Source organism: Shewanella inventionis (assembly GCF_019931735.1).
GTDB classification, from domain to species: Bacteria; Pseudomonadota; Gammaproteobacteria; order Enterobacterales; family Shewanellaceae; genus Shewanella; species Shewanella inventionis.
Genome location: NZ_CP082926.1, coordinates 4786729 through 4831636 on the forward strand (window position 1 = coordinate 4786729; position 44908 = coordinate 4831636).

The 44908-nt window shown below is 42.1% G+C and carries 36 protein-coding genes, 1 other RNA gene and 3 pseudogenes (1 of these 40 cut by a window edge); 20 read left to right on the forward strand and 20 right to left on the reverse strand.

Going from position 1 to position 44908, the window contains the following annotated elements; all coding sequences use genetic code 11:
* The 6 genes from K8B83_RS21400 to K8B83_RS21425 form a co-directional block, all read left to right on the forward strand.
* On the forward strand, position 1 holds a 1-nt sliver of the coding sequence (locus K8B83_RS21400; protein ID WP_223418829.1) for a GMC family oxidoreductase. 1610 nt of this gene lie to the left of the window's left edge; a 1-nt sliver of its 1611-nt coding sequence is all that appears in the window; the start codon falls outside the window, past its left edge; only part of the stop codon is in view: it crosses the left edge, with 1 base visible at position 1.
* A gap of 158 nt (positions 2 to 159) precedes the next feature.
* Positions 160 to 1377, forward strand: coding sequence for an alkane 1-monooxygenase (locus K8B83_RS21405; protein ID WP_223418831.1), 1218 nt, complete (start codon positions 160 to 162; stop codon positions 1375 to 1377).
* Between the two features lie 53 nt (positions 1378 to 1430).
* Positions 1431 to 1784, forward strand: coding sequence for a hypothetical protein (locus tag K8B83_RS21410; RefSeq protein WP_223418832.1), 354 nt, complete (start codon positions 1431 to 1433; stop codon positions 1782 to 1784).
* Between the two features lie 22 nt (positions 1785 to 1806).
* Positions 1807 to 1980: a rubredoxin gene (locus K8B83_RS21415; protein WP_223418834.1), complete on the forward strand. Its 174-nt coding sequence runs from the start codon at positions 1807 to 1809 to the stop codon at positions 1978 to 1980.
* Between the two features lie 10 nt (positions 1981 to 1990).
* Positions 1991 to 2167 carry a rubredoxin gene (locus tag K8B83_RS21420; RefSeq protein WP_223418836.1) on the forward strand — a complete coding sequence of 59 codons (177 nt, stop codon included), beginning with the start codon at positions 1991 to 1993 and terminating at the stop codon, positions 2165 to 2167.
* A gap of 18 nt (positions 2168 to 2185) precedes the next feature.
* Positions 2186 to 3361: an NAD(P)/FAD-dependent oxidoreductase gene (locus K8B83_RS21425; RefSeq protein ID WP_223418838.1), complete on the forward strand. Its 1176-nt coding sequence runs from the start codon at positions 2186 to 2188 to the stop codon at positions 3359 to 3361.
* 665 nt (positions 3362 to 4026) lie between these two features.
* Here the strand turns inward: K8B83_RS21425 and K8B83_RS21430 are convergent.
* Entirely contained in the window at positions 4027 to 5895 is a 1869-nt protein-coding gene (locus tag K8B83_RS21430; protein ID WP_223418839.1) for an NHL repeat-containing protein, read from the reverse strand.
* Between the two features lie 688 nt (positions 5896 to 6583).
* Here K8B83_RS21430 and K8B83_RS21435 point away from each other — a divergent pair.
* The 7 genes and pseudogenes from K8B83_RS21435 (at position 6584) to K8B83_RS21465 (ending at position 16851) form a co-directional block, all read left to right on the forward strand.
* Positions 6584 to 8503, forward strand: a complete 1920-nt coding sequence (locus K8B83_RS21435) for an AAA family ATPase (RefSeq protein ID WP_223418841.1) — start codon at positions 6584 to 6586, stop codon at positions 8501 to 8503.
* 402 nt (positions 8504 to 8905) lie between these two features.
* Positions 8906 to 9106 (forward strand): annotated as a pseudogene (locus K8B83_RS21440) (integrase core domain-containing protein); the annotation flags it as partial.
* 15 nt (positions 9107 to 9121) lie between these two features.
* Positions 9122 to 9313, forward strand: coding sequence for an integrase core domain-containing protein (locus tag K8B83_RS21445; protein WP_398409892.1), 192 nt, complete (start codon positions 9122 to 9124; stop codon positions 9311 to 9313).
* Positions 9314 to 9557: 244 nt separating this feature from the next.
* A pseudogene (locus tag K8B83_RS21450) lies at positions 9558 to 10253 on the forward strand (ATP-binding protein); the annotation flags it as partial.
* 80 nt (positions 10254 to 10333) lie between these two features.
* The gene (locus tag K8B83_RS21455) at positions 10334 to 11230 is read left to right on the forward strand and encodes an acyltransferase (protein ID WP_188735645.1); all 897 of its coding nucleotides are present in this window, start codon (positions 10334 to 10336) and stop codon (positions 11228 to 11230) included.
* Between the two features lie 6 nt (positions 11231 to 11236).
* A complete protein-coding gene (locus K8B83_RS21460) occupies positions 11237 to 12163 on the forward strand; it encodes an acyltransferase (protein WP_188735646.1) in 927 nt (308 codons plus the stop codon).
* A gap of 185 nt (positions 12164 to 12348) precedes the next feature.
* A complete protein-coding gene (locus tag K8B83_RS21465) occupies positions 12349 to 16851 on the forward strand; it encodes an EAL domain-containing protein (protein WP_223418843.1) in 4503 nt (1500 codons plus the stop codon).
* Positions 16852 to 16919: 68 nt separating this feature from the next.
* On the opposite strand, the gene K8B83_RS21470 is transcribed toward K8B83_RS21465, so the two are convergent.
* Positions 16920 to 18011 carry a branched-chain amino acid aminotransferase gene (locus K8B83_RS21470; RefSeq protein WP_188735648.1) on the reverse strand — a complete coding sequence of 364 codons (1092 nt, stop codon included), beginning with the start codon at positions 18009 to 18011 and terminating at the stop codon, positions 16920 to 16922.
* Between the two features lie 187 nt (positions 18012 to 18198).
* Positions 18199 to 18552 (reverse strand): RidA family protein, encoded by a 354-nt coding sequence (locus tag K8B83_RS21475; RefSeq protein WP_188735650.1) that lies wholly within the window; start codon positions 18550 to 18552, stop codon positions 18199 to 18201.
* A gap of 171 nt (positions 18553 to 18723) precedes the next feature.
* On the opposite strand from K8B83_RS21475, the gene K8B83_RS21480 reads away from it, so the two are divergent.
* On the forward strand, positions 18724 to 18945 hold the full coding sequence (locus tag K8B83_RS21480; RefSeq protein ID WP_188735652.1) for a cell division protein ZapB: 222 nt from the start codon (positions 18724 to 18726) through the stop codon (positions 18943 to 18945).
* Between the two features lie 9 nt (positions 18946 to 18954).
* Here the strand turns inward: K8B83_RS21480 and K8B83_RS21485 are convergent, their stop codons facing one another.
* The 7 genes from K8B83_RS21485 to K8B83_RS21515 all read right to left on the reverse strand — a co-directional run bounded on the left by K8B83_RS21485 (position 18955) and on the right by K8B83_RS21515 (position 24516).
* Positions 18955 to 19167, reverse strand: coding sequence for a DUF1107 domain-containing protein (locus K8B83_RS21485; protein WP_188735654.1), 213 nt, complete (start codon positions 19165 to 19167; stop codon positions 18955 to 18957).
* A gap of 460 nt (positions 19168 to 19627) precedes the next feature.
* Entirely contained in the window at positions 19628 to 20245 is a 618-nt protein-coding gene (locus tag K8B83_RS21490; RefSeq protein ID WP_188735656.1) for a thiol:disulfide interchange protein DsbA/DsbL, read from the reverse strand.
* Positions 20246 to 20386: 141 nt separating this feature from the next.
* The gene (locus tag K8B83_RS21495; protein ID WP_188735658.1) at positions 20387 to 21385 is read right to left on the reverse strand and encodes a serine/threonine protein kinase; all 999 of its coding nucleotides are present in this window, start codon (positions 21383 to 21385) and stop codon (positions 20387 to 20389) included.
* Positions 21378 to 21698 (reverse strand): DUF3630 family protein, encoded by a 321-nt coding sequence (locus K8B83_RS21500; RefSeq protein WP_188735660.1) that lies wholly within the window; start codon positions 21696 to 21698, stop codon positions 21378 to 21380. The genes K8B83_RS21495 and K8B83_RS21500 overlap by 8 nt, the downstream gene beginning before the upstream one ends.
* Positions 21699 to 21731: 33 nt before the next feature.
* Positions 21732 to 23192: a protein adenylyltransferase SelO gene (locus K8B83_RS21505; RefSeq protein ID WP_188735663.1), complete on the reverse strand. Its 1461-nt coding sequence runs from the start codon at positions 23190 to 23192 to the stop codon at positions 21732 to 21734.
* Entirely contained in the window at positions 23182 to 23523 is a 342-nt protein-coding gene (locus K8B83_RS21510; protein WP_223418845.1) for a hypothetical protein, read from the reverse strand. The genes K8B83_RS21505 and K8B83_RS21510 overlap by 11 nt, the downstream gene beginning before the upstream one ends.
* A 141-nt stretch (positions 23524 to 23664) precedes the next feature.
* Positions 23665 to 24516: a hypothetical protein gene (locus K8B83_RS21515; RefSeq protein ID WP_188735665.1), complete on the reverse strand. Its 852-nt coding sequence runs from the start codon at positions 24514 to 24516 to the stop codon at positions 23665 to 23667.
* Between the two features lie 346 nt (positions 24517 to 24862).
* Here K8B83_RS21515 and K8B83_RS21520 point away from each other — a divergent pair, with 346 nt between their 5' ends.
* Together K8B83_RS21520 and K8B83_RS21525 are read left to right on the forward strand one after the other, a co-directional pair.
* Entirely contained in the window at positions 24863 to 25255 is a 393-nt protein-coding gene (locus tag K8B83_RS21520; RefSeq protein ID WP_188735667.1) for a nitrous oxide-stimulated promoter family protein, read from the forward strand.
* Between the two features lie 295 nt (positions 25256 to 25550).
* A complete protein-coding gene (locus K8B83_RS21525; protein WP_373284844.1) occupies positions 25551 to 26093 on the forward strand; it encodes a YSC84-related protein in 543 nt (180 codons plus the stop codon).
* A gap of 1490 nt (positions 26094 to 27583) precedes the next feature.
* Here the strand turns inward: K8B83_RS21525 and K8B83_RS21530 are convergent.
* The 6 genes from K8B83_RS21530 to K8B83_RS21555 form a co-directional block, all read right to left on the reverse strand.
* Positions 27584 to 28561, reverse strand: a complete 978-nt coding sequence (locus K8B83_RS21530) for a transposase (RefSeq protein WP_188735671.1) — start codon at positions 28559 to 28561, stop codon at positions 27584 to 27586.
* 300 nt (positions 28562 to 28861) lie between these two features.
* On the reverse strand, positions 28862 to 29419 hold the full coding sequence (locus K8B83_RS21535; RefSeq protein WP_188735673.1) for a hypothetical protein: 558 nt from the start codon (positions 29417 to 29419) through the stop codon (positions 28862 to 28864).
* 119 nt (positions 29420 to 29538) lie between these two features.
* A complete protein-coding gene (locus K8B83_RS21540; protein ID WP_188735675.1) occupies positions 29539 to 29871 on the reverse strand; it encodes an immunity protein Imm33 domain-containing protein in 333 nt (110 codons plus the stop codon).
* Positions 29872 to 30560: 689 nt separating this feature from the next.
* Positions 30561 to 31100, reverse strand: coding sequence for a hypothetical protein (locus tag K8B83_RS21545; protein WP_223420134.1), 540 nt, complete (start codon positions 31098 to 31100; stop codon positions 30561 to 30563).
* A gap of 353 nt (positions 31101 to 31453) precedes the next feature.
* Positions 31454 to 33757 (reverse strand): YgiQ family radical SAM protein, encoded by a 2304-nt coding sequence (locus K8B83_RS21550; protein ID WP_188735679.1) that lies wholly within the window; start codon positions 33755 to 33757, stop codon positions 31454 to 31456.
* A gap of 201 nt (positions 33758 to 33958) precedes the next feature.
* Positions 33959 to 34354 carry an MAPEG family protein gene (locus K8B83_RS21555; protein ID WP_188735681.1) on the reverse strand — a complete coding sequence of 132 codons (396 nt, stop codon included), beginning with the start codon at positions 34352 to 34354 and terminating at the stop codon, positions 33959 to 33961.
* 160 nt (positions 34355 to 34514) lie between these two features.
* On the opposite strand from K8B83_RS21555, the gene K8B83_RS21560 reads away from it, so the two are divergent.
* Entirely contained in the window at positions 34515 to 35735 is a 1221-nt protein-coding gene (locus K8B83_RS21560) for a threonine/serine exporter family protein (protein WP_188735683.1), read from the forward strand.
* Positions 35736 to 35925: 190 nt separating this feature from the next.
* Positions 35926 to 37572: a ShlB/FhaC/HecB family hemolysin secretion/activation protein gene (locus tag K8B83_RS21565; protein WP_188735686.1), complete on the forward strand. Its 1647-nt coding sequence runs from the start codon at positions 35926 to 35928 to the stop codon at positions 37570 to 37572.
* Positions 37573 to 37605: 33 nt separating this feature from the next.
* On the opposite strand, the pseudogene K8B83_RS21775 reads toward K8B83_RS21565, so the two are convergent.
* The 4 genes and pseudogenes from K8B83_RS21775 to rsmI all read right to left on the reverse strand — a co-directional run.
* A pseudogene (locus tag K8B83_RS21775) lies at positions 37606 to 37800 on the reverse strand (hypothetical protein); the annotation flags it as partial.
* A gap of 83 nt (positions 37801 to 37883) precedes the next feature.
* Positions 37884 to 40004: a TonB-dependent siderophore receptor gene (locus tag K8B83_RS21575; protein ID WP_373284845.1), complete on the reverse strand. Its 2121-nt coding sequence runs from the start codon at positions 40002 to 40004 to the stop codon at positions 37884 to 37886.
* A 1271-nt stretch (positions 40005 to 41275) separates the two neighbouring features.
* An RNA gene (rnpB, locus tag K8B83_RS21580) (RNase P RNA component class A) lies at positions 41276 to 41643 on the reverse strand.
* Positions 41644 to 41697: 54 nt separating this feature from the next.
* On the reverse strand, positions 41698 to 42540 hold the full coding sequence (gene rsmI, locus K8B83_RS21585; protein WP_188735689.1) for a 16S rRNA (cytidine(1402)-2'-O)-methyltransferase: 843 nt from the start codon (positions 42538 to 42540) through the stop codon (positions 41698 to 41700).
* A gap of 89 nt (positions 42541 to 42629) precedes the next feature.
* Here rsmI and K8B83_RS21590 point away from each other — a divergent pair, with 89 nt between their 5' ends.
* Together K8B83_RS21590 and K8B83_RS21595 are read left to right on the forward strand one after the other, a co-directional pair.
* Positions 42630 to 44462 (forward strand): penicillin-binding protein activator, encoded by a 1833-nt coding sequence (locus K8B83_RS21590; protein WP_188735691.1) that lies wholly within the window; start codon positions 42630 to 42632, stop codon positions 44460 to 44462.
* Positions 44459 to 44785: a YraN family protein gene (locus tag K8B83_RS21595; RefSeq protein ID WP_223418847.1), complete on the forward strand. Its 327-nt coding sequence runs from the start codon at positions 44459 to 44461 to the stop codon at positions 44783 to 44785. The genes K8B83_RS21590 and K8B83_RS21595 overlap by 4 nt, the downstream gene beginning before the upstream one ends.
* Positions 44786 to 44908: the final 123 nt, after the last annotated feature.

The window sequence follows — 44908 nt, forward strand, 5'->3', positions numbered from 1 at the left end:
ACTAATTTAAAGTATTTAGTCTAAAGCAACCACTTATTCAATTAGACATGACACTAAATGACTATGACATGAAACTAATAGCCATGTTTAGTTTAGGCGGCTGACGATAAAATTACTTAAATTAATAACGATAATGACAATCTTAATTGGAGATTTAAAATGGCAAGTAATATTGAGCCGAATGTGTTGGCCGCAGCTAGATCTATGGACCCATCTAAGTTTTCAACCTGGGTGGCCACTAAAAAATACTGGTACGTACTGTCTTTTATTATTCCTATATTGCCTATGTTAACGGGCTATTATGCAATAGAAACAGGTAATGGTATTTGGTTATGGACAACAGTCGCTTTCTTTTATGGTGGCATCACGGTGTTAGATAAATATTTTGGTGATGATGATGCAAATCCTAGTGAAGAGGTGGTTGAAGAAATAAAAAATGAATCATATTACAAGCAAGTTCTCTTTGTTGCAGTGCCGATGCTTTGGCTATCGATGATTGTAATGGCTTATGTGGTTTCACAATATGAATGGTCATGGTTGAGTATTTTAGGTGGTTCATTAAGTGCCGGGCTCATGGGTGCGATAGGCGTAAACTTAGGACATGAGTTAGGTCATAAAGTGAATGATAAAGGCCAGCAAATTGCTGCAAAATTTGCTCTAGCGGTGAGCGGGTACGGGCATTTTGTGATCGAACATAACAAAGGGCACCATAAGGATGTTGCAACACCAGAAGACCCAGCGTCATCTAGGATGGGTGAATCAATATATAAATTTGTTAAGCGTGAAATACCGGGTGCATTTAGACGAGCGTGGGGGCTAGAAGCTTCTAGGCTACAACGTCTTGGTAAGTCAGAATGGTCAATGAGTAACGAGATTATTCAACCAGCGTTAGTGACTGTGAGTGCTTATACTTTATTGCTTGCTTACTTTGGACCGGTGATGATTCCCTTCTTATTTATTGTCGCAGGATTTGGATACTGGAATTTAACGTGTGCAAATTATATCGAACATTATGGTTTATTAAGACTAAAAGAAAAGAATGGTCGATACGAACGCTGTAAGCCTCATCATTCTTGGAATAGTAACCATAAAGTATCTAATTTGGCCTTAGTGCATTTACAGCGTCATTCTGACCATCATGCTCATCCAACTCGTGCTTACCAAGTTCTGCGTGACTACGATAATGTGCCTAAGCTTCAGGCTGGTTATCCATGGATGTTTGTCTTGGCAATGTTTCCACCTGTTTGGTTCGCAATTATGAACCCTAGAGTTGCTGAATGGGCAAAAGGTGATATGAATAAAGTGAATGTAGATCCAGATGTTAAAGATGAAGTGTTCACGCGTTATCACAAAGTAGATCAAAAAGAAGCGGCTTAGAGCGTTTTATAATGCCGGACCCTATTCTGGCAGAACCAAAAAAAGAGGTGGATATGCAAGTAACAGCATTAATAATATTTATCGTGGTCGCGATGGTGGGCTCTGCAATGTTAATGCGAAAGCGGAAGGGATTACGTATCCCACCGTTTATTATTCGGTCACATGGTGTATTTGCGATCTTGGGTGTGTTGTTACTTTTGATAGGTGTGTTTGAAAGCTGGTTAGGTGGTGTTGATAACAGCTGGACTTGGGTTTCTGCCGCCTTATTAAGTGGTGTTGTGGCGGGAGGGTATTTGTTATTTGGAAAGCTATTGAAAGGCCGCCGCAAACCGATTTCTATTTTATATTTACACGGTATTTTTGCCTGTATTTCAATTAGCACTCTGTTGTATGCATTGGCGGTATAAAAATTAATGATTGGAGAAAGAAATGGCTAAGTTTGAATGTCCTGATTGTGGGTATATTTACGATGAAACTTTAGGTGCTGAGCATGAAGGTTACCCTGCTGGTACTCAGTGGAAAGATTTACCTGATGACTTTCCATGCCCAGACTGTTTTGTGAGAGAGAAACCAGATTTTGTAAAACTTGAAGATAAAAAGTGAGGGTTGGAAAATGACTGAACAAGTTTACCGTAAATATTGCTGTATCACCTGTGACCTAATTTATGATGAGGCACTTGGTTTTCCAGAAGAAGGTTTTCCACCCGGAACCCGCTTTGAGGACATTCCTGACGATTGGACTTGTCCAGATTGCTCAGCATCAAAGTCAGATTTCTATCTAGTCGATTAGTATTTATGGGGAGGTAACATGAAGCCAATTATCATTATTGGGTCTGGTCATGCGGGTATTACGCTCGCTAGAGAAATCAGAGCTAAAGACAATAATGCATCAGTTATTGTGGTTACGCAGGAAAATGGAGACTTGTATTACAAGCCTAATCTGTCGAAAGCTTTATCGATGGGAAAAAGTATTGACGCGCTTATTATGAAAACACGCGATGTACTTCAGAGTGACTTTAATATCATTATTAGGTCAGAAACGCTGGTGACTGACGTTGATACAAGCCAACAAACAATTACGGTGACTAATGAGGGAGAGAGTGAGAGATTAGCTTATGCCTCATTAGTTTTTGCCACAGGCGCGTCTCCGATAAACCTAGGGTTAACATCAAGTGCTTCAGATAAAGTTGTGTCGATTAACAATTTTGAAGATTATCGATCATTCATCTCAAATCTAAAAAAAGAAACACGCATATTAATTGTTGGTGCAGGTTATGTTGGCTGTGAGTTTGCGAGTGATTTATCAAAGGTTGGGCATAAAATAGACGTTGTTGACCTTTCCATGTGGCCCTTGCAGCGCATTTTGCCACAATCACTTGGGTCAAAAATTGTTGAAGCTTTTCCTGAAGACTTAGTGAGTTGGCATTTTGGCACTGGCATAGCGAGTTTAACAGAATCAAGTGATGGGGTTTGTGCTCAGCTCAACAGCGGAACAACGATAACCGCTGATATCGTGTTATCAGCGGTAGGGTTATCGCCAAATAAAAGTTTAGCTGAAAAATCAGGCATCAAAGTTCATAACGGTATTGTGGTTGACCAATACCTTAAAACGAGCGCTGAAAATGTCTATGCTTTGGGTGATTGTGCTGAATATTATGGTTGTGTTTTACCCTTTATAGCGCCCGCGACAGCCGCAGCAAAATCATTGGCTCAAACACTTACGGGAGAAATAAAGAAATTAATACTACCTCCGCAAGCCGTCGCTGTGAAATTAGCTTATTGTCCTCTTGTAATTTGTCCACCTCGAAACATTAACGGTGCTAAAATTGTTGGGACATGGCAAGTAGAGGGTCGTGGTGCAGATTTATCTGCTGTATTTTATGGTCAAAACGGTGTGTCGCTCGGTTTTGCTTTATTAGGAAAAGCGACCTCTCAGAAAAATGACTTATTAAAATTCTTAAATGAGGCGCCCATTACTTCTTGATTTAGTCAAGAAGCGTGCTTGCTTAACCACAAAAATCTAAACTTCTTAGTATACTAAATAGTTGGGACTATTTACTCAATAATTTAATGTTTAAATTATGTTAAATTTGGGAACTTATACAAACTTTATTTATGGGTCGCGTTAACAAATCGAGATATTTTTAATAAAAATGACGGCTTGATATCTATAATACTAAGGGCTTGCTAGAAGGTATACATAAATATAATAGTTCGCTTTAGGTTGATAGCCAGTGCTTTACCAACATCAAGAAAGCATTCGCTTTTGCTCAAGAGCCAGCATTCACTCAAAATCGATATTGGCTGTTTTATCCTTATTGAAGCTAACCTTTCGAGTGGCAGCTTTGCGGACTTGCAAGACTAGAGTTGCTTTCAAATTCCAAACTTAATTTAATAAACTTGAACGCTCTCTTCTGGCACGCGCATGCCGTAAAGCTGCCTCTCGCTTAGTTAACTCAAATTAGATAATTTAGGTCAAGAATAGTCTGACTGGGTTTATTCAAATATTTTTTAATGGGAGGTTATGAGCATTGTGTTAAATGGATCGATGATCCATTTAACACTTTTTATGTACTTCCCAGCCCACTACTTTTCGACGGTACATATCTAAAATCAAATAGAGGGAGAAATACACACCACGAGCATACCCTACGAAGGAAGACGGTGAAAATGCTTAACAGCAAGCAGATATATTAGTAACAGCAACGTTAATATACTAATACTTCCACCTCCCGAACCTCCGTTACCACTATTACTTCCAGATGAAGCATTGGCTTTTGTCGTGACATCAAATGTAGCGCTAACACCTCCAATGGTTAGTACAACACTTTGCGTTGTATCAAATGCAGCGGAAGCAGTAGTTCGAATTCGAATGGTCTGGCCATTGCTGATACTGCCGGTTGTATCGGTGAATTGACCTGTGTCGAGGATATATTCGCCACCTGTAATACTGATTTCAGCAGCGACATTAATACCGGAAATCGTGATCATTTGCGACAATGCAATTGAGTTTAGTTCTACATTCGTTAAAGATGTGAATCCGAAGGCATCGGGCACGTCGTCAGGCACAAAATTACCAAAGTCATATTTCAGTATATATAAACCCTCATTCGGCGTTAAACCGGATAAAGGCAAGGTGGTGTCTGTTCCGAGCAGGTTTGTTTCGAGATGTTGTGTGCCGTAACGCCCATCACCTACAACATACAGAGAGTTTACGTCATTGGATATTGTACGGATTGAACCGTTAAGAAAAGTATGCCAAAGATATGTGCTGTCGCTATCCATCGCCAAAACTACGCCGCCTGACTGTTCCAGCAGCGGCGCGAGAGGTTGTTCATTGTTTGGGCCAAGCCAATTGGTCAAGGTGTAAGCACTGATAAGAATATTTTCTTCATCGTCAAATGCCAGTGAAGGCCCGCCTTCTGTTTGATGACTCCCCCAAAAGGTATGCCACTGATATGAGCCTTGAGAATCAAACTTCGTTACAAATATATCACCACTCCCCTTATACGCGTTAGTTGGGGCAGTGCTGTTTTCAAGCCAGGAGCCTTCGGCTCCGCCAGCAACATATAAATCACCATTTGATGTGCTGGACATTACAAGCTGTACATCATCCCCACTGTTTACGCCATTATCATCAACCTGTCCGCCATGGAATGTATGCCACTGGTAGTTGGCGTCCTTATCGAGTTTAAGTATATGGAACCCTCTATCATTGCTGACACTTAAACTATGCAGAGGCAGCTCGCCATTGGGGCCGTTGAACAGTGTGCTAAAAGTAGAGTGGTGAACAATAAAAATAGCATCATTACTATCAATATGAATTTGACCTTGTCCGAACTGTGAAGCTTCACCGTAGGTAAACTGCCAAAGATCTGCACCGACAGAGTTAAATTTCGAAACAAAAAATGCACCAAGAAGGTCAGAGTTGGCTGTGTAGATGTCGCCTGATGAATCAACGGCAACCGAGTGTGTTGCTTCGTGAGTTGAAGCACCATTTGGCCCGATAAAGCGGTGCCACTGATATTCCCCCGTAACATCAATTTTAGCCAGATAACCGTCAACATTGCCGCCATGAAAAGCTTCTAAAGGCAATTCATTGTTAGGTCCATTCCAGTCGGAAAACTGGCTTACATTCCCTGCTACGTAAATATTGCCTGCGGTATCTGTATCGAGGGAAAGAAAGTGATGACCAGATACCGTTGAATTGTCGCCAAAGAAGGTATGCCAAAGATAATTGCCATTTTGGTCAAGCTTCAGCAACCACACGCTTCCAGCTTCACTATAGGCATGTGTCGGGCTTTCATTATTATTACCCAACCATGAGTTTGTTGCGATGCCGACTATAAGAATGTTGCCGTTTGCATCAATGGCTTGTGCTGAGGGTGTTGCCCCATTGGTAAATAAATGCCAATTGTACTCAGGCAATGATGCATTCACACTTGTAATAGTGATTAGATTTATCAGTATGACTGTTAACACGAAGGTTATTGGAAGGGATAAGCGATGTTGCTTCATAATAATAAGTCCTTTAAAAAATTATTAATAGTGAACCAAGACTTACTGCAAGTGATTTACCACGCCCGGTTGTTTGGTTTGCAGGGTTGTCTGAACCGCGTAGTAGCTCAGATCGTTTTCCCATAAAGCAATACTTCCTTTGGAGTGCGTCCATAGCACTTCTTACCTTGAAGAGTTCGGTCATTGTTATAGGATTCCATCCAATATGAGGTAAAGATAGGTGTCTACAATTTTACTGAAGCAGATCTGAATCGGCACTGTACTGTAGATTGAGTTTAAACTCGATTGTAGTAGACCTCTATTTATGATGTGGGATTCTCTATAACAACCCAATCCTGATTAGGTATACAGTCATATCTTACTACGCTTGTTTTTTAGGTTTTTGAGAGCAATAATTGTGCGCGTTATTCTAATAAATATAATTTAAAGTCATTTAAGATCAGCAGGATATAAGCTGTAAAGATTAGGTGATAGGTTTTAACAACGCGCATGCGTGTTTTTACTGATGGTGTATTGAATAGAATCCTGATAAGTTCCTTGTATACAAGTAGTTAACTTTGTACGTTTTCACCGATGTAGCAAGATAAACGCGCAGCGCACGAGTTAAATTTTATAGGAAAGGCTGGTTTCGAGGATTTTCAACATAGTTGTCGTCTACAATATAAATATTGAAAACTTGGAGAATACTGTGTTCATTTTAACGGAAGCGAAAATTAATAAATACAAGAGCTATACCAATGAACAAGTTGTAAAACTTGAGGATGATGTAACTACCCTTGTTGGTAAGAACGAAAGCGGAAAAACAGCATTCCTTGAGGCGCTGGCAAAGTTCAATTACTTTACCGATGATGATGATTTCAAGTTCGATGAAGTTAGAGATTACCCCCGAAATGATCTGAAAAAATATCAACGTTCAGAAGAGGATGCAGTTGTAATAACCTGCACTTTTAAAATTGACGATGAAACAATTGATGAAATAAATTCGGATCTAGGCAAAGGCGTTCTTACTACCGAACAGTTCAAGGTTGAAGTCAAGTATAAATCTGGTCGTTTTTGGTATTATATCAAATCCAATGAAGAGAAATTTCTTGAAAATTTACAAAGTAAGCTAGGGTTTGATAATGAGATTAAGAACCACTTATTGAAACTAGGCTCGGTGAAAGCGGTAGTAGAGTGCGATCCAGGAGAAAATGAAGAGCTTAAGAAAATCATTTCTCATATTAACGAAAATATCGTCAAAGGAGCTTTTGGTTGGAAAACAAACCTAATAGATGCCTATATAACAAAGAAATATTTAAACCCTCGTATTCCGAGGTTCTGGTACTTTGACGAGTATCATGAGCTTCCATCAAGAGTAAGCATAGAATCAATTCGAAAAAACGCGCCAACTAGTGAGCTAACGAAACATCAATTGGAAACAGCAAAGGCGCTGTTCGAGCTTGCTGTTGTTGACATAGATCAGCTGGCAAGTTCATCTAGCTTTGAGTCGTTCATTGCTGAGTTAGAGGCTACTTCCAATGAAATAACAGACACTATTTTTGAGTACTGGTCAACCAATAGCAATCTCGCAATCGAGTTCAAAATTGACTCTGTTATAAGACCGAATCAACAACCAGAAAAAATCTTAGATATACGTGTCAGAAATAACAGGCACAGAATATCGTTGCCGCTCAAAAACAGAAGCAAGGGATTCAATTGGTTTTTTTCATTTATAGTATGGTTTAGTAAAATCCAGGATGACAAGGATAACAATTTCATTCTTTTATTAGATGAGCCAGGTTTAAACCTACATGCATCGGCTCAAGCCGACTTGTTACGATTTATCAATGATCTTTCTGATAATTACCAGATAGTATACTCAACCCATTCGCCTTTTATGGTTGAATCCGATGCGTTACATAGAGTAAGAACTGTTTACGACTCTGATGCTGGCAGTATTATTTCAGATGCCATACAGGAAAAAGATCCTGATACGCTATTCCCGCTTCAAGCAGCACTTGGTTATGATATTGCTCAAAATCTATTTGTATCTAAAAACAATCTGCTTGTTGAAGGCCCATCCGATCTAAACTATTTGACGTTCATATCTAGCTTATTGGAAAGTGATGGACGAGAAGGATTACGGAATGATGTGACAATTGTTCCTGTAGGCGGTTTAGATAAAGTGGTTTCATTTATTTCTTTGCTTCGTGGTTCAAAGCTGAAAATTTCTTGCTTGTTAGATTCTTTCAATAATGCAAAAGGAGCCCAAAGGCTTGATGGCCTAATTCAATCGAAGATCATTAAAGATAAGCATGTCAGGTTCTTTGATGAGTTCGCAGGTGACGACTACGAAAAAGCCGATATTGAAGACCTGTTTGAAAAGTCAGAATATCTTCAGATATTTGGAAAAGCTTTTCCCGACTATGCAGGTATCTCTGTTGCCGACTTGGACGATAAGAAGCAAACTATTTTACTTCAGCTAAAAGCTGTTCTTGGTGGCAAGGATTTTAATCACTACAAGCCTTCACAGGCCTTGTTGGGTATGGGACCTGCCGCAGACTTCTTCTCAAAAGAAACGTTAAGCCGTTTTGAGAAGATGTTTACTGAAATTAATAAACTTTTTTAGGCTGATCGTGATACAGGGAAAGAACAGTTTCAGCTCAATAACAAAGCATTGCACTCGACTCGCTTCGCTCGCACAGTGAATGCGGCGTTAACCCATAGAAATTTTAATCCGAAATTCACTAATCAGAGCTAAAAGTCTAACGCGGAAATGTCCATTTTCAAGTTAGCATGGTCAGCACATTTCTGCCCCATTCGGTGTTAGAAAAATCCAATTTAAACTTTGTTTGAACATCGTTATCGCTAACTTATGAAAACACCATCTTGAGGTAAATCTATTTACGATTAACATCAAAAATTTTTTCTATACCAAACTGTTTTTTTGTACAGTTATAATTCATATTCGTTAAAAAAACAGTGTTGTTTCTCGTTATGTAATTGCGAAAACCCTCGGATGTACCTAAAGAATAATGTTGTGGAGAGATTTTTTGGTAGTTTGAAACACGATTAGTTATTAAAAGTACCACAGCCAACTCGTCAACATATGCGTGATGATGTGGCGAAATATATGAAATATTACAATGTAGAACGGCTGCACTCGGCAAATGCTGATCAGTCACCGATTGATTTTGAAATTTCTTTTAGAAAGGTGTCCGGTTGGACTTGACCAGAACAATTTGTTGTGGAGCGATTTTTTGGTAGTTTGAAACACGATTGGTTATTAAAAGTACCACAGCCAACTCGTCAACATATGCGTGATGATGTGGCGAAATATATGAGATATTACAATGTAGAACGGCTGTACTCCGCAAATGCTGATCAGTCACCGATTGATTTAGAAATTTCTTTTAGAAAAGTGTCCGGTTGGACTTGACCAGAACATCTTTATAACCATAAGTGGGCAAATTCAAAATAAACCAAAGCCTGTAAATATTTCGTATTGACACATTCTCATAAACATAAACAACATTGTCATACATTATATCGACATTCGCCTTAGAATACCGGCTGCTAAATAGTAAATAAATGGACATAATGATTAAAACAACCTGATTTAACCTTATGATTTATATAGAAAGCTTGTGTCTACGATATATTTAACTTATATGTATCGGCCTACCTGTTCATCTATTGCATTAATTGGCGGTGGCAGCCACCCCAAACCCGGCGAAATCTCCCTCGCCCATCGCGGAATATTATTTTTAGACGAAATCGCTGAGTTTCCTCGCAAAGTGCTCGATTGTTTACGAGAGCCCCTAGAAACCGGCCAAGTTGAGATATCTAGAGCTGCAGCTAAGCTTACTTTTTCAAGCCGTTTTCAACTCATAGCAGCAATGAACCCCAGCCCCTGTGGCGATACGGAGCGAGCCCGATCAACACCTGAACAAATTCAGCGTTATTTATCGCGGTTATCTGGGCCATTTTTAGACCGCTTCGATTTAACCGTTGAGGTGCCTAAATTGCCATCGGGCACTCTTACGCAACAACATCAACCGGGCGAAACCAGCGTTGAAATAGCCAAACGAGTAAAACAAGCGCGCGAAAGCCAGTTGGCGCGCTCGGGTGTATTAAACAGTGAATTAAGCCCAAAACAACTTAAACAAGACAGTAATATCAGCCAGCAAGATTTAGAATTTTTAGAAAAAAGTGTACTGAGTCTTGGTTTGTCTGTGCGCAGTTTTCACCGTATTCAACGAGTATCACGTACCATTGCCGATCTACAACAGTCTGTCACCACAGAACGAGGCCATATCGCGCAAGCACTTGGCTACAGAGCAATGGATCGTTTACTCGCAAAGCTTAATCAACAATAAAGTCAATTTTTAACTGTTGTATTTATTGAGCAATCTTGCGACTACGAGTAACATAGCTCTCCGTTTAAAAGGAGAGAAAAATGTCGTTGCTTGCTAAAATCAAAGGCTGCTTAGCATTTACATGCTATCTACTGAATACTGTTTTTTGGACTATACTCATTATGGTGTTTAGTCTCTTCAAACTTATCCCGATTAGCATTTTTCAAAAAAACTGCAGTTATATTCTTGATAACTGTGCCACCGCATGGATAAGCGTTAACAATATCGTCGAATCTATATTCCACCCTGTACGCATTCACGTTAGCGGCGATGACACCTTTTCAGAACAAGAATGGTATATGGTTATTGCTAATCACCAGTCTTGGGTAGATATTTTAATTTTGCAGCGCGTATTTAACCGAAAAATCCCTTTTTTAAAGTTTTTTCTGAAACAAGAATTAATTTATGTGCCCATCCTCGGTTTAGCTTGGTGGGCATTAGATTTTCCTTTTATGCGTCGTTACAGCTCAGCAGAGTTGCGTAAAAACCCTAAACTTAAAGGCAAAGACATTGAAATCACGCGTAAAGCCTGCGAAAAGTTTAAAACTAAACCCGTTAGCGTAATGAACTTTGTTGAAGGCACTCGATTTAGCCAAGCAAAGCACAACAAACAACAATCGCCTTTTACACACTTGCTCAAGCCTAAAGCCGGCGGCATGGCCTTTGCGTTATCGGCAATGGGCGAGCAAATTAATAAATTAGTTGATGTCACCATTTATTACCCAGGCCGTGTACCCAGTTATTGGGAGTACATTTGTGGGGCACTTAATGATGTGCATGTACATATTAAGATCAGTGATATTCCCCAAAATATGCGCGGGGATTACCTTAAAGATCGTGAGTTTAAGATTGATTTCCAAGAACAACTCAATCAAATCTGGTTAAACAAAGATCACCAACTACAAGAGCTTGCAGACAAGTCAAAGCAAAAGGTATAACAATACATGTTAACGTTTTTACCTGGCCCACTGCTGTTTGTTCTCAGCCTGGTTTTGCTGATTATTAATACCAGCGTATGGGGTTCATTAATTGCAATAGGCGGTATCATTAAACTGTTATTGCCATTAAAAGCCCTTCGTCGTGTGTTGACTAAAATCATGAACCGTTTTATGTGGGCCTGGGCCACCTGCAATGGCGGGATTTTATATCTGATATCGAATATCGAATGGGATATATCAGGGCTAGACAATCTAGACCCAAACGGTTGGTATTTATTGATCAGCAACCATGTCAGTGGCTTTGATATTGCGGCACAAACATATGTGCTACGCAACCACATCCCCATGTTAAAATTTTTCCTGAAAAAAGAACTCTTATACGTGCCAATCTTAGGTTTAGGTTGTTGGGCGCTCGACATGCCATTCATGAACCGAACCAGCCCAGCCAAACTGAAGAAAAACCCTAAACTCAAGGGTAAAGATCTTGAAACCACCCGCAAGGCTTGCGAACGTTTTAAAGATTCACCCACCTCAATCTTTAATTATGTTGAAGGCAGCCGTTTTACTGAAGAAAAGCGTCTGCGCCAAGACTCGCCCTATCGGCATCTGTTACGCCCCAAAGCCAGTGGCATTGCCTTTACGCTATCAGCCATGGGTGAGCAATTTACCAACTTACTCAATATCACTTTAGTGTATCCAGAAACATCTGAAAAAGTGTTAAGCAATGTTATGCAAGGTCGAACCAAAAAAGTCGTCATGCATGTTGAAGTACTGCCGGTTCCGCACGTCAATGCCAATGACTATTTACATCATGCAGATAGCCGAGTTGCTTTTCAGCGCTGGTTAAACCAACTGTGGTTTGAAAAAGATCAATTTATTGACAATGTGCTCAAGCAATATCAACAGTCATCGCTCCACAAAAAGGACAATTAGCATAGTTTTTATACTGCGAAGTAGCATAACACTGTTAGTTTTGTGCAATTTCCATTAACCTAATGACACAATTGATATAAACAAAATTTAGTCACTGAATACGCAAGGCTTAATTAGCGTTTTACTGTTAAGCTTGAACAAACACTTTTACGCTGCTTGTCTACTATAACTTGTATAGGTGAGATTTGAATTTTCGCGCAATAACACTTTTACCCTACTTGATAATTTTGCTGGCATTGATTTTTTCAGTGCCCGTTTCTGCGCAAAAAAATAGTGCGAACCATGCTCTTGCAGAAGTGAAATTTCAACATTTCGACACCGAAGGCAAACTCAATCAAAACTCAATCACTCGCCTGTTTATGGACAGTGCCGGTATGTTATGGGTTGGCACACAAGATGGCCTACACAGCTACAACGGTGTCGACTTCGAGCTTTACCTTAAACAAGCTAACAACAGCAAAAGCATTTCTGGCAACTACATTACTGATATTTTGCAATCACCTGACGGTGATTTATGGCTAGGCACGTTTGATAATGGCTTAAACCGCTTTAACTTGAACACAGGCGAGTTTACACGATTTAAACAAAAACAAGGGTTAAACGAACTTCAAATCACTAAACTTGCAGTAATTGGTGACACCCTATGGATAGGCACCCGTACAGGTTTATATTTATTATCGTTAAAAACCGAAAAAATTATCCCCGTGAGTTTAGGCAGCAATATCACGCCAGATGTTGTGAGCATTGCAAATGTTGACGACAAATTCATCGTCGTAGGCACCAAAGAACATGGCACTTTTGCAGTAGACAGCAACACCATTATTCGCCTTGATATCCCCACAAACATGGTCGTCAACCAAATTCAATCCAGTTCAATTTATTCTGTTTGGTTGGCAATCGACAATCAAATATGGCGTTACAATCTTGATACTCACCAAAAAGAGTTAATTTGGTCACGAGATAATAGTTACGGAGAAAACCGTAAAATTGTCGACTTTATCGTGGTGAACGCCAATCAAATTTTTGCAATAGGTAACAACACAGGCCTGTTCCAATTGGACTTTAAAGAGGGGCAGTGGCACAGCACCATTTACAAACATAATCCACAAGCACTCAACACCATCAGTGCCAACACGTTACAAACATTATTTCTCGATGCAACAGGCACCCTGTGGATTGGCAGTGGTTATTCTGGTATTGATAAACTCAATCTTAACCAGCAATACTTTACACATTATTACGATTACCAAACCGACGCACCAGACATGGCCAATATGGTACGCAGCATTTATCGTGATAATCAGCAGCGCTTATGGATAGGAACCGATGGCGCAGGTGTTAAATACCTAGCGCCTCAAGATAGTCAATACTATTATATTAATCAATTATTTGCAGACAATCTGTCGGTACCTGTTGAACAATTATCACTCATAGTTCACGACATAATCCAAGACAAACAAGAGCTGCTATGGTTTGCTACAAACCTTGGCCTGTTTACTCTCGATCTCAACAATGAGCTCAAACAAATTAAGCCTGCTAACCCGCAGTTTCATGCAGACACCAAGTTTCGAAGCTTTGCCTTTGATGATAAAGATCGCCTATGGATATCGAGCTCCCTAGGGCTGTATTTTATCTCTGAACACACCCATAAGATGATGGCCTATAATTTTGGCTTTCAAGCAGACTACTCACCCTTTAAACATCAAATTATTAAATTGCACTTTAGCCAAGGCTATTTATGGCTCGGCACCATGGGTGGTGTGGTTAGGTTGTCACCAGAAGAGCAAAAGCTGGATTTTTTAACCCACGACGCAGAAAACATTTATAGCCTAAGCGACAACCGCGTCAGAGACTTTTTACTGGCTGACAACGGCGATTTCTGGATAGCGACTCACGGTGGCATAGACAAACTCACCCTTGAGTACGGCACCTTCTCTTTTGAAAGAATGGACGTAAATGCAGACAAAAGCAGTAATACCGTTTACGCCATATTAGAAGATGAGCAACATGATTTATGGCTCAGTACCAATTCAGGTATTTCGCGTTTTACTCCCAGCACAAGAAGCTTCATTTCATATAATACTTATGAAGGCTTGCAGGCTAACGAGTTTAATGGCGCCGCTAAATTTAAAGACACCAACGGCAGCTTATGGTTTGGTGGCATACATGGCTTAAATCATTTTAATCCTGTAACCATTCCTGCATTCAGACCGGAAAACAAACTTGCATTAACCAAATACATCATTGGTGAAACACAATATCCTATCCGCGATTTAAGCCATGCCCCCAAAGTTGTCATGCCCTATGAAAAACAATTAATCAGTTTCGAGATTGGGTCACTTAACTTTAACTATCCCGGGCTAAGTCGGTTTAGTTACAAATTAGATGGCTTTGACACCGACTGGCGTGAGCTGTCACAAGGCAATCAAATTACCTACACAAACCTTGCACCTGGCGATTACAAATTATTAGTCCGTCATGCGCTGGGAACCAACAAATATAGCCAGTACACACTCAGTGTAGATGTGTCTGTGGTCCCACCGTTTTATATGACACATATTGCCTATGCAGCCTATGTGAGCGTGGGCTTGCTAGGCATTATTTGGATTATCGCTGCCAGACGCAGAAAACAAACCAAACAGCGAGAATTTGATAACAGTATTCGCGCATCAGAAGAACGCCTTAAACTCGCGCTTTGGGCTTCGGGCGATGGGATGTGGGATTGGAACATAAAAGACGATAAAGTCTATCGGACCAACATGGTTGAACCGATGAACTTTTCATTAAAAGATGAATTACTGATAAAAAACATTCATCCAGAAGATCGTCCGCGCGTGCAAAAACTGCTTAATGATCATCTGTCAGGTGAAAGCGAATTTTTTGAAGCTGAATACCGTGTAGAAACTCAACCAGGAAATTGGGCATGGTTATTAGACAGGGGCCAAATTGTAGAGCGCGACAGCAATAATGCGCCCATCCGAATGGCCGGCACTCACAAAGATATCACCAGCCGTAAGCTAACCGAAAACGAACTAAAATTGTCATCGCAAGTACTGTTTAGTATGAACGAAGCCGTTGTGGTTGGTGAGCTAGACTATCAAGTTCGCTCAGTAAACCCAGCCTTTAGCCGAATTACAGGCTTTAGACACCGCGATGTTGTCGGTAAGCACTTTTTATTTTTAACCATGGGCAAACAATCGCGCGAGTTTTACAACGCGGTAGAAACCCAGTTATTAAGACACAAGCATTGGGCCGGTGAAATTAAAATTAGAACCCGAGACCGTCGTGGCATATTGGCATGGTTGGAAATCAACCAGGTTATCGACAACAAGGGAGAAACCAGTCACTTTGTAGCGGTATTTACCGACATAACTGCACGTAAAAAAGCTGAAGAAGACCTACGAGTGTTGGCTAACTTTGACCCACTAACAGGCCTGCCTAATCGCACCTTATTCCAAGACAGATTAAACCAAGCTGTAACCAAAGCACACCGAGCCGAAAGCATAGTGGCATTGCTGTTTTTAGATCTCGACCGCTTTAAGCACATTAACGACTCAATGGGTCATCATATCGGTGACTTATTACTTAAAGCGGTAGCGCATCGCCTGCAAAATGCTGTGCGTGAAGAAGACACCGTCGCCCGCTTAGGAGGAGACGAATTTACCATTATTTTAGAAGGTGTTGCCAAAACCAAAGCAGCAACAATTATCGCCGAAAAGGTATTACAGGCATTTCAGAAACCTTTCTTACTCGACGATAAAGTACTGACTATTTCACCATCGATAGGGATAAGCCTATTTCCAGATGATGCCGAAGACACTACATCATTAATTAAGTATGCCGATACAGCTATGTATCATGCAAAATCATTAGGCCGAAACAATTTTCAGTTTTATACCAAAGAGTTAAACCAATATGCTACACGTCATGTGCAGTTAGAGGCTGGCCTAAAAAAAGCCCTACAAGAAAACGAATTTTATTTAGTGTACCAACCTAAATATGACGTAAAAACAGAGCGTATTATTGGGTTAGAGGCTTTACTTCGCTGGGAAAGTCCAGAATTAGGCCTTATTTCGCCAGTTGAATTTATTCCGCTCGCGGAAGAAACCGGCTTAATTAACCAAATAGGCCATTGGGCTATTAATCAGGCATGTACTCAACTTGCACAATGGCATCAGCAAGGGTTTGAGCATATCTCTGTGGCGGTAAACTTATCGGCAAGACAGCTTAAAGCAGACATTATTTCAACGATTGAAGTCGCCCTTGCCGTGTCAGGTTTGCCTGCCAGCGCACTTGAACTAGAGTTAACCGAATCAATGATTATGGGCAACCCACAAGACTCAGTAACCGTATTATCTAAACTCAAAGCGCTAGGGCTAACCATTGCCATTGATGACTTTGGTACCGGTTATTCCAGTTTAAGTTATTTAAAGCGTTTCCCAATTGACACCTTAAAAATTGACCGCGAGTTTGTTCGCGATATCACAGAAGATCCAGATGATGCAGCCATCACCAGCGCCATTATTACCCTAGCGCATAGCCTAGAACTCAATGTAGTTGCAGAAGGTGTTGAAACAAAAGAACAGCTTGAATTTTTACGTAATGGTGGCTGTGATCAAGTGCAAGGGTTCTTGCTCAGCAAGCCGCTTACGGCAAGCGAATGTTTAACGCTATTAAGTCAACGTTAAACTAGATCCTGTTGATCTAAAAACAAAAAAGCTCCCAAGGGAGCTTTTATTTTTTTGCTACTGTAAAGCTAAGGCGCTATTCGCTCAACACGCGTTACCCAGCCTTGTGGTGCGGCAACATAGCCTTTTTGTATATCCGTAAATAGCTTGTAAATTCGCTTAATGTTTGGACCCACAGTGCCATCGCCAACGGTGACGACTCTGCCATCTTCAAAAATATACGAATTTACTGGCGACACTACAGCAGCAGTACCAAAACCACCCGCCTCAATGATCTCACCAGACTCAATATCAGCAATAAACTTGTCTAACATGACCGTTTCTTGCCTTACTTTGCAGCCCAGCATATCCCCGAGTTCGAGAATAGATTGTGAGGTAATCGACTTTAAAATCGTATCGGTAAATTTTGGAATAATCACAGTACCATCTTTTAAAATATGGAAGTGATTCATCGCGCCAGCTTCTTCAATTTGCGTATTAGTCGAATCTAAATACAAAACTTGCGAAGCGCCATGTTCTACCGCAGCCTTGCCCGCCCGTAGTGACGCAGCATAATTACCAGCGGCTTTTGACGCGCCTGTACCACCAGACACTGCACGGTGATATTTAGTGCTAATTAACAAACGAATACCGTTATTAACACCAGACGAATAATAAGCGCCAGAGGGGCTTAACACGACGCAAAAGGTATATTGCTGGCTAGGGCTAACCGATAAACGGTCTTCGGTTGCAAATATAAACGGGCGAATATACAAACACGCCCCTTCTTGCAAAGGGAACCACAAACGATCAACATCAATCAGTGCATTAATCGCCTTAACTTGCATCGCTTCATCAATATTGGGAATACACACAATATCTGCAGAACGGTTCATGCGTTCAGCATTCTTATTGATGCGGAAGGTGTAAATTTCACCGTCCTCGTGCATAAAGGCTTTTGCGCCTTCAAAAATAGATTGGCCATAATGCAACGCCATTGCACCAGGCGCCATCTCAAACGGGCCGTAAGGGACTATGCGCGGATCGCACCATTGACCATCACGATAATCCATTAAAAACATGTGGTCAGTTCGAAGCTTACCAAAACCAACATCGCCTTCAGGCATAAACGGTTCTGTGCGGCGCTCTGACGCAGATTTTAAATTATATTTTATGTCCATTGCATACCACCTTAAAAACTGAGCTTGCAGACTATGGAGGCGAGAGATTAATGTCAAGTCGCAGCGCTAGATCCTAAATCAAAATACGTCAATTGAACGTAACAAGCATCGATATATTTATTCATATTGCAACAGACAAACTGTCAGTGCATCACGCTATGTTATCTGTAACGCCAAGTCATCCTGTTTATTGCACGATAGCAGCCACAATAGAGACTTCAACTAAATATTCTGGCTCTGCAATGGCGGCCTGTACACACGCTCTTGCAGGCGCATGCCCTGTCGGCACCCAATGGTCCCATACCAAATTCATAGCATCGTAATCGGCCATGTCTTTAAGGTAAATAGTGGCCGACAAAATATGCTCACGGCTCGAGCCAGCTTGAGCCAACAAAGCATCAACCTCTTCAAGCATGGTGATGGTTTGGGTAGTAATGTCGCTGTTTTTATCTTTTGCCACTTGGCCACACAAGTAAACCGTATTGTTATGGATCACAATACTGCTCATCCGAGCGCCTACATCGAGTCGAGTAAGTGTCATAAATGTCGTTTTATTGAGTAAGTCAGGCGATGAAAATAGCGCGATATTAGATAAAGCACAATATCGACTGATTTATTGAATATATTTTAGCCACTCAGTTTTAAAGGCTATTCCTATAGGGCTTGACACTGCTAGAATCGGGGTTCCATCCAGAAACGTATAGGACTCCCCATGAGCCTTGAATTATTGTCCCAACTGGAAACCAAAATCCAGGCGACTCTTGAAAATATTGAGCTACTAAAAATGGAGCTAGAAGAAGAGAAGCAAAAGAACCAAGCTTTAGTGCAACAGCAAGAAGCATTGACACAAAAAAACCAACAATTGCAGCAAGACCTCAACTCTTGGAGTGATAAGGTCAATGGCCTTGTTGGTTTATTGAATAGCGAAATGTAACTGAGACTGTTAAGTAGATTGTTGTGGCGTAGATTGCGCCTCAATCAATGCATTTAATTCGCTGATAGCCTGCCTTACTTTTGGCAGGCTTTTTTTTGTTTGTAAAAAACGTCCTTTATCAAATTCAAGTAAACCTAAATCTTTTACCCAAATCGCACCACTCAGAAAGATCCTAGCATGCTTAACAATTAACTTGGGCGCATAAACAGGGAACGTTCTCATAGGGTTTCCTCCTAGAGCAAATACACATAGCACAATGTAATTAACCTAAAGTCGCTATCTATAGCCATGCTTAAAGTGCATTGGTAACACGAGTCATTTACGCAGCACTTTTATTCACTATTTGTTCTAACGACTATGTCAGTAAACGACAAGACAACAACACTAAAAACGCTGATATTGATGCCTGCCTGAAAGTTGGACAACGGTTTTTTATAAGAGTTTCATTAAAATTTTCACTTTAAATCATCTGACAAATCACACAAAAACAACTTGCCAATATAATGCCACTTGCCAATTTTTTGACGCCATGCTAGTATTTTGGCGTTACTCAGGGTAAAAAAGAGTCATTTGACTCATCACCGTATTATCTTTTCATAGATATACGGTTTTTTTTTGCTTGGGTTTAGGGCAAAAAAAAGGAGCCAAAGGCTCCTTCTCATCAATAAGGCTTAATTAACCGTTACTTTTTATTCATCGTAGATAGGTAAAATGCGATATCGATTAGCTCGTCATAAGACTTGATTGAGCCAGTTTCGACACGGTACTTACCATTAACAACCAATGAAGGTACACCAGAAATTTTAGCGTTTTCAGTATCACGCTTCATTTTTGACATCTGTGCATTCACCATAAACGAGCTTGCCGCTGCGTCATAGGCTTTTGCCTCTACACCATTAGCAATAAACAATGCTCTTACATCATCTGCACGGGTAAACTGTTGGCGTTTGTCATGGATTGCACTAAACAAAGCAGGTTCAATCTTTTCTTCAACATTGAGTTGTTTAGCAATTGCAAAAGCGCGCGACATTTCTACACCCATTTCACGGCCAATAAACTCAACATGTGCTTGGTTAAAAGCAACACCTTCTGGAAGGTTAGCCTGAATTTTAGGGACTACCGTTTTAGCAAAGTTATAACAATGTGGGCAATAGAAAGAGAAAAACTCAGTAATTTCAGGCTTTGCAGACTCTGGACCTTCATTTATCACTGTGTAATGAACACCTTCTTTGTAATCTGCAGCCATCGCCGCCATTGGCGCAAGTAATAGTGCTGCGGCCATCAATAATGCTTTTTTCATCTCACTTCCTTTAAATAGGCAAAATAAACTAATAAACATACGCTGGGGCTATCATAGTCTAGCGTTAGCCTGAAACTCAATCGCTAGATGATTGTATTTGTAACTAAATACATTCTGATAGTTATTATGAATCAATGTTAATCAACAATTAAACTGGTTTAAACTTAATGGTGCATCATCGAGGGCGGCCAGTTGCTCTTTAAACGCCAAGGTTTGTTGCTCCCAATATTTGATATCTGCAAACCACGGAAAGTTCATTGGAAATGCCGGGTCTTGCCAACGTTTTGCTAGCCAGGCGTTGTAATGGATCATTCTAAACGCTCTTAACGGCTCAATTAACGCCAGTTGCCTTGTGTCAAAATCGCAAAATTCTTGATAGGCATCAATTAAGATATCCAGCTGCAATAGTTGCTGTGCTCTATCGCCGGTCAGCATCATCCAAATGTCTTGCACCGCAGGCCCTTGCCTTGCGTCGTCTAAATCCACAAAACCTGGGCCATCTGGTGTCCATAAAATATTACCCGGGTGCAAATCTCCGTGTAAGCGGATCGTGTCAAAGCTGTGTTGTTGCCAAATCTGTTTGGCTTTTACAAGCACTTGTTCTACCACTGTAAAAAAGGCGTTTTGCATGCTTTGATCAACAATGCCACTGCTGCGTAAATAGTGGTAAGCATCATCACCTAATATTTGGGGCGTTAAAGGTTCACGATGGGTAAAAGCTTGCTTACTGGCATACTGATGAATGCGGCCAATAAAACGCCCTACAGACTCTAATTGCTCTTCGTTATCTACTTCAAACGCGCGTCCACCTATCGATGGAAATAACGCAAATCGATAACCTTTAAACTCAAATAAGGTTTTTGCGTCAATGACCACAGGTACAGCAATAGGAATGTCTTCAGCCGCTAATGCCAATGCGTAATCGTGTTCTTCTTGTATTTGGGCATCACTCCAACGTTGTGGTCGATAAAACTTAACCACATAACGTTGCCCACGGTCGCAGCGGAACTGATACACGCGGTTTTCATAACTGTTTAATGCCAATAAACCGGTCTCAGGAAACACCCCAATACTTTCAATCGCATCTAAAATCAAATCGGGCGTTAATGCCTGAAAATGAAACGCCGCGCTGTTATCCATGTATGTCTTCTTCTGTTATGTGAATATAGGATTTAAGCAAGCCAGATAAAAAATGCAACACATCAACATCTTTTGCACTGTCTACTGACAACCAACAAATATCACCATAAAACTCATAGTGTAACCACACCGGACAACCTTCAAAATTCAGCAGCCATTGGTGTCTATCTGCGCCCCATTGGCGCTCACGGATGTCGCAATCTAATGCTGCCGCTAAAGGTTCGGCAAACCGTTCAAATTGCTCAAAATCAACTTCAGCTTGGATAACAATGCTCTTCGCTTCAGGATCAAATTTAGCAGACAATAATTTCATAACATCACTCAATAAAATGGCAATTAAACTGGGTTAACTACTGCAAGACATAACTAAGCCTTGGCCCCACTGCGGAGGACGTTTGGCAAAATCATTCATCTCGGGCTGTTCATCAAAAGGTCGAGTTAATAACTGCTGTAATTGTAAAAGCTTGCTATTGTCAGCTTTTTCTTCGATGTCGATAATCGCTTCCTGAGCAAGATAATTACGCAAAATGTATTTAGGGTTATGCTGGTTACGCTCATGCTGCCATGCAGCAACATCGCTAACCTGCCCAACACGACTCTGATAGGCTTGAAACCAGCTATCAAATTGGTGCACATCGAGCATGTCATCGCGTAGTAGACTGTGCTGGCTGCTAATGTCAATTGTGCCTATTTTGCGTAAGCTGTTGGTGTAATCGAGCTGGTTGTTTTCAAGCATGACGGTAAATTGGCTTATAAATGCTAAATCTTGTTTTTCTTGCTCGGCGTTATCTAAATCGCTGTCGGTACTTAAGCCTAATTTTTCTCGCATTAAGCTAACATAATGGTTCACCAAACTGGGTTGATAGGTATTCAATGCGGCAATTAAATCGTCCGATGCGATAATTGGGGGCAGCGCTTGTGCGAGGCGTTTTAGATTCCATAATCCAATACCGGGTTGCTGGCCAAAAGCATAACGGCCGTCATGATCAGAGTGATTGCAAATAAAGCTTTCTTTAAATGTGTCTAAAAATGCAAACGGCCCAAAGTCAAAGGTGTCGCCTACAATCGACATGTTGTCGGTGTTCATCACGCCATGGGCAAAACCTACTGCTTGCCAGTGGGCAATCATTTTTGCAGTTAATTGCACCACTTCAACAAACCATTGCTTATAGCCAGCGGCGTCGGTTGTTAAATGCGGAAAATGCTGGGTAATCGTAAAGTTAAGTAACTGGGTCAGTTTATCTGGTGCGCCCTTTTCGCTATAACAAAAGTATTCAAAGTGACCAAAGCGAATATGACTTTTCGCTAAACGCACTGTTATTGCTGCGGTTTCCTGGCTTTCACGCCACACGGGCAGATCAGATCCTATTACCGCTAAAGCACGAGTTGTTGGTACAGACAACGCCGCCAGTGCTTCAGACACTAAAAACTCACGCACGGCTGAGCGCATAACAGCCCGACCATCGCCATGACGAGAATACGGTGTGGGGCCGCCACCTTTTAGCGCCACATCCCACGCGCCATCAGGGCCAATGGCTTCGCCTAATATAATCGAGCGGCCATCGCCAAGCCTTGGAGTATAACCACCAAACTGATGACCACTGTAAACCTGGGCATAATAGCTCGCACCAGGCGCGGCGGCATTAGCAGATAACTGCATCAGTAATTCATGGTTTGGTTTGTCTAAACCAATCAGTTTAGCGGCAGCATCACTCCAGCCTAGCCAATGCGGATTGCTAATCCCCTGCGGATAAGCTTGCGAATAAAAGCCGTCTAATTGCTCAAAAAAGTCTTGTTTAAAGCGCATCTAACTCAGCCCCAGCAACCAAGCGTTGACACTGTAATTGCTGCTTATCGTCGACCTGACATGCTTGAGCACACACAAAGGCTTGCGCTGCCGGCATGGATGAACCTTGCAAGCGTAACATGCCGGTGCCTTTGGCCTGACATTGTGCTAAAGAATCGTAATAGCCACTAATAAAATCAGTATCTAGCATGTTGGTTGTAGCCATGGCTTTTTGGGCATTTACAGGATTATCTGCAACGTAAAATAGCGTCCACTCTGGTGTGCGCGTACACCCCATGGTTACACTTAACCCAATTGCTGCAAGCAGTAATTTACCTATTGTAGAAGTCATCTATTACCACCAAAATCTAAACTATGCTATCCATTAGCATCGATTACTTCATCACAGATGCTAAATACAAAAAAAGCGGACCTAGGTCCGCTTTCCTTTGTGGATATCATACCTGATATCCGTCACCCTGTATTAACTGAGTTAACCAGCTTTAGTTTTAGCCTTTTCTATTCGATTTATTCGGCCTTCAAACCCAGTCACAGTTCCGTCGGTTAGTTGGTACTCAAGCGCCTGTTGGCAAACATCAATGGCTTGGTCAAATTCGTTGGTATCGTTCAGTAGAGTCGATAACTGCATAAATGCCGGTGCTTTGATCTCTTGCGCGCTATCGTTGGCGACTTGCTGTTGATATACCAAACGAAATAAGTCTAGATACGCCGACTTAAGTGCAGCACCATATTGGCAATAGTCATGCTGTTTTCGCATTTTATAACAATGATTAATCACACCGGATAATGCATCATGCTGACTCTGAGGATCATTTGCGCCATTAGCAGACTCAACTAGCTGTTTAAAACTGTCGCTGGCCCAGTCGCCTTTGGTTGCTGGTAAGTTGAGTAAATGGCTTTGAGCAGTGTCGTGAGGTGTAGACTCTTCAACTAAAACGTTTGCCTCGTTTTCAGTGTTGAGGGTTTCAGGTTCAAGCAGTGGCGCGTTGGATTTATCATCTAAGGTGCTCACTGAGTCTATTTTTTCTGGGTCCTTTGCACTTTCAAAACGGCCTTCATCAAATTCAACGGGGTTATCTTGTTCAGGCTTTGTTTCGCTAGCCACCTTTGCGAGGTGTTCAACGTCAGCCTTAGCTTGTGTAGCAACTGAGGCCTCTGGGTCTTCAACATCAGATGGCGTTGTTGCCGAGGCCTTTACATTTGATGGCTTTGTTGTTGGAGTCTTTTTCTCTAACTCTTGCTTTGCCACGGTTTGAGTTCGCTTGTAAAGATACACAGCGACAGCAACCAATATGGCAATTAAAATGATCTTTACTAATGGCATTAGGTATCCACCTTGCTGATGATGCGCAAACACGCATGGGTTCGGTACTACTCACACTCAGGAGTTACAAGCGAAATCTACTGTGCTAAATAGAGCGTGATGTTTTTTTAATCACTCATCTTTATTATTTCAATCTGCGCTATAAAATCAAGTATTTATCTACTTTAAACACTAACAAGCTATCAATTTTAGCCAAATAGATGATCATTTAGCTCATTTTTGCGATCAATGACACACTCAAGCATGGTTTTGTGTACAAATTCATAATTAGCAAATGCGAATTTGTCAGCTTGCATGTTAGCCACATAAACTGTCTATACCAGACTGTTTTACTAAGGTATTTACGATGAGCGAAACCGAGTTACTCACAGGCAAATTACTGTATGAATTTCGCACCATTACAGCCATGGTTAATATTTACTGTAAAGCACATCATCCAATGAAACCATCACACGGTGTTTGTGAGCAGTGTCGAGAGTTTTTAAACTATGCCAACACTCGATTAGACCGTTGCCCGTATGGCCAAGACAAGCCAACCTGCAACAAATGCCCAGTACATTGCTATAAGCCTCATATGAAACAAAAAGCCCGTGAAATCATGATTTTTGCAGGGCCAAGAATGTTACTGCCACACCCAATCATGGCCATAAAGCATTTACTTGCCGAGCGTAAACCCGCACCTGGTTTACCACCTGAAGGCGCATCGAATCGCCATGAGCGCAAGCGGCAAATGTCGTGAACATGTTTTGCCGTTATTAATAACATGGCCACCTGTGCCGTTATTTGTTCAATCATTCCTTATGGTGTTTACAGTATTTGCCTTAAGCTAACCTTGGTATAATGCCGAACCGCATTAACAAGTGGCCACGCAGAATGCGACCCGCGATTGTTGATAAGTATAAACGTTAATTAACTCGCACCGTTTAAGTGGTATTGGTAATCTATAGCGATATACAATGACAATGATGTCAATGGGTTCGTTAATGAGGTGATTTATGCAAGGTTCAATCAACCTATTTTTTGCAAGCGTAGTGATGTTGTTTAGTGTCGTGTTTTCTGTACCCACTTTTGCTAATGAGAATGCTTATAACGAAGCCGTTGCTAACTTCAAAAAAGCCAGCGAGACCAGAGACTTTTTCAATTCAGCTTATGGTTACGCGATTTTCCCAACAGTTGCCAAAGGCGGCATTGGTATTGGTGCAGCTTACGGTAATGGACGTGTTTACCAAGGTGGAACTTACACGGGCGATTCTGCCCTGACTCAGTTATCCATCGGCTTTCAAATTGGTGGCCAGGCTTACAGCGAAATCATCTTTTTTAAAGATGCCAAAGCATACAATGAATTTACCAGCGGCAGTTTCGAGTTTAGCGCCCAGGCTTCTGCTGTAGCGATTAACCTAGGCGCCAATGCCCAAGTTGGCACTACCGGTAACTCAGCCGGCGCAGGCCAAGCAGGCAGTAACCATAACGCTGCGGCACAATACATTAACGGCATGGCTATTTTCACCGCCGCCAAAGGTGGTTTGATGTTTGAAGCCGCCTTGGCAGGACAATCGTTTACCTTTAATGCTAAGTAACTCGAGTTAGCTCAAATGAGTTCAAATGAGTTCAAATGAGTTCAAATGAGTTCGAGTTGTGCTCGTTGCTTAAAGTACATTCAGGCTGCCATTGGCAGCCTGAATTGTTTTGGGAAGAGTTATTCATCTTACTAATTGGTTTTATCACAAAGGTTTATTACTACATTCTTGAGGCCTCAACTCTAACGTCGTCCCAACTCTAAACGTCGTCCCACCTCTAAACGTCGCCCCAACTCTCACGTCGTCCCGGTAATGCTTTTGAGCCGGGACCCAGGTGTTTGTTTACTTTTGTGCTTTTTATGGCCTGCGGCCACACCAGATCAATAGTGGCTAATGTAAGTCGGTCAACTAGAGCTACTAATTCAAACAAAACTAGGGTGTTAGGTATCGATACTCAATGAAATCACTTCTATGACACGCGGTGAACCCATCCATGGGCGCTCTGCGAAAACGTCCATGTTTTCGAAGGTCATAGCCGCGATTACATCCGCCGTATAGGTATCTTCGATGCAACCTTGTTTGTGTTTGTAATTTAAAGATCTAACGAAAAGCTCGATAACTACATTCTCGTCGCCCCACCCCTCACGTCGTCCCGGTAAGGCTTTTGAGCCGGGACCCAGGTGTTATGTTTACTTTTGTACTTTTTATGGCCTGCGACCACACCAGATCAATAGTGGCTAATGTAAGTCGGTCAACTAGAGCTACTAATTCAAACAAAACTAGGGTGTTAGGTATCGATACTCAATGAAATCACTTCTATGACACGCGGTGAACCCATCCATGGGCGCTCTGCGAAAACGTCCATGTTTTCGAAGGTCATAGCCGCGATTACATCCGCCGTATAGGTATCTTCGATGCAACCTTGTTTGTGTTTGTAATTTAAAGATCTAACGAAAAGCTCGATAACTACATTCTCGTCGCCCCACCCCTCACGTCGTCCCGGTAATGCTTTTGAGCCGGGACCCAGGTGTTATGTTTACTTTTGTACTTTTTATGGCCTGCGGCCACACCAGATCAATAGTGGCTAATGTAAGTAGGTCAACTAGAGCTATCTAATTCAAACAAACTAGGGTGTTAGGTATTGATACTCAATGAAATCACTTCTATGACACGCGGTGACCCCATCCCTGGGCGCTCTGCGAAAACGTCCATGTTTTCGAAGGTCATAGCCGCGATTACATCCGCCGTATGGGTATCTTCGATGCAACCTTATTTGTTATTTAAAGATTTAACGCATTTCTGGATCAAGCTTGATAACTATCTTCTTGTCAAAAACAATGCCACCCATGTTTTATAAAAGTAACTTAACTCTTTTTTATGACTTTGGCGAGGGTTACGATCGATGTTAACAACTAATCAATTTTTATCGATATGGCTAAAATATTATCGTTAAATGAGTGATTTATGGTCATCTAAGAAATTTAGCACAGCAGAAAATCTTGATATCTATCAAGTGTTAGGTGAATTGTAATTTGATTGGGGATGATGACTTAAGCGCACAACCAGCGCTGACAATTTGCAGCGCCTTGTCGTCGTTTTCGGTCTAAATGCTCACAGTATTCAGTTAATGCGGGTAATGCTCCGACAGCACCTTTAAATAATGTACCAAATTCTGTGGTGATTTTAAGCCAATTATCTGCGGGGATGTTGAGCCTATTCAGTATGTCCTGGCTGCTTGAGCTAATGGCGCCATGCTTATCATCTCGAATTATCCGACCGGTATCTTCAACTAAGACGATGTAGTCTTTCACGCTGAACATGAGCCCGTTAGGCATATTTAAGCGCTCATTACCCACAAACGGTAATAACTCAGGTGGTTGCTCGCCTTTCATTGCTGAATTGATACGTCTTTGAATACTGGTGTAATCTGAGGTTTCAGGGGTTGCAGCCATTTTGGCTCTGACTGGGTTTAAATCCACATAAGCCATACAGGCTAAAACTGCGGCTTCATCAAGCAGAGCTTGAGACTTAAAGCGACCTTCCCAAAAGCGACCTGTGCACTTATCTTCTTTATTGGCCATTCTGGCGATGGGCTCACTGAGTGAGCGCATAAACCAACTGATATCAATTAAGCGTTTACGGTATTCGGTAATGCATTCATTAACCGTTTGAAGTTCAAACTGGTTAAGGTCTTCCTCTTTTAGGAACTTGTGCGTGAGTAACGTACCTTTAAAGCCCTTGTGCCATTGAATGAGCACTTCTTTATCTGACCACTTTTTTGCTTTGTCAGCATCAACTTTTATAACCACATGTAAGTGATTGCTCATCACGGCATAAGCACAGATATCAATGGCAAAGATGGTCGCTAACTCAAGAATGCGGGAATCGACCCACTCGCGCCGATGCTCAAAGTTCTCACCTGTTGAATTATCAATTCCACAAAGAAATGCCTTACGCACCACACGAGAACAGCAGTGGTAGTAAGGTGTATCTTCCAGGCTAACGATTGTCTGTCTTGGTCTGGCCATCTTTAATTACCGTTTGGAAAGGGTAAATAAAGCGTAGTTCAGCGTTCATTATTTCGCCAACTATTGTGGGTGGCCATGTAAATATTGTAACTCTGTCAATAAAGAGAGAGTTATTGTTTAACAAGGCTTTGGCATGTTCACAAGCCGCTATTTTTTCTTGTTCAAGACTCATAGTTTCAAAAGCGTATAACGCCCAACTTTGGGGCACAAATACATGGGCTAAAATAACGAGCGAAGCGAGGGAGCCCATGTGTTTGTGTCCCAGCGAACGCAGTGAGCGCCAACAGTTGTTTATTAGGCTCAGTTGAATCTGGCCTCGACGTTTAAAATTGCTGTTTCCGCTGTTGCAGGTAATAGCAAAAGCCATGTTTTTTCATACTCTTTGAGCTTTTGAACGACCTCTTGAGAGAAGTATCGACCGTTTACATCGAAACCTAATTTGTAAACTACGTACGCGGTTTCATCTTTTAATGTCGTAGAAATGATTTCAAAATCAGAATTTTTCAACATTGAAATTAGCTCTGGAGCTTGAGCTGCAACTCCATCATTAAGCCTTTGAAATGCTTCTTCATTTGAAATTGCCATGTACTCAGAAAAGTTGTTGAGTGAAAGTAGTGGCAACAATTCATTTTTTGCTTGTTCAGCTTTCGGTCCCTGAAGAGCATTATCAAAAGAAGCTCTAAACCTTTCCAGTGCGAGTGGGTGAATAAGAGAAGCCATTTGTTTAGTGTCGTAGACTCGCATTGCATCAATATAAGATGCCATAACATTATTAATATCAGTTTCGCCATCTGCAAATGTGTTCGCAGAGAATAAAAGGATAAAAGCAAGAAAATACCATTTAAAAAATTTGTTCATCAAATCCTCAATGCTTCTGAGCCTAACGCCTGCCACAACGGCTTGGGTGAGATGGCGGCTTTTGTGCGTCTTTTTGCACAAAAGGTGACAGCTTACCCAAGTCCGCTTGCTGGCACTTGTTATATGCTTTTAAGTTCCGAGTCATACCAAACATCTTCATAGTCTCCTGCGACTAAAAACCTATAGCCTGGAGGTAATGATAGATATTGTTCTACCTCGGGCAAATATTCTTTGATGTGGCTTACATGGAGAGGTTTAAAGAACTCTGTATCTTCAGACATTTCTTCACCGCACCAAACGTACCAACCACAAGTTCCATTTTCTGGAGGGTGGCGTAAACCATTAATTGGCAATTTACCGATTGTCTCGATTGCAATACCCAACTTTTCACTGCTTCTACTTGGAATAGGTATCACATCAAACTTTTTACATACATCCTTTTGAATTTGCACGAGCCCCCCTACCGCATATAACAGCTTATTGAAGGGCAAAACAAAATTAAAGTCGCCCTTTAAGTTATTGATTATTAACATCCTACATTTACTAACTTATTGATGTAAAGCGATTTAATTTAACTCCATTGACAAATAAAAGCGAGCTTGCACATTAAAAGTGGACTGAATTTTAGTCAAAAAATAAAAATACCTCTTATTCAAATGGTTACAAAATAAACAAATCGTTTATCGCACTACTTTAGTTTGATTATTAGCCAATTTAGCTTGAGTACACCTCAAAACCCATTACCACTATATTTATATACAGTGCACACCATTTAAAGGTGGCAGACATGGTTGGCACAGGATATTTATCCGACATTTGTAAGCCAGTTACAGATTAAAGTGTACAGATGAGAGAAGCACCACGACGTTAGTGGCCATAGGTACAAAAGTACAAGAAAACACCTGGATCCCGGCTCAAAAGCATTGCCGAGAAGACGTTCAACTAACCTGCGTTAGTTGCTAATTTACGACCCTAATCTGCTGCGGGCGAAGCGCCACGACGTTAGTGGCCGCAGGCCATAGTTAAAAGTACAAAAGTACAAAAGTACAAACAAACACCTGGGTCCCGGCTCACAAGCATTGCCGGGAAGACATATCTAATGATGGTTACTGTCGCTGAAAGCAAAATATGCTAAAACAAATTACTCATGCCCCCATGGCACTGGTGGTAATGCAACTGGTTTGGTTAAATCAAACTCTACCCTAAAATCGCGATTTTCGCGCTTTAAACGATACGTAAAAGTATGCGCTTCAATCATCATTTGCCACACATTGGTGACCGACTGATCTAGGCCATTTTGTTTAAAGTTAACGATGGATTCATCATCAACTGGAAACGATTGCATGTTGGCGGTACCCACATCGCGGGTGTCGCCACCGTACATGGTAACTTTATCTTCAGAGCCGTCTTTGTGGCGATGATCGTGTTTTAACCGTAAGCCTGTGTCAGTTTGGGTGATAACCCAGGTGCGTGAGTGATCGTCACCGACATGAAATGGTACTTTTAATTGAGTCTCGCTGCATTCGCGTACATGCATAATCAGTGCTTTACCGCTAAATCCATCATCTTCACTGCCACCAGCAGTGATTTTACCGGCAAATGCTTTGCCGCAAAGTTTGGCTATCGACTCAAAAAATTGTTGATGTTGCACTGAGTTCGCGGCGTGACTTGGGGCGATCATTAACACGGCACTACCGATTAATGCGCTAGTAAATAAACCACGTAAACTGCTCGTTTTAACCATGTTGCTGCTCCCTTGCTTATTGATATTTTTCTTGCACACAGAGTACACGCTTTGCGAAGTGATACCAATCAGGATAAATAAGTGTTCAGAGATTGCGTAGGAAAAATCGCTTAGAATAAGGCAGAAATTGCAGCGAGCTAGTTGTTCTAACTTCAAAATGTCTAACGACGTTATAAGTGGTTTTAACCAGTAAGAATGATCACATTCTTGTACTGATTGGTATGAAGCCCAGATAAACTAAACCCGCATAAATGCGGGTTTAGTGGTTAACGCGATATATAGCTAACTGACTATTTAGCGTATTTAGACTTAGTGGCCCAACCGGTTTTAGCGGGTCGTTTAGCCCCAGTTGCTTTAGCTGGCTGACCGCTGTTTTTTGCCGTTGCTTTTGGCTTTTGCCCTGTCGGTTTAGCTTTGGGTTTATCTGCGTTTGATGCCCCTTTACGGTCTTCAAACTGGTCGGCAGAAAAACGGGTCATGGCTTTTTGGCCACCTTGGTCTTTGGCTTTAGCAGTAGGCTTTTGGCCCCACTTCACTTTGTTTTGCTCGTTACGGGTTTCAGGCGGCACCAAATGCTGTGGGCCGTTACCAATTAAGTGTTCTTTACCCATAGCGATTAAGGCTTCACGGATCATCGGCCAGCCTGCTGGGTCGTGATAACGTAATAAAAACTTATGCAATTTACGTTGGCGACCTTTTTTAGGCACACTCACCTGCTCACTGTCGTGCTTCACGTTTTTAAGTGAGTTTAGCTCGGTATGATAAATGGTTGTTGCGTTAGCCATTGGCGATGGATAAAAGTTTTGCACTTGGTCCAGTTTAAACTTTTGCCCTTTTAGCCACAGCGCGAGATTTATCATGTCTTCATCGGTAGTGCCTGGGTGCGCCGAAATAAAGTACGGAATGAGGTATTGCTCTTTACCGGCTTCTTTTGAAAACTTATCAAACAATTCTTTAAACTTGTCGTAAGTGCCCATGCCAGGCTTCATCATTTTACTGAGTGGGCCTTCTTCGGTGTGCTCTGGGGCAATTTTTAAATAGCCGCCCACATGATGCTTGGCCAACTCTTTGATATAGGCAGGATCTTCAATGGCTAAATCGTAACGCACACCCGATGCAATGAGTACCTTTTTAATACCTGGCACATCACGAGCTGCGCGGTATAAGTCGATGGTGTGTTTATGATCTGTGCCAAGGTGTCCGCAAATAGACGGATACACACAAGACAAACGGCGACAGGTTTTTTCGGCCTTTTCGCTGGTACAGCCTAAGCGGTACATGTTGGCCGTTGGACCACCTAAATCAGAAATTACCCCAGTAAAACCCGGTACTTTTTCTTGAATGTCTTTAATTTCTTTAATGATCGACTCTTGCGAGCGGCTTTGAATAATTCGCCCTTCGTGCTCGGTGATCGAACAGAATGAACAGCCACCAAAACAACCACGCATAATGTTGATTGAGGTTTTGATCATGTCGTACGCAGGGATTTTCTCTTTGCCATAAACAGGGTGTGGCACACGCTGATAGGCTAAATCGAATACGGCGTCCATTTCATCGGTATTGAGTGGCCAAGCAGGTGGATTAACCCATACGCCACGGTTAGCGTCGTGCGGCTGAAATAGCGCTCGTGCACACCCAGGGTTTTGCTCTTGGTGTAAAATACGCGAGGCATGGGCATACAAATATTTGTCTTCGCTGACTTTGTCAAACGCAGGCAATAGCACATAGGTTTTTTCCCATGGCTTTGGACGAGGCGGTTGAATGCTAATTGGCTTGGGCGCATCGTTATCAAAAATTTTCTTATCGCTTGGACCTGACAACTTTTCACAGCCAACGTCGTCTGCACCATAAGGATTAGGAATAGGATCAATTTTGTGTAATTGATCAATTTTACGAGAGTCCATACCACGCCAACCTGGCATAGGGTCTTTACGCATTACCGCGGTGCCACGTACATCATCAATGTCACTAATGGCTTCGCCTGCAGCAATGCGGCGCGCCACTTCCATAAGCGGGCGTTCGGCATTTCCGTAAATTAAGATATCGGCTTTGGCGTCAAAAATGACACTGCGACGCACTTTATCTGACCAGTAATCGTAATGGGCAATGCGGCGTAAGCTGGCTTCAATACCACCAATGACAACTGGCACTTCTTTAAAGGCTTCTTTACAGCGCTGGGTATATACCGTTACAGCACGATCTGGGCGCTTACCACCTATATCGCCGGCAGTATAAGCATCATCATGGCGCAATTTACGGTCTGCAGTGTAGCGATTAATCATGGAGTCCATGTTGCCGGCGGTAACGCCAAAAAACAGGTTTGGCCGACCTAATTGCATAAAGTCGTCTTTGCTGGACCAATCTGGCTGCGAAATAATCCCCACTCGATAACCTTGAGCTTCAAGCATACGGCCAATTACGGCCATACCAAAACTTGGATGGTCTACATATGCATCGCCCGTTACGATGATAATATCGCAACTATCCCAGCCTAGCGTGTTCATCTCTTTTCGAGACATGGGCAAAAATGGCGCAGTACCAAAACTGTGCGCCCAATACTTGGGATAACTAAATAACGTTGACTCAACTTGCATGTATATAACCTAAATCAATGGAGAGAAGCGTGTACCGAGTCCGGTAGCAATATCGCGTGCGGCCGCATTAACGGACGCGGAGTATAGCAGTACAGAAGCATTAAGTGTGACTAAAAAAGCAGCAAAAGTGAAATATTTTTATCGTTAAATAACCCTAAAAAAAGTGGTGATATGCTGATAATACCACCACTGTCAAAGCACTTATAAACCTAAAAAGAAGCCAATATTAGCCACAGCTAAAACCAGCAGTACAATCCAGGTCGCCAGTACCCCCCAAAAACGCCCAAAGTGATAACCGCCTTGCCCTTGGTTTAGCCCAATTGCGTGTAATAAACGCGCTACAATCCAAACTGTACCTAAACAGTGTATTAAGTAGGCGGGCATGCCATTTAACTCTGCCAACGCCAACAAAATAAGTACTACTGGTGCGTTTTCAATTAAATTACCGTGCGCCCTAATGGCAATAGACAGCCCCTGGTGACCACCATCACCAATGCCTATTTTATTGGCTCGACGAAATTTAACCACTTTGTATGATAATGCTAAAACCAAAAGCGCCGTTAAGCCTGCGTATAAACCTGTTACCATCAATGTCATGTGTTATTCCTTTTTTATTTTGACATCAACATTTAATATGACAATGCTAATGTGACTTAAAGCAACATTTTGAATCAGTTTGGCTATAAACACACGCACTAATCGGTTAATATTCGCGCCCAAATAAGCCCTATACCCTAACAAGAGTGACTATCGCCCAGTGGATAATCAGGATTTTTTAGAAAAACGTCGATTTATCATAAAATTAGGTAAAGCCTTACATAAGTTTGGCACACCGGCATATCGCTTAGAATCTCACTTGCAAACAGTTTGTAGTACCTTAGGTATCGAAGGATATTTTTTAATATCGCCCACTTCAATGACCTTTGTACTGCAACACGACACCGAACAAGAATATAACCATGTAGCACGCGTTAAACCTGGCGACCTTGATTTAGGATCTTTGGCGCGCACATTTGAGCTAGTTGAAGAACTGAGCTCTGGTCAACGCACCTTACAAGAAGCGCTAGAACGCTTAGAAGAAATAGCCAATAAACCTAACCCCTATGGTCACAAGTTAACATTATTAGCTTTTGGCTCAAGTGCCGGGGCATTTGCCATGTTAATGGGTACCGGTTGGCATGATGTTTTTTGGTCAGCGATGCTTGGGTTATTAGTATACAGCCTAGTATTTTGGGCTGAGCGCTCTAAACGCGTTGCTGAAATGCTAGAACCTATGGCAGCGGTGATGTGTGCAATTTTAGCCACGGCTATTTCGCAGTTTGACCCCAGCATTAATTTACCAGTGACCATTTTATCGGGAATTATTATCTTTGTGCCGGGCTTGGCGCTAACGCTTGGCTTAGCAGAGCTTGCGGCGCGTGATTTAATCTCTGGTACGGCGCGCATTATGGATGCGGTAATGCAGTTATTTAAACTGTATTTTGGCGCTGTGCTGGGTATGACCATAGGTAAAGCCATATTTGGTGAAGTCACTTATATTGACCCCATTCCACTGCCGCGGTGGGCAATTTGGTCGGCAGTGCCGTTATTGTCGATGTCGTTAGTGATCATTTTTAAAGCGCGCCTTAAAGACTCGCCCTGGGGTGTTTTTGCCGGGATAGTGGCCTTTTTCTCGGCCATGCTTGGTGGTATTTACTTAGGTGAGTCGATTGGCATTTTTGTTGGCGCGCTGGCCGTTGGCATATACTCAAACCTCTATGCCCGCTGGATGAAAGCCCCTGTGTCGATAGCGTTATTGCAAGGCATTGTTATTTTGGTGCCTGGCAGTAAAACCTATATTGGTTTAAACGCTCTGATATCGGGTGAAACTATGCTTAACCAAGCACATTTAGGCTCGCAAATCTTTTTAATTTTTATGTCGTTAATTGCAGGCCTTATCTTTGCAAACGTTGTGGTGCCTCCAAGACGATCATTGTAAAAACAACATCAGGTTAATGCGACATACGCAAGATTATCGGGGCTGCAAACTATGCAGCCCCGATGCTTTTTGACCATGATATAAAAACGTTAAATACTTGACTATTTTACGATTCAAGTGTGTTATGACTTAAAGCGTTAACGCAAAGCGCACTAAAAAAACAACAAAAATCTATCATTAGGACGAGTTTATGCCAAAAGTAGTCATGGCAGCCTTTTTTATCGTCATCTTGCTTTTTCACCCTAGCCTCAGTGCTAATGATGCGCCGGTAGCCAATCTGCCCGCCGCCTCAACGACAAACAAGCATGATGTTGATGAGGTCGCTAATATCGTCATTATCAGCCACCCTATTTTTGATGAGTCAGCCCCAGACGCGATTTTTTTACATCGTTGGGCAAACTACCTACATATCAACACTAAAGAGTCGACTATTCTTAACAGTTTAAGTTTTGAAGTAGGCGATAACATTACTGAAAAAGATCTTGAAGAAGCCCAGCGCTTACTACGCTACGAACCCTATATCCGTGACGCCGAAATCAATATTGCTCGCAAAGACCCAATGGCTGAAGACAATATTGAAAATGTTGTACTGGTTGAAACGTGGGATAACTGGTCTTTGTTACCCACTGTGAGTCTGAGTAAGAATGGCGGTGACACTAAATATTCATTTGGAATAAAAGAAGATAACTTACTTGGGTTAGGGGTTAAAACCCAAATTAAGTACCAGTCTAGCGCTGATCGCACCGGCTATAAATTTGCCTTTGATGCCCCAGTAAGATGGGTAAAACATGGCAACATCGCCGTCGATTTTTATGATAACAGTGACGGCCAGGCCTCTGCTTTAGCCTTTAACAAACCTTTTTACACCCTCGACACAAAAGACATGTATGGCGTAGCCTGGTCAACTGACACCCGTATTGACACCCTCAGACAAAACGGTAAAGACATTTACGAGTTTGAACACATCATTGATTACGCCAATATAGGTTTTGGTTGGTTACTCAATAAACAAGATGATTACTTACAACGAATTAGCCTTGGGATCACTCAGGATAAACACACATTTAATCACATTGAAATGTTCCCAGACTCTACATTGCCGTTTGATCGCGACTTTATATACCCCTGGTTAAGTTACGAGTACTTACAAGATCAATACACTGTGCTTAATAACATTCATTTAATCAATAATAATGAAGACTTTAACCTAGGTTGGCGCCATGTTGTTACCCTAGGCTTAGAAACCAATGACGTGGCGAACAATGCAAAATTGGGCTACCACCTAAATTTACTCACCACCCGTGGCTGGCAACAAGATAATCAATTACTGCTAATGACGCTAAATGGCCAGGCGGATATAGAAACAGGGCAACAAGATTTTTATAATGCCAGTTTAGCGGCAGAGTATTTTCATCAAATTAACCCTAAGTGGACAGCCTATACCAAAGCAAAGATCGCTACATCGCATAATAATTATTTAGACCAAACCTTCGCTTTAGGTGATGAAACAGGCGTACGAGGCTATCCAAATGACTATCAACATGGCGATAATCAATGGTTGTTCACCGGCGAAATCCGTTATTACCCTAACATCAACTTATACCAGCTAGCCGAATTAGGCTGGGCAATGTTTGCAGATGTCGGCCATGCTTTTGGTGGCTCAGATGAATTAAATGAAGTCACTGATATTATTGGCAGTGTCGGCATTGGCGCAAGGTTGTACTCATCTAAATCAAGTTATGGCAACGTTGCCCATATTGATATCGCCATGCCAATGACATCGGGAAATGACATCAACGCTTGGGAGTTTCGATTCCAGGTTAAAGACCATTTTTAACGCTAAGCTCGGTTTATCAATACTACCGAGCCTAGGGTCTGTTGATCTTTCAAGATTGTTTTTGCAGCGAATTGTTGGTCTTTTATACAAGGCAGAGACTTTGAGGTGTAGTTATTCTACATAAAAAGTCGATAACGCAGTAAAAATGGCCAACAAACGCTGCCTGAAAGGTTCGGCTAAAAACGTTTTACTCTTTGTTGAATGGATTTTGCTTAGATGACTAGGCATCAATCCATTCGCCTCGATTAAAACGTTTTTAACTCGAACAAAATTCAAACAGCAAAGATCAACAGACCCTAGCGACTACAACATTAAAATTGATGCGATACTTGTAAGACAACTTCCCTCGGCGCGCCAGGAAAATGACCGTTGCGCTCAGAAAATCCACTTACTGCGTATTCTTTATCAAATAGGTTTTTCACATTTAACTGGTATTGAGTTTGCTGCCATGTGATGGTCCAGCTCATATCAAACACGGTATAAGGTTTTACGATTTGTGCATCTGCGCTGACTTGCTCACTGACATAATCGGCACCAAATGCAACGGCTGAATGCAAACTGTCAATATCATAACGGGTCCATAATCCCGCCTGGTGACGAGGGGCATTAGCAAATCGACTGCCATCTGCATAGGTGTCATCAAGATCACCCTGGGTCACGCGAGCATCGTTGTAAGCGTAATTAGCCATAATGGTCCAGTCGGTTGTGATATCACCAACCAAAGTAAACTCAACACCTTTGCTTTCAACTTCACCTAAATTAACGAGTGCTGCAATCCCATCGTCTGCACCCGTATCATCTGGGTTGCTCATGGCGACATCTTTTTTATTGATGTGGTAAATAGCAAGTGTGGTCATCATTTGGCCATTAAACCATTGATTTTTGACACCCAGCTCAACTTGATCGCCAATTTCAGGTGATAAACCGCCATCTAAGTCGGCATCTTCTTGATCGCCAATAGACGTTGGATTAAAGCTTTCAGAGTAGTTCACATAAAATGAGGTGTCTGGTGAGTATTTGTAAACCACGCCTGCGCGTGGCGACACGTGCTCGTCGCTAAATTCAAAACCGCTCTCTTTGTCATAATCATTAAAATGATCATAACGTAGGCCAACTAATAACAACCACTTGTCGGTTAATGTGATTTGGTCTTGAGCGTACAAACCCGTACGTTCGGTTTTTTCACCGTCGCGATTTTGATCCGTCAATATGTAATCAGCTGAGTCGCTTTGACCATAATTTAGCTCAAATATATTCAGGTTGGCTACGCCATCGGCTTCGTAACGTGCGCGCCAATAATCATATTCACTGTCTACATGATGATAATCAGCGCCAAACAACACCGTTTGCTCTATTGCGCTTTCAAGGCGATAAACAAAGTCAGTGGTAAGACTCAGCTCTTGATTAGCACGGTATTGTTTGCGGTATTCACGTTTAATGGTTTCATCATCAACATTGGCTTCACCGTCGCCATTAACATCAACCCAGCCTTGCGACTCGTGATACCCTTGAACCCGTTCGTTATCAACATAGCGCACCTTGGTATCTACGCTAAAATTGTCACTAAAAAAGTGCTCTAATTGCGCTTGCAGCACTAATGCCTCTAAATCCTGATAGTCAGACGCTTCATTGGCGTTATAACTTGGGTCAACCAAAAAATTACCCTCATCATCGACTGGAACTCCACGTAACCGACTGCCGCCCAAATCTTGCTTAATATAATCAACCATAGTGGTTAGTGCGGTGTTATCGTCAAGCTGAAATAGTAACCCACCCGCTAACTCAGTATTTTTAGCGTCGGCATTATTACGAAAGCTGTCTTTTTGCTCATAAAAAGCACCAAGACGATAAGCAAGATTATCTGTTAAACCGCCTTTTGAGTCTATTGAGCCACCGACGCGGTCATAATCACCCACAATCATTGTCACTTCAGTCTCTTTTTCGAAACTTGGCTTTTTAGTGACATAATTAATCATGCCACCTGGCTCTCCGCCACCGTATAGCGCAGCCGCAGGACCTTTTAATACTTCGACACGCTCAACGTTAAATAATTGTGGGATACCAAAGTCAGAAAAAGGATCGCCGCGCATTCCGTCATAAAACACATTGCTGTCATCACGAAAACCACGAAAGGTTACACCAGAGTAACTGTAAGCGCTCACTCCTGCGATAGAACGATATAAATCAGTAATTTCGCGCGCGGCCTGGTCAACAATCAGTTGTTCATTTAGTACTTGCGCCGATTGCGGCAAGTCCATCATGTCAGTTTCAACTTTAGTACCAACAGAGCTTGAAGACTCAAGATAGAATGTTTGCGCTCTACCCATTACTGAAATTTTTTCGATTGATTCTGTTGGCTCTGTATTAGCAGGCTCATTAGCACTGACACTCATTACAGGTAACAATAGGCTGAACAACCCAAGATTAACCATTTTCAATTGCATATATCTCTCAACGACAGCATTAAAATTGGTCGGCAATATAGCACCAAACACAAATGCTAACTATTATCATTTAATAATTTACATTTGTTTGTGTTGTTGGCTAAATGTTGGAATTTATGATGATTTTACACATATTGGTAAAACAAAAAGCCTCGCATTGCTGCAAGGCCTTTCATATTAAAGAGGTTGAGTTGGCCGATAAGTCGCCATGACTTGGTTTAGCGCGGAGTGGATAGTTATTTGACCACATCAGTGCGGGCAATACCCTCACGCACTATGGTGTGAGTAAAACACAAAAGGCCTCACATTGCTGCAAGGCCTTCTATTTCGAAAGGTTTGAGTTGGCCGATAAGCCGCCATGCCTTGGTTGAGCGTGGAGTGGACAGTTATTTATTTGACCACATCAGTGTTGGCAATACCCTCACGCACTATGGTGTGAGTAAAAAAACAAAAGGCCTCACATTGCTGTGAGGCCTTCTATTTCGAAAGGTTTGAGTTGGCCGATAAGTCGCCATGCCTTGGTTGAGCGTGGAGTGGACAGTTATTTATTTGACCACATCAGTGCCGGCAATACCCTCACGCACTAAGGTGTGAGTCAAAAAACAAAAGGCCTCGCATTGCTGCAAGGCCTTTCATATTAAAGAGGTTGAGTTGGCCGATAAGTCGCCATGCCTTGGTTGAGCGTGGAGTGGACAGTTATTTATTTGACCACATCAGTGTTGGCAATACCCTCACGCACTATGGTGTGAGTAAAAAACAAAAGGCCTCGCATTGCTGCAAGGCCTTTCATATTAAAGAGGTTGAGTTGGCCGATAAGTCGCCATGCCTTGGTTTAGCGCGCAGTGGACAGTTATTTATTTGACCACATCAGTGCCGGCAATACCCTCACGCACTATGGTGTGAGTAAAAAACAAAAGGCCTCGCATTGCTGCAAGGCCTTCTATTTCGAAAGGTTTGAGTTGGCCGATAAGTCGCCATGCCTTGGTTGAGCGCGGAGTGGATAGTTATTTATTTGACCACATCAGTGCCGGCAATACCCTCACGCACTATGGTGTGAGTAAAAAACAAAAGGCCTCGCATTGCTGCAAGGCCTTTCATATTAAAGAGGTTGAGTTGGCCGATAAGCCGCCATGCCTTGGTTGAGCGTGGAGTGGACAGTTATTTATTTGACCACATCAGTGCCGGCAATACCCTCACGCACTATGGTGTGAGTAAAAAACAAAAGGCCTCGCATTGCTGCAAGGCCTTTCATATTAAAGAGGTTGAGTTGGCCGATAAGCCGGGTCCTGTCGTGGACAGTTATTCATCTAGGCCTGCAATCACTCACAGGCTCAAGCAACCTACCCGGTTCCTACGCGAGCAGCGCATATACTATTTAAAGTAATGGAACCCTATTTGGTCTTGCTTCGGGTAGAGTTTACCTTGCTACGGACTATTGCTAGCCGCACGGTGCGCTCTTACCGCACCCTTTCACCCTTACCACTTTAGCCAAAGCTAAAATGGCGGTCTCCTCTCTGTTGCACTTGTCGTCGGTTCACACCGCCCAGGCGTTACCTGGTACCCTGCTCTTTGAAGCCCGGACTTTCCTCCCCGTACCTAAGTACGCGGCAACTGTCTGGCCAACTCGGCGCGGATTATAGCCTAAGCAAGCCGACAAACCAATGTTAAAAAGCATTCGCGGTTATAAATCCAGTTCTAGGCCGTATTTATACAAGGCATTTTTCTTTAAGCCGTGAATTTGAGCTGCAATAGCGGCGGCTTTTTTAAGCGGTAATTCTTCACTTAACAGTTTTAATGTAGCTACAGCAACGGCAGGTATACCTTCTTCATCAGACAATGCAAAACCGTGGCACATTAACACAATTTCACCTTTCTGCTGATTGTCGTCAGCTTCTACCATTGCCAGTACTTCTGCTGCGGTTCCGGTTAAGAATGTTTCAAAGGTTTTAGTCACCTCACGCGCCATAACCACTTGCCTATCGTCTCCAAGCACTTGTGCTATCGCGCTTAAACTATATACAATTCGATGTGGAGACTCGTAAAAGATAAGGGTTCGAGGATCTTCTTTGAGCATTTCAAGTTTGTCGATACGGGCTTTTTCTTTTGATGGTAAAAAACCCTCAAAGCTAAAACGATCTGACGGCAAACCAGAAGCACTTAATGCTGTAATCGCGGCGCATGCGCCAGGTAAAGGCACAACGCGATAACCCGCTTGGCGAACATGATTAACGAGATGATATCCAGGATCTGAAATCAACGGTGTGCCAGCATCTGATATCAGTGCAATCGATTTGCCTGAGGCTAATTGCTCAACAATCCACTGAGCACGGTCGCGCTCATTATGGTCATGCAAAGCCGTTTTACGGGTTTCAATACCAAAATGGCTCAGCAACTTGCCACTGTGCCTCGTGTCTTCACAAGCGATTAAATCGACCTGTTGCAGCACCTCTAATGCACGAGCGCTAATGTCGCCTAAATTGCCGATAGGGGTGGGAACAATATACAGCGAGACCATTTGGTCCATAATTACCTCAATAATGAATCTACCTGATACTTTCGCCAAGCGTAAGAGCAGGTTAAACTAGTAACAGTATCTTACCAGAGTGAAGCCAAGTGTTAAAAAGACTGAATACAACAAAATTAGTGTGCGCGATGATTTTCTCTGTCTTGTTGGTAGGTTGTGCTACCGAGCAACAGCGAAAGCAAAGAGAATACGTTGAAATAAGCACATCATTGGTTGCCGCCGAACATCCGGCTAAAATCTACTTAACCGAAGCCAAAAATAGCAGTTTACCAGAAAAGCGTGACCGTTATTTATTACTGGCGGCTCATGCATACATTAATAATGGTAACGTTAACTCTGCTACTAATATTTTAACCTCAATGCAAAAGTCGATGGTTAATGTGCCTACGCTACAAGCAGAACATATTTACTTACGCGCTCGCATCGCTGAAAAAACAACCAGCAGTGAGGCCGCATTAGATATCTTGCAATATCCACCACATTGGCAGCTTCCTCGCTGGCAAATGGCGAGCTATCATCAATATAAAGCTAAACTGTTTAAAAATACTCAACAATCAATTGATCAAGTCAAGCAACTGAGCTTACTGAGTAATTACTTACCTAAGTCTGAAACGACAACGGTTAATAATGTCATTTGGGCAATTTTACAGCCATTACAAGAAGAAACCGTGCAATCATTTATGCGCGATCCTTCTAACCCCATTTTTGCTGGTTGGTTACAATTATCATACATTGCAAAACACTATGCGGTTGAACCAACGCAGCTTGTTCGTTACCTTGGCGAATGGCAGCGTAATAATCCTTATCACCCAGCGGCCATAAAGCTGCCTGCTGATTTAGAAAAAGCCTTAAGCGCTAAGCCATTTAGGCCACAAAACATTGCCGTGCTTTTACCGTTAACCGGCCCTCGCGCTGCGGTTGCCGAGCCAATTCGCCAAGGAATTCTGGCCAGCTATTTGTCTGAATATGATATCAATGTCGCCATTAACTTTTATGACACTCAATTAGGTATTTTAGCGGCGTATAATGAGGCCGTCACTCAAGGCGCTGAATTTATCATTGGGCCGTTATTACCAAATGAAGTAGAAGAGCTGCAAAAAATAAACGATAAGCAAAAGAGTACAATTCCGCAGCTTTATTTAAATCAAACTGAGCATTTTAATCCACAGCCGAACCAGTTTTACTTTTCGCTATCGCCTGCACAGGAAGCCAGCGACGCCGCGCATAAACTGTTCAGTGATGGTGTGAAATTACCACTATTATTGGCCAGTAACGACCCTATTGGTAAACGCATGGCCGACAGCTTTAAACAAACCTGGCTAAGCTTAACCAGCAACCATGCAGAAGTGCATTATTACGATGCAGGCGATCAAATGAAGGTGACGGTCCAAACTGCATTGGGCGTTAATGACAGCCAGGCTCGAATTAGCAGAATGCGTGATTTGCTGGGCAGTCGTCTTGAATCAGATTTTCGTTCTCGCCAGGATATTGATGCGATTTACCTGATTTCAGGCTCGCAAGACCTTGCCTTATTAAAACCGTTTTTAGACGTTAACTTTAGTGTGTTTTCAACGCCTATTGCGCTTTATACAAGCAGCCGCAGCCGTGTTGAAAATGAGTCATCTCAAACGGCGCAAGATTTAAATAACTTAATGATTAGCGATATTCCTTGGTTAATGCGTCAAAGTTCAGAAACTCAGCTGGTTTCTGAACTTTGGAGCAGTTGGAGCAACAGTCAAAAGCGTCTTTACGTGATGGGGTTTGACTCGCTCGAACTGGTCAATCGTTTAGCGCAGATGAGGGCATTCCCGGGTTACCAATTTATGGGCCGTAGTGGTGCATTATCGGTTAAGCCAAATGGCGTTATTGAGCGCCAATTATCATGGGGTAAATACACTCAAGGGCAACTAAAACCGCTATGAATCGCGGCCAGTTAGCAGAGCAACGCTCCAGAACTTATCTTGAACAACAAGGTCTGATCTTTGTAGAAGCTAACGTTCGTTATCCATTTGGTGAAATAGATTTAGTGATGCGCCAACATGATGTATGGGTATTTGTTGAAGTGAAATTTAGGGCATCGAACCAATTTGGTGGTGCAATCAATGCGCTAACTCACAAGCAAATTACCCGTATTCGCAAGGCTGCTGATCATTATTTACAACGGCAAAAACTCAATCCACCCTGCCGTTTTGATGTTATCGCAATGAGTGCAAATGAAATAAACTGGCTACAAGGTTGTTTTTAAGCCACAACTGATTACCAATTCTTGGTTTTGTGGCATCATATATCCAAATTACCGATGCGGATTAATTTGCAAAAAAGCTTATTACCGATGTGGGTAGATATTATTTATCGTAAGGATTGTTGC

Excerpts from the sequence above, each read along its gene's own strand:
- K8B83_RS21415 (WP_223418834.1), top strand. The coding sequence starts at position 1,807 with ATGGCTAAGTTTGAATGTCCTGATTGTGGGTATATTTACGATGAAACT.
- K8B83_RS21455 (WP_188735645.1), top strand. The coding sequence starts at position 10,334 with ATGTCGTTGCTTGCTAAAATCAAAGGCTGCTTAGCATTTACATGCTAT.
- K8B83_RS21405 (WP_223418831.1), top strand. The coding sequence starts at position 160 with ATGGCAAGTAATATTGAGCCGAATGTGTTGGCCGCAGCTAGATCTATG.
- K8B83_RS21490 (WP_188735656.1), bottom strand. The coding sequence starts at position 20,245 with ATGAAAAAAGCATTATTGATGGCCGCAGCACTATTACTTGCGCCAATG.
- K8B83_RS21510 (WP_223418845.1), bottom strand. The coding sequence starts at position 23,523 with ATGACTTCTACAATAGGTAAATTACTGCTTGCAGCAATTGGGTTAAGT.
- K8B83_RS21410 (WP_223418832.1), top strand. The coding sequence starts at position 1,431 with ATGCAAGTAACAGCATTAATAATATTTATCGTGGTCGCGATGGTGGGC.
- K8B83_RS21485 (WP_188735654.1), bottom strand. The coding sequence starts at position 19,167 with ATGAGAACGTTCCCTGTTTATGCGCCCAAGTTAATTGTTAAGCATGCT.
- K8B83_RS21475 (WP_188735650.1), bottom strand. The coding sequence starts at position 18,552 with ATGACACTTACTCGACTCGATGTAGGCGCTCGGATGAGCAGTATTGTG.
- K8B83_RS21535 (WP_188735673.1), bottom strand. The coding sequence starts at position 29,419 with ATGAACAAATTTTTTAAATGGTATTTTCTTGCTTTTATCCTTTTATTC.
- K8B83_RS21500 (WP_188735660.1), bottom strand. The coding sequence starts at position 21,698 with ATGAAATTATTGTCTGCTAAATTTGATCCTGAAGCGAAGAGCATTGTT.
- K8B83_RS21425 (WP_223418838.1), top strand. The coding sequence starts at position 2,186 with ATGAAGCCAATTATCATTATTGGGTCTGGTCATGCGGGTATTACGCTC.
- K8B83_RS21520 (WP_188735667.1), top strand. The coding sequence starts at position 24,863 with ATGAGCGAAACCGAGTTACTCACAGGCAAATTACTGTATGAATTTCGC.
- K8B83_RS21505 (WP_188735663.1), bottom strand. The coding sequence starts at position 23,192 with ATGCGCTTTAAACAAGACTTTTTTGAGCAATTAGACGGCTTTTATTCG.
- K8B83_RS21595 (WP_223418847.1), top strand. The coding sequence starts at position 44,459 with ATGAATCGCGGCCAGTTAGCAGAGCAACGCTCCAGAACTTATCTTGAA.
- rsmI (WP_188735689.1), bottom strand. The coding sequence starts at position 42,540 with ATGGACCAAATGGTCTCGCTGTATATTGTTCCCACCCCTATCGGCAAT.
- K8B83_RS21545 (WP_223420134.1), bottom strand. The coding sequence starts at position 31,100 with ATGATCGCCCCAAGTCACGCCGCGAACTCAGTGCAACATCAACAATTT.
- K8B83_RS21430 (WP_223418839.1), bottom strand. The coding sequence starts at position 5,895 with ATGAAGCAACATCGCTTATCCCTTCCAATAACCTTCGTGTTAACAGTC.
- K8B83_RS21495 (WP_188735658.1), bottom strand. The coding sequence starts at position 21,385 with ATGGATAACAGCGCGGCGTTTCATTTTCAGGCATTAACGCCCGATTTG.
- K8B83_RS21530 (WP_188735671.1), bottom strand. The coding sequence starts at position 28,561 with ATGGCCAGACCAAGACAGACAATCGTTAGCCTGGAAGATACACCTTAC.
- K8B83_RS21555 (WP_188735681.1), bottom strand. The coding sequence starts at position 34,354 with ATGACATTGATGGTAACAGGTTTATACGCAGGCTTAACGGCGCTTTTG.
- K8B83_RS21515 (WP_188735665.1), bottom strand. The coding sequence starts at position 24,516 with ATGCCATTAGTAAAGATCATTTTAATTGCCATATTGGTTGCTGTCGCT.
- K8B83_RS21460 (WP_188735646.1), top strand. The coding sequence starts at position 11,237 with ATGTTAACGTTTTTACCTGGCCCACTGCTGTTTGTTCTCAGCCTGGTT.
- K8B83_RS21550 (WP_188735679.1), bottom strand. The coding sequence starts at position 33,757 with ATGCAAGTTGAGTCAACGTTATTTAGTTATCCCAAGTATTGGGCGCAC.
- K8B83_RS21565 (WP_188735686.1), top strand. The coding sequence starts at position 35,926 with ATGCCAAAAGTAGTCATGGCAGCCTTTTTTATCGTCATCTTGCTTTTT.
- K8B83_RS21575 (WP_373284845.1), bottom strand. The coding sequence starts at position 40,004 with ATGGTTAATCTTGGGTTGTTCAGCCTATTGTTACCTGTAATGAGTGTC.
- K8B83_RS21420 (WP_223418836.1), top strand. The coding sequence starts at position 1,991 with ATGACTGAACAAGTTTACCGTAAATATTGCTGTATCACCTGTGACCTA.
- K8B83_RS21480 (WP_188735652.1), top strand. The coding sequence starts at position 18,724 with ATGAGCCTTGAATTATTGTCCCAACTGGAAACCAAAATCCAGGCGACT.
- K8B83_RS21525 (WP_373284844.1), top strand. The coding sequence starts at position 25,551 with ATGTTGTTTAGTGTCGTGTTTTCTGTACCCACTTTTGCTAATGAGAAT.
- K8B83_RS21470 (WP_188735648.1), bottom strand. The coding sequence starts at position 18,011 with ATGGACATAAAATATAATTTAAAATCTGCGTCAGAGCGCCGCACAGAA.